This window comes from Deinococcus sp. LM3 (assembly GCF_002017875.1).
GTDB lineage: Bacteria > Deinococcota > Deinococci > Deinococcales > Deinococcaceae > Deinococcus.
This window is the reverse complement of the sequence record NZ_MUFV01000001.1, coordinates 1,987,105-2,042,213: the sequence shown is the minus strand read 5'-3', so window position 1 is coordinate 2,042,213 and position 55,109 is coordinate 1,987,105. Positions and strand designations below refer to the sequence as shown.

Annotated in this window: 56 protein-coding genes and 1 tRNA gene (2 of these 57 only partly in view); 19 read left to right on the top strand and 38 right to left on the bottom strand. The window is 69.7% G+C overall.

Annotation, left to right across the window (positions count from 1 at the left end):
* On the bottom strand, window positions 1-379 hold the 5' portion of the coding sequence (gene rpsG / locus BXU09_RS09575) for a 30S ribosomal protein S7 (protein ID WP_055363464.1). 92 nt of this gene lie to the left of the window's left edge; only the first 379 of its 471 coding nucleotides appear in the window; it begins with the start codon at window positions 377-379; its stop codon lies off the left edge, out of view.
* A 163-nt stretch (window positions 380-542) separates the two neighbouring features.
* On the bottom strand, window positions 543-947 hold the full coding sequence (gene rpsL / locus BXU09_RS09570; protein ID WP_055363465.1) for a 30S ribosomal protein S12: 405 nt from the start codon (window positions 945-947) through the stop codon (window positions 543-545).
* 374 nt (window positions 948-1,321) lie between these two features.
* On the opposite strand from rpsL, the gene BXU09_RS09565 reads away from it, so the two are divergent.
* Window positions 1,322-1,411, top strand: a tRNA-Ser gene (locus BXU09_RS09565).
* Between the two features lie 65 nt (window positions 1,412-1,476).
* Here the strand turns inward: BXU09_RS09565 and BXU09_RS09560 are convergent.
* The gene (locus BXU09_RS09560; protein WP_078302100.1) at window positions 1,477-1,947 is read right to left on the bottom strand and encodes a hypothetical protein; all 471 of its coding nucleotides are present in this window, start codon (window positions 1,945-1,947) and stop codon (window positions 1,477-1,479) included.
* Window positions 1,948-2,224: 277 nt separating this feature from the next.
* On the opposite strand from BXU09_RS09560, the gene hflX reads away from it, so the two are divergent.
* Together hflX and BXU09_RS09550 are read left to right on the top strand one after the other, a co-directional pair.
* Window positions 2,225-3,946 carry a GTPase HflX gene (hflX, locus tag BXU09_RS09555; RefSeq protein ID WP_078302098.1) on the top strand — a complete coding sequence of 574 codons (1,722 nt, stop codon included), beginning with the start codon at window positions 2,225-2,227 and terminating at the stop codon, window positions 3,944-3,946.
* 122 nt (window positions 3,947-4,068) lie between these two features.
* Window positions 4,069-4,998: an endonuclease/exonuclease/phosphatase family protein gene (locus BXU09_RS09550; protein WP_240501144.1), complete on the top strand. Its 930-nt coding sequence runs from the start codon at window positions 4,069-4,071 to the stop codon at window positions 4,996-4,998.
* Here BXU09_RS09550 and BXU09_RS09545 read toward each other — a convergent pair whose 3' ends face one another.
* Window positions 4,999-5,526 carry an adenylate kinase gene (locus BXU09_RS09545; protein WP_078302097.1) on the bottom strand — a complete coding sequence of 176 codons (528 nt, stop codon included), beginning with the start codon at window positions 5,524-5,526 and terminating at the stop codon, window positions 4,999-5,001.
* Between the two features lie 30 nt (window positions 5,527-5,556).
* Window positions 5,557-6,693 carry a PQQ-dependent sugar dehydrogenase gene (locus tag BXU09_RS09540; protein WP_078304914.1) on the bottom strand — a complete coding sequence of 379 codons (1,137 nt, stop codon included), beginning with the start codon at window positions 6,691-6,693 and terminating at the stop codon, window positions 5,557-5,559.
* Between the two features lie 124 nt (window positions 6,694-6,817).
* Between BXU09_RS09540 and BXU09_RS09535 the strand changes: the two genes are divergently transcribed.
* Window positions 6,818-7,030, top strand: a complete 213-nt coding sequence (locus BXU09_RS09535; protein ID WP_078302096.1) for a hypothetical protein — start codon at window positions 6,818-6,820, stop codon at window positions 7,028-7,030.
* A gap of 61 nt (window positions 7,031-7,091) precedes the next feature.
* Here the strand turns inward: BXU09_RS09535 and BXU09_RS09530 are convergent, their stop codons facing one another.
* The 6 genes from BXU09_RS09530 to BXU09_RS09505 form a co-directional block, all read right to left on the bottom strand.
* Window positions 7,092-7,784, bottom strand: a complete 693-nt coding sequence (locus tag BXU09_RS09530) for a SprT family zinc-dependent metalloprotease (protein ID WP_144012054.1) — start codon at window positions 7,782-7,784, stop codon at window positions 7,092-7,094.
* A gap of 86 nt (window positions 7,785-7,870) precedes the next feature.
* Window positions 7,871-8,728 (bottom strand): neutral zinc metallopeptidase, encoded by an 858-nt coding sequence (locus BXU09_RS09525; RefSeq protein ID WP_078302093.1) that lies wholly within the window; start codon window positions 8,726-8,728, stop codon window positions 7,871-7,873.
* A gap of 285 nt (window positions 8,729-9,013) precedes the next feature.
* On the bottom strand, window positions 9,014-10,099 hold the full coding sequence (locus BXU09_RS09520) for an ABC transporter ATP-binding protein (RefSeq protein ID WP_078302092.1): 1,086 nt from the start codon (window positions 10,097-10,099) through the stop codon (window positions 9,014-9,016).
* Complete coding sequence (locus tag BXU09_RS09515; protein WP_205684141.1) at window positions 10,096-11,751, bottom strand: iron ABC transporter permease; 1,656 nt, start codon at window positions 11,749-11,751, stop codon at window positions 10,096-10,098. The genes BXU09_RS09520 and BXU09_RS09515 overlap by 4 nt, the downstream gene beginning before the upstream one ends.
* 194 nt (window positions 11,752-11,945) lie before the next feature.
* A complete protein-coding gene (locus BXU09_RS09510) occupies window positions 11,946-12,941 on the bottom strand; it encodes an extracellular solute-binding protein (protein WP_078302090.1) in 996 nt (331 codons plus the stop codon).
* A gap of 90 nt (window positions 12,942-13,031) precedes the next feature.
* Entirely contained in the window at window positions 13,032-14,051 is a 1,020-nt protein-coding gene (locus BXU09_RS09505; RefSeq protein WP_078302088.1) for a D-alanine--D-alanine ligase family protein, read from the bottom strand.
* Window positions 14,052-14,368: 317 nt separating this feature from the next.
* Between BXU09_RS09505 and BXU09_RS09500 the strand changes: the two genes are divergently transcribed.
* The 3 genes from BXU09_RS09500 to BXU09_RS09490 all read left to right on the top strand — a co-directional run bounded on the left by BXU09_RS09500 (window position 14,369) and on the right by BXU09_RS09490 (window position 18,498).
* Window positions 14,369-16,090: an ABC transporter substrate-binding protein gene (locus BXU09_RS09500; RefSeq protein ID WP_078302087.1), complete on the top strand. Its 1,722-nt coding sequence runs from the start codon at window positions 14,369-14,371 to the stop codon at window positions 16,088-16,090.
* A 319-nt stretch (window positions 16,091-16,409) separates the two neighbouring features.
* Window positions 16,410-17,432 carry an ABC transporter permease gene (locus tag BXU09_RS09495; RefSeq protein ID WP_055362696.1) on the top strand — a complete coding sequence of 341 codons (1,023 nt, stop codon included), beginning with the start codon at window positions 16,410-16,412 and terminating at the stop codon, window positions 17,430-17,432.
* Between the two features lie 46 nt (window positions 17,433-17,478).
* Window positions 17,479-18,498, top strand: a complete 1,020-nt coding sequence (locus BXU09_RS09490; RefSeq protein ID WP_078302085.1) for an ABC transporter permease — start codon at window positions 17,479-17,481, stop codon at window positions 18,496-18,498.
* Window positions 18,499-18,586: 88 nt separating this feature from the next.
* Here BXU09_RS09490 and BXU09_RS09485 read toward each other — a convergent pair whose 3' ends face one another.
* The gene (locus tag BXU09_RS09485; protein ID WP_078302084.1) at window positions 18,587-19,039 is read right to left on the bottom strand and encodes a hypothetical protein; all 453 of its coding nucleotides are present in this window, start codon (window positions 19,037-19,039) and stop codon (window positions 18,587-18,589) included.
* Entirely contained in the window at window positions 19,040-19,915 is an 876-nt protein-coding gene (locus BXU09_RS09480) for a folate-binding protein YgfZ (RefSeq protein WP_078302082.1), read from the bottom strand. It abuts the gene before it with no gap.
* 345 nt (window positions 19,916-20,260) lie between these two features.
* On the opposite strand from BXU09_RS09480, the gene BXU09_RS09475 reads away from it, so the two are divergent.
* Window positions 20,261-20,623, top strand: a complete 363-nt coding sequence (locus BXU09_RS09475; RefSeq protein WP_168174581.1) for a type II toxin-antitoxin system PemK/MazF family toxin — start codon at window positions 20,261-20,263, stop codon at window positions 20,621-20,623.
* 89 nt (window positions 20,624-20,712) lie between these two features.
* Here the strand turns inward: BXU09_RS09475 and hemA are convergent, their stop codons facing one another.
* The 9 genes from hemA to BXU09_RS09430 all read right to left on the bottom strand — a co-directional run bounded on the left by hemA (window position 20,713) and on the right by BXU09_RS09430 (window position 29,078).
* A complete protein-coding gene (gene hemA / locus BXU09_RS09470; protein ID WP_078302079.1) occupies window positions 20,713-21,810 on the bottom strand; it encodes a glutamyl-tRNA reductase in 1,098 nt (365 codons plus the stop codon).
* Window positions 21,807-22,367, bottom strand: a complete 561-nt coding sequence (locus BXU09_RS09465; RefSeq protein ID WP_240501142.1) for a bifunctional precorrin-2 dehydrogenase/sirohydrochlorin ferrochelatase — start codon at window positions 22,365-22,367, stop codon at window positions 21,807-21,809. The genes hemA and BXU09_RS09465 overlap by 4 nt, the downstream gene beginning before the upstream one ends.
* 85 nt (window positions 22,368-22,452) lie before the next feature.
* Window positions 22,453-23,979, bottom strand: coding sequence for a uroporphyrinogen-III C-methyltransferase (gene cobA, locus BXU09_RS09460; protein ID WP_078302076.1), 1,527 nt, complete (start codon window positions 23,977-23,979; stop codon window positions 22,453-22,455).
* 9 nt (window positions 23,980-23,988) lie between these two features.
* Window positions 23,989-24,645, bottom strand: coding sequence for a hypothetical protein (locus BXU09_RS09455; RefSeq protein WP_144012052.1), 657 nt, complete (start codon window positions 24,643-24,645; stop codon window positions 23,989-23,991).
* A 324-nt stretch (window positions 24,646-24,969) separates the two neighbouring features.
* On the bottom strand, window positions 24,970-25,251 hold the full coding sequence (locus BXU09_RS09450; protein WP_055363170.1) for a hypothetical protein: 282 nt from the start codon (window positions 25,249-25,251) through the stop codon (window positions 24,970-24,972).
* Window positions 25,252-25,513: 262 nt separating this feature from the next.
* Window positions 25,514-26,407, bottom strand: coding sequence for a P1 family peptidase (locus BXU09_RS09445; protein ID WP_078302073.1), 894 nt, complete (start codon window positions 26,405-26,407; stop codon window positions 25,514-25,516).
* A gap of 108 nt (window positions 26,408-26,515) precedes the next feature.
* Entirely contained in the window at window positions 26,516-27,532 is a 1,017-nt protein-coding gene (locus BXU09_RS09440) for a TerC family protein (protein WP_078302072.1), read from the bottom strand.
* 307 nt (window positions 27,533-27,839) lie between these two features.
* A complete protein-coding gene (locus tag BXU09_RS09435) occupies window positions 27,840-28,508 on the bottom strand; it encodes a response regulator transcription factor (RefSeq protein WP_055363171.1) in 669 nt (222 codons plus the stop codon).
* 261 nt (window positions 28,509-28,769) lie between these two features.
* Window positions 28,770-29,078: a hypothetical protein gene (locus tag BXU09_RS09430; protein WP_078304913.1), complete on the bottom strand. Its 309-nt coding sequence runs from the start codon at window positions 29,076-29,078 to the stop codon at window positions 28,770-28,772.
* A 99-nt stretch (window positions 29,079-29,177) separates the two neighbouring features.
* On the opposite strand from BXU09_RS09430, the gene BXU09_RS09425 reads away from it, so the two are divergent.
* The 4 genes from BXU09_RS09425 to BXU09_RS09410 all read left to right on the top strand — a co-directional run bounded on the left by BXU09_RS09425 (window position 29,178) and on the right by BXU09_RS09410 (window position 32,474).
* On the top strand, window positions 29,178-30,161 hold the full coding sequence (locus BXU09_RS09425; RefSeq protein WP_078302070.1) for an alpha/beta hydrolase: 984 nt from the start codon (window positions 29,178-29,180) through the stop codon (window positions 30,159-30,161).
* A 70-nt stretch (window positions 30,162-30,231) separates the two neighbouring features.
* Complete coding sequence (locus BXU09_RS09420; RefSeq protein ID WP_055362271.1) at window positions 30,232-31,269, top strand: sugar phosphate nucleotidyltransferase; 1,038 nt, start codon at window positions 30,232-30,234, stop codon at window positions 31,267-31,269.
* Window positions 31,270-31,412: 143 nt separating this feature from the next.
* Window positions 31,413-31,619, top strand: coding sequence for a hypothetical protein (locus tag BXU09_RS09415; RefSeq protein ID WP_144012051.1), 207 nt, complete (start codon window positions 31,413-31,415; stop codon window positions 31,617-31,619).
* Window positions 31,620-31,742: 123 nt separating this feature from the next.
* The gene (locus BXU09_RS09410; protein WP_055362272.1) at window positions 31,743-32,474 is read left to right on the top strand and encodes a YebC/PmpR family DNA-binding transcriptional regulator; all 732 of its coding nucleotides are present in this window, start codon (window positions 31,743-31,745) and stop codon (window positions 32,472-32,474) included.
* Window positions 32,475-32,547: 73 nt separating this feature from the next.
* Here the strand turns inward: BXU09_RS09410 and BXU09_RS09405 are convergent, their stop codons facing one another.
* Window positions 32,548-34,047 carry an amidohydrolase gene (locus BXU09_RS09405; protein WP_078302067.1) on the bottom strand — a complete coding sequence of 500 codons (1,500 nt, stop codon included), beginning with the start codon at window positions 34,045-34,047 and terminating at the stop codon, window positions 32,548-32,550.
* A gap of 153 nt (window positions 34,048-34,200) precedes the next feature.
* Between BXU09_RS09405 and BXU09_RS09400 the strand changes: the two genes are divergently transcribed.
* From BXU09_RS09400 to BXU09_RS09380, 5 genes are all read left to right on the top strand, one after another.
* Window positions 34,201-35,235 carry a response regulator gene (locus BXU09_RS09400; RefSeq protein ID WP_078302066.1) on the top strand — a complete coding sequence of 345 codons (1,035 nt, stop codon included), beginning with the start codon at window positions 34,201-34,203 and terminating at the stop codon, window positions 35,233-35,235.
* 103 nt (window positions 35,236-35,338) lie between these two features.
* A complete protein-coding gene (locus BXU09_RS09395; RefSeq protein WP_078304912.1) occupies window positions 35,339-37,204 on the top strand; it encodes a glucosaminidase domain-containing protein in 1,866 nt (621 codons plus the stop codon).
* Window positions 37,205-37,834, top strand: a complete 630-nt coding sequence (locus BXU09_RS20245) for a hypothetical protein (protein ID WP_144012050.1) — start codon at window positions 37,205-37,207, stop codon at window positions 37,832-37,834.
* Window positions 37,835-37,933: 99 nt separating this feature from the next.
* Window positions 37,934-40,624, top strand: coding sequence for an alanine--tRNA ligase (gene alaS, locus BXU09_RS09385; RefSeq protein ID WP_078302063.1), 2,691 nt, complete (start codon window positions 37,934-37,936; stop codon window positions 40,622-40,624).
* A gap of 237 nt (window positions 40,625-40,861) precedes the next feature.
* Window positions 40,862-42,256: a serine hydrolase domain-containing protein gene (locus tag BXU09_RS09380; RefSeq protein ID WP_078302061.1), complete on the top strand. Its 1,395-nt coding sequence runs from the start codon at window positions 40,862-40,864 to the stop codon at window positions 42,254-42,256.
* Window positions 42,257-42,272: 16 nt separating this feature from the next.
* Here BXU09_RS09380 and BXU09_RS09375 read toward each other — a convergent pair whose 3' ends face one another.
* From BXU09_RS09375 to BXU09_RS09360, 4 genes are read right to left on the bottom strand one after another with little or no spacing between them, the layout of a single operon-like run.
* Complete coding sequence (locus BXU09_RS09375; RefSeq protein WP_078302060.1) at window positions 42,273-42,845, bottom strand: hypothetical protein; 573 nt, start codon at window positions 42,843-42,845, stop codon at window positions 42,273-42,275.
* Window positions 42,842-43,408: a methyltransferase domain-containing protein gene (locus BXU09_RS09370; RefSeq protein WP_240501141.1), complete on the bottom strand. Its 567-nt coding sequence runs from the start codon at window positions 43,406-43,408 to the stop codon at window positions 42,842-42,844. The genes BXU09_RS09375 and BXU09_RS09370 overlap by 4 nt, the downstream gene beginning before the upstream one ends.
* Window positions 43,405-43,770 (bottom strand): MmcQ/YjbR family DNA-binding protein, encoded by a 366-nt coding sequence (locus BXU09_RS09365; protein ID WP_078302058.1) that lies wholly within the window; start codon window positions 43,768-43,770, stop codon window positions 43,405-43,407. The genes BXU09_RS09370 and BXU09_RS09365 overlap by 4 nt, the downstream gene beginning before the upstream one ends.
* A gap of 16 nt (window positions 43,771-43,786) precedes the next feature.
* Window positions 43,787-44,041 carry a hypothetical protein gene (locus tag BXU09_RS09360; RefSeq protein ID WP_078302057.1) on the bottom strand — a complete coding sequence of 85 codons (255 nt, stop codon included), beginning with the start codon at window positions 44,039-44,041 and terminating at the stop codon, window positions 43,787-43,789.
* A gap of 35 nt (window positions 44,042-44,076) precedes the next feature.
* Between BXU09_RS09360 and BXU09_RS09355 the strand changes: the two genes are divergently transcribed.
* Window positions 44,077-45,147, top strand: a complete 1,071-nt coding sequence (locus BXU09_RS09355) for a metallophosphoesterase (protein WP_078302055.1) — start codon at window positions 44,077-44,079, stop codon at window positions 45,145-45,147.
* Between the two features lie 69 nt (window positions 45,148-45,216).
* On the opposite strand, the gene BXU09_RS09350 is transcribed toward BXU09_RS09355, so the two are convergent.
* The 3 genes from BXU09_RS09350 to BXU09_RS09340 all read right to left on the bottom strand — a co-directional run bounded on the left by BXU09_RS09350 (window position 45,217) and on the right by BXU09_RS09340 (window position 48,075).
* The gene (locus tag BXU09_RS09350; protein ID WP_078302054.1) at window positions 45,217-45,498 is read right to left on the bottom strand and encodes a hypothetical protein; all 282 of its coding nucleotides are present in this window, start codon (window positions 45,496-45,498) and stop codon (window positions 45,217-45,219) included.
* Complete coding sequence (locus BXU09_RS09345) at window positions 45,495-46,865, bottom strand: dienelactone hydrolase (RefSeq protein ID WP_078302052.1); 1,371 nt, start codon at window positions 46,863-46,865, stop codon at window positions 45,495-45,497. The genes BXU09_RS09350 and BXU09_RS09345 overlap by 4 nt, the downstream gene beginning before the upstream one ends.
* 349 nt (window positions 46,866-47,214) lie before the next feature.
* Complete coding sequence (locus BXU09_RS09340) at window positions 47,215-48,075, bottom strand: sulfurtransferase (protein WP_078302051.1); 861 nt, start codon at window positions 48,073-48,075, stop codon at window positions 47,215-47,217.
* Between the two features lie 143 nt (window positions 48,076-48,218).
* Here BXU09_RS09340 and BXU09_RS09335 point away from each other — a divergent pair, with 143 nt between their 5' ends.
* Window positions 48,219-48,668 carry a SufE family protein gene (locus BXU09_RS09335; protein WP_078302049.1) on the top strand — a complete coding sequence of 150 codons (450 nt, stop codon included), beginning with the start codon at window positions 48,219-48,221 and terminating at the stop codon, window positions 48,666-48,668.
* Between the two features lie 210 nt (window positions 48,669-48,878).
* Here BXU09_RS09335 and BXU09_RS09330 read toward each other — a convergent pair whose 3' ends face one another.
* The 8 genes from BXU09_RS09330 to BXU09_RS09295 all read right to left on the bottom strand — a co-directional run.
* Window positions 48,879-49,445, bottom strand: coding sequence for a hypothetical protein (locus BXU09_RS09330; RefSeq protein WP_078302048.1), 567 nt, complete (start codon window positions 49,443-49,445; stop codon window positions 48,879-48,881).
* 124 nt (window positions 49,446-49,569) lie between these two features.
* The gene (gene rdgB, locus BXU09_RS09325) at window positions 49,570-50,169 is read right to left on the bottom strand and encodes an RdgB/HAM1 family non-canonical purine NTP pyrophosphatase (RefSeq protein ID WP_078302046.1); all 600 of its coding nucleotides are present in this window, start codon (window positions 50,167-50,169) and stop codon (window positions 49,570-49,572) included.
* Between the two features lie 85 nt (window positions 50,170-50,254).
* Window positions 50,255-51,736 carry a D-alanyl-D-alanine carboxypeptidase gene (locus tag BXU09_RS09320; protein ID WP_078302045.1) on the bottom strand — a complete coding sequence of 494 codons (1,482 nt, stop codon included), beginning with the start codon at window positions 51,734-51,736 and terminating at the stop codon, window positions 50,255-50,257.
* 49 nt (window positions 51,737-51,785) lie between these two features.
* Complete coding sequence (locus BXU09_RS09315) at window positions 51,786-52,799, bottom strand: 4Fe-4S dicluster domain-containing protein (protein WP_078302043.1); 1,014 nt, start codon at window positions 52,797-52,799, stop codon at window positions 51,786-51,788.
* 158 nt (window positions 52,800-52,957) lie between these two features.
* Window positions 52,958-53,905, bottom strand: a complete 948-nt coding sequence (locus BXU09_RS09310; protein ID WP_078302042.1) for an alpha/beta hydrolase — start codon at window positions 53,903-53,905, stop codon at window positions 52,958-52,960.
* On the bottom strand, window positions 53,902-54,291 hold the full coding sequence (locus BXU09_RS09305) for a YbaN family protein (RefSeq protein WP_078302041.1): 390 nt from the start codon (window positions 54,289-54,291) through the stop codon (window positions 53,902-53,904). The genes BXU09_RS09310 and BXU09_RS09305 overlap by 4 nt, the downstream gene beginning before the upstream one ends.
* 41 nt (window positions 54,292-54,332) lie before the next feature.
* A complete protein-coding gene (gene rraA / locus BXU09_RS09300) occupies window positions 54,333-54,854 on the bottom strand; it encodes a ribonuclease E activity regulator RraA (protein WP_078302040.1) in 522 nt (173 codons plus the stop codon).
* A 230-nt stretch (window positions 54,855-55,084) separates the two neighbouring features.
* On the bottom strand, window positions 55,085-55,109 hold the end of the coding sequence (locus tag BXU09_RS09295; protein WP_078302039.1) for an XdhC/CoxI family protein. It continues 1,100 nt past the right edge of the window; 25 of the gene's 1,125 nt are visible here — the last part of the coding sequence; the start codon falls outside the window, past its right edge — the gene reads right to left on this strand; its stop codon occupies window positions 55,085-55,087.

The following is a 55,109-nucleotide window of genomic DNA, read 5'->3' as shown; positions in this document are numbered from 1 at the left end:
CGTCCATGATTTCACCGGCGAGGCGCTCGATGGCGGTGCGCTCGGGGCGGCTCTCGACGGCGGCCATCATCCAGCGCAGCGTGAGGCTCTGCTGACGGCGGGCGCTGACCTCGACGGGCACCTGGTAGGTGCTGCCGCCGACGCGGCGGCTGCGGACTTCGACGCGGGGTTTGACGTTGTCGAAGGCCTGCTTGAAGATCTTCAGGGACTCCTGGCCGGTGCGTTCCTGCACGAGCTTCATGGCTCCGTAGAAGATGCGGCTGGCGAGGTTCTTCTTGCCATCCTGCATGATGCGGTTGATGGTCGCGCTCACCAGCACGTCCTGGTAGACCAGGTCGGGCTGAATGACGCGCACTTCTGCTTGGCGGCGACGTGCCATGTTGACTCCCTTTGGCCCCTTCCGGTCCACTGTTGACCGGGCGGGGATTGCGCGCTCAGGCGCGAATAACTTGCTTCACTGGCGTTCCCGTGTGGGAAGGCCGGTTCACGGCGAAGGTCACGCGGACGCGGGCAGCCGCTGGGGGCGGCCCGGTCGGGCGTGGTTACTTCTTCTTCGCGCCCGCGGCGGCGGCGCCGGCCTTGGGCTTCTTGGTGCCGTACTTGGAGCGGCTCTTGTTACGGTCCTTGACGCCCTGGGTGTCGAGGCTGCCGCGCACGATGTGGTAGCGCACACCGGGAAGGTCCTTGACACGGCCGCCGCGGATCAGCACGACGCTGTGCTCCTGCAGGTTGTGGCCTTCACCGGGGATGTACGCGGTGACTTCGAAGGCGCTGGACAGGCGGACGCGGGCGATCTTACGCAGCGCCGAGTTCGGCTTCTTGGGGGTGGTGGTCTTGACGACCGTGCACACGCCGCGGCGGAAGGGGCTGCCTTTGAGGGCAGGGACCTTGCTCTTCTTCTGGATCGTCTTGCGACCCTTACGGAGCAGTTGCTGGGTGGTAGGCAGGGTGAATCACTCCTAGGTTCTTAAGCAGTTGCTTGCGGGAGGGCGGGTCCGCCCACGCGTACGGGGCGGCGCTGGGTTGCGGGTCCTGTCTGGAGGTGATCACTCACCGCCGGTTCCTGGGTCGCGCGGCCGTTCCTGGTATCCACGGGGGACGGGGTCAGGTGCAGCTGGGACGAAGGTGGGGTGGTATGCCGAAAAACCCCCCTGGTGCAACCCGGAAGCCGGGGCAGTTTTCAACCTTGGCAGCATACTCCTCGCGCCCCTGTGTGCGCAAGGGTGAGGGCTGCCCCTCTGACCGGCCGGGCGGGGCTGTTGCGCGGGCAGGCAGCTGTGCTACACTCCCGGACGCCCGTTCAGGCGATCATCACAGGTGCGGAGAGGTGCCAGAGTGGTTGAATGGGTCAGTCTCGAAAACTGAAGTACGGGCAACTGTACCGTGGGTTCGAATCCCACCCTCTTCGCCAGACACGAGCGCCGGACATCCCCTTTCAGGACGTCCGGCGCTCGCTTTTTCTTGTCGGCCCGCCGACTATCCGGCCGGCAGGGTGTCCCGGATGAAGCGCAGCACGGCCGCCTCGCGCGCCGCCTGCACGACTGCGCCGTGGGCCTCGCGCAGCCCCTCGGCGCTGAGCGGGCGGTACAGGGCGTCGTACAGCGCCTGCCCGGCACCGGCCAGCGCCACGAGTTCCGCGCGCCACGCGGCGTCGTCGGCGGGTGCCCAGGTGCGCGGGTCGGTGGGGTCGCCCAGCAGGGCGTGCGGGTCGGCCAGGGTCGCGGCCGTGAGTTGCAGGGTCTGACGCAGGGTCATCACGCGCGCTGCCACGCTGGGCCGGGCGGGCTGAGGGGACTGACCGGGCTGCGGCGCGCGGGCCTGCGCGGCCGTGAAGGCGTGCGCGGCGTGCAGCAGCCCCTGGCCGGGCTCGCTGAACAGGCCGCGCAGACCGACCGGTCCGTACAGCACTTCGCGCAGGGTGTCACGCAGGAGTTCGGGGTGGGGCATACCCGGATGGTACGTCAGCTGGCGGATGCGTTCCGGGTGCGCCCTGCCCTACCGTGAAGGCACGATGATCCAGACCTTCCGGTGAATGCACACGTTCCGCACTGGCCCCCTGCCGTAAACTGGGGTCAATGCCGGAACCCACGTGTCCCTCGCTGCGCGGACGATGTCCGGGTGGCCCGAACGTGCGTCTGCCCTCCCCCCGAAACGCACCCCTCCCCTCCCCCGTGGACGCCGACGCGGCGCCACGGCAGGGGACCCCACAAGGAAGTGACCGAAGATAGATAAAGTACACGGCAACACCTCGGGCCTGCGGCCCGCACAGCTGAAATCCCTGGGCAACCTGTACCGCCGCCGCATCGAGCCGGGCCGCGTGGGCTCGCCGGAACTGGCGCGCAACCTCGCGGAACTGTCCAGCGACATCCGCCGCGAGGTGGGCGTCCTGATCGACCGGCGTGGCCGCGTGATCAGCGTCAGCGTGGCCGACGCCAAGGGCACCGAATTCCCGGACCTGCGCATGGGCGAGAACCGCCTGAGCGGCTTTCACCTGCTGCACACCCACCCGCGCGGCGGCGTGCTGAGCAAGGGCGACCTGTCCACGCTGTTCCTGCGCCGCCTGGACGCCGTGACGGCCATCGAGGTACGCGACGGCGGGCAGCCGGGCCTGGTGCACACCGCGCACCTGACGCCCCCTGGCACGGTCGGCGAGGAAGAGGACTGGCGCATCCTGCCGCCCGTCCCGGCCTTCCAGATCGACGAGTTCGACCTGGGCGCGCAGGTGCAGGCGCTGGAGGAAGAAATCGCCCGCGCCGCCCGCACCCGCGTCTCGAAGAAGGACCACGAGCGCGCCATTCTGGTGCAGATCGACCAGGGCGAATTCGACGCCGAGGAACGCCTGGACGAACTGGCCGAACTGGCCCGCACGGCCGGCGCGGAGGTCGTGTACCGCGAACTGGTGTACCGCAAGAACCTGAAGGCCGGCACCCTGGTCGGGGCGGGCAAGCTGGAAGAACTGACCAGCCGCGCCTACCACCTGGACGCGGACCTGCTGATCTTCGGGCAGGAACTCGGCCCGGCCCAGGCGCGTGAAATCGAGGCCGCGACGGGCCTGAAGATCATCGACCGCACGCAGCTGATCCTGGATATCTTCGCGCTGCATGCGCAGGGCGTGGAATCGCGCCTGCAGGTGGAACTCGCGCAGCTGCGCTACATGAAACCCCGCCTGCTGGGCGCGGGCGCGGCCCTGTCCCGCATCGGCGGGGGCGGCGGCAGCGCGGCCGGCGGCGCGATCGGCACGCGCGGCCCCGGTGAGACGAAACTGGAGCTGGACCGCCGCCGCATCAACGACCGCCTGTCCTTCCTGGAAAAACAACTGGAAGGAGTGGCGCAGCGCCGCGAGGAACGCCGCAAGACCCGCGAACGCAACGCCGTGCCGGTCATCTCCATCGTGGGGTACACGAACGCGGGCAAGAGCACCCTGCTGAACGCCTTCACGCACGCCGCCGAGGAACCCCGGCGCGTGCTGGCCGAGAACAAACTGTTCGCCACGCTGCGACCCACCAGCCGCCAGGGCTACCTGGAAGGCATCGGGCCGGTCGTGTTGACCGACACCGTGGGCTTCATCCGCGACCTGCCCAAGGACCTGACGCGCGCGTTCCGGTCCACCCTGGAGGAAATCGGGGACGCGGACGTACTGCTGCACGTGGTCGACGCCGCCAGCCCCGGCGCGGACACCCGCCTGGACGCCGTGAACCGCATCTTGGAAGACCTAGGCTTCCGGGACCTGCCGACCGTGATCGCGCTGAACAAGGCCGACGCGGCCGACCCCGAGGCGCTGGAACGCCAGATTGACCGCACGGACGGCGGTATCCCCGTCAGCGCGCTGAAGAACATCGGAACCGCCGACCTGAAGGAAGCCCTGACGGACGCCGTGGCCCTGGTGCAGCGTCAGGAACTCGCCGCTCGGGAAGAGGCGCGGGATCTGGCCGCCCAGTACCGCTGAGATCAGTACCGCCAGATAGTCGGTGACGACGGGGGGAGGGGCGAGGCGGCCTCTCCCCCTTTCTTTGGCTGACTTTCTTTGGGTGGACGGCGCACCCTGCCCGGTGCGGCAGACTGCGCCCTGTGAAACTGGCCTGGATGACGCTGCTGCTGGTGTGCCTGACCTGGGCGCTGGGCGAGTGGCCCGCCGAGCGGACGTTGCCCACGCTGCTGCTGGCGTACGCGCCGCCGCTGCTGTGGGTGCTGGCGACCCTGCCGGCCCTGGCCTGGGCGCTGTGGCGGCGCCGGGGGCGGCGAGTGGCCCTGGCGGCACTGCTGCTGGCCGTCTGGGGCGCGGGGCTGCTGCACTGGACGCCGCAGCAGAAGGGCACGCTGCGGGTCGTGACCTTCAACGTGCTGGGCGGGGCGCGCACCACGCCGGACGAACTGGCGGGCCGCCTGCAGTCCCTGAAGGCGGACGTGCTGCTGCTTCAGGAGTCGCGCTTCGTGCAGCCGGACTTCCGGGCGGCGTTTCTGCGCGCCCTGCCGGGGTACGCGGTGGCGGAGGCCGGAGAGGTGATGACCCTGACGCGCCTGCCGCTGCTGGGCAGCCGGTCAGAGGCGCTGCCGGGCAACCGCCGCGAACTGCTGGTCACGCGCCTGGAGTGGCGGGGCGAGCCGCTGACGGTCGTGAACGCGCACCTGGGCACCGTGCAGGTCAGTTCGGTCCTGACGGGTGATCTGGCGCGGGTGCGGCGCACGCGGGACGCCCGTGCCGGACAGGTGCAGTTGCTGCGGGCGGTCGCGGCCGGGGCGCCGGGGCGGTCGCTGCTGGGCGGCGACCTGAACACCCCGCCGCGCGGGCAGGTGTACCGCGACCTGCGGGCCGCGTTCGGGCCGGACGCGCATGACCTCGCCGGGCGCGGGCCGGGCTGGACCTTTCCCTCGCTGCGCCTGCGGATCGATCACCTGATGGGCCGGGGCCTGATGCCCACACGGACTCAGGTGCTGCCCTGGGCGCTCAGTGACCACCGGCCCCTGCTGGCCGAGTACCGCTGGACGCCAGCGGACTGATCAGCGCGCCGTGTTTCCCTGCGCCCGCAGCCACGCGGCCGCCTGGGCGGGGGTCCGCAGGCGGATCAGGGTCAGGTGCGGGTAGGCGGCGGCCTGCGCGGGGGTATCGCGGCGGCGCTGCCAGTGGGTGCGGAAGAACCAGCGGACCGGGCCGTCGGGTTGCAGGGCGCCGCGCAGCGTCTCGCGGTTGCCGTTCCAGAGTTCCTGACGGGTCGCCACGCGGCGCACCGTGCGGGTCAGGACGCGCCAGAACACGACGGGCGCCGGGTAATCCAGCCACACGAGCGTGTCGGCGCGCGCCCAGCCCAGGTCTCGGGCCTTGCTGTAATTGCCGTCCATGACCCAGGTGTCGGCGGCGGTGAAAGCGGCGACCTGCGCCCGGAACAGCGGGAGTGGCGTTTCCTGCCAGCCGGGGCCGTGGTTCCAGGCGTCCTGCTCGCCGTGCGGGACGCCCAGCCGGGCGGCGAGGGCGCGGGCGAAGGTGGTCTTGCCGCTGCCGGTCGTGCCGATCACGATGATTCTGCGCATCCCTTCAGTACAGCAGACCGGGGCGGGCCATCAGCGGCCGGGCGCGAGTTTCAACAGGCGGCCGCTGGAGTACTCGGCGACGTACAGTTCGCCGCGTTCGTCCTCGCCGAAGGTGCTGGGGTTGTCCACACGGCCCAGGGTGCGTTTCGTCCAGGCCTGCCCCCGGGCGGGCGCGGCCCACACGGTGCCGCTGGCGAAGTCCGCGAACACATACTGGCCTTTCAGGGCGGGAATGGCCGCGCCCCGGTACACGAACCCGCCCGTGACGCTCTGCCCTTCCTGGCGGCCGTACACCAGCACCGGGTCCACGAAGCCCTGCGCAGAGCAGTTCGGCTCGAAGCACTGCCGGCCCTCGCGGGGGCGCCAGCCGTAGTTCTCGCCGCCCCGGCTGGCGCGCGGCTGGAAATCGATCTCCTCGAAGGCGTTCTGGCCGACGTCCGCGATGATCAGGTCGCCGGTCTGCCGGTCGAAGGAGAACCGCCAGGGGTTGCGCAGGCCGTACGCCCAGATGTTCGGGTTCGCGCCCGAGCGGGTCAGGAAGGGGTTGCCGGGCGCGGGTCGGGCGGCGTCGCCGCGCACGTCGAAACGCAGCAGTTTCCCCAGCGGTGAGGAGAGGTTCTGTGCGAGATTCTGCGGGTCGCCGCCGGACCCACCGTCGCCCAGGCCCAGGTACAGGAACCCGTCCGGGCCGAAGGCGAGCTGCCCGCCGTTGTGGTTCGAGTACGGCTGACGGGCCGTGAACAGGGTCTTCGCGCTGGCCGGGTCGGCGGTCGTGCCGCTGGAGGCTGCCACGTAGCGCGCCAGGACGGTGTTCCCGGAGCGGTCGGTGTAATGCACGTACAGGCGGCGGTTGGTCTTGAAGGCCGGGTCGAAGGCCAGTCCCAGCAGGCCGCGTTCGCCGCCCGCGCGGGTCAGGGACCGCAGGTCCAGGAACACCTGCGGCTGCACGCGCCCGCCCGTGACGACCCGTACCCGGCCGTCCTGCTGCGTGACGAACAGCCGCCCGGAATCGTCCCCGGCGTGCGTGATGGCCGTGACCTGCGTCAGGCCGCTCACGAACGGCTGGAAGGTTACAGCGGGCGCTGCCGTCTGGGCCGCCGCACCGGGGCCGGTCAGCAGGGCACCGGACAGGAGAACGGCAGCGCGGATCGGGAATCGCGGGGTCATGCTCCAGTGTGCCGTGTGGGCCGCGCGGCTGGCGTGAAGGGGAATGAAGGGCGCTTCATGCCGCTGTGCGCTGGCGCCCACCGTGACGCGCCAGACTGACCCATCCACACCCAGGAGGTGCACCATGACTGGACCGTACGACCGTCCGACCGCTCCCGCGACCGAACCGACTGACACGCCCGCCCCGCTGCCCGAGCAGATGCCGGGACGCGGCGACATCGGCGAGATCAGCGACCCGCCGGTGAACCCGGATACGCCCGGCATGCCGGAGCCCACCCCCACCGACAACCCGGACACGCCGGGCCTGCCGACACCAGCGCCCATGCCCGCGATGTAAGTGCGCTTGACCATAGAGGGTCAGGAGTCCGACCTGGATTCCTGACCCTCTGTGCTGCCGTTCAGAGGGTGTGCCCGTGCGTCCGCAGCCACGCGCGGTGGGCCTGCCAGTCGGGCATGACGCGCGCCACGTGCGCCCAGTAGCGCGGCGAGTGGTTCAGTTCGAGCAGGTGCGCCGCCTCGTGCAGCGCCACGTAGTGCAGGACCGGCAGGGGGGCGCGGGTCAGGCGCCAGTGCAGCCGGATGTCGCCGCCGGCGGTGCAGCTGCCCCAGCGGCCCTTCGCCCCGGCCACCAGCACGCGCCGCAGCCGGTTCTGTGCGCCCAGCTGGGTGGCGTACCCGGCGACCAGCGCGCGGTACGGTTCGTGCGTGGCGTGGCGCGTCCAGGCTTCCAGGGCGGCGTCCGCGTGTGCGGCGGGCAGGTGCAGCGTGTCGCCGCGCCGCTCGGGGCGGGCCGCGTACTCCGAGAGGCGCAGGGTCAGGGTGTCGCCCAGGAACGCGAGCGACTGGCCGTCCGTCAGTGACAGAGGCGCGGCCGGAACCATGCGGGCGTACTGCGCGAGGTGCCCGGCCACCCAGTCGCGCCGGGCGTTCAGGATCTCCAGCAGTTTCGTGTCGGGCACGCGGACGGGCGCGTACAGGGTGACCTCGCCGGGTTTTACCTGGAGCGCCACGGTGCGGCGCCGGTCGCTGCGTTTCACGAGGACGGGAATCCCGGCCACCTGCCATCCGTTCGGGTTCGTTGCGCCGCTCACGCCTCCCAGCAGAGCGCAGTTCGGGCCGGGGCGCCGTGATTCACGTCACGCACCCCGGCCCGCTGCCGGTGTTCTGGTCCCCGGCGTTACAGCTGGCGGTAGGGAACGCTGAAGGTGTCGCAGGTGTTCGCGTCGCCGCTGCGCAGGCCCTTCATGAACCAGTTGACGCGCTGCTGGGCGCTGCCGTGAGTGAACGAGTCCGGCACGACGCGGCTGCCCGACTGGCGTTGCAGGTTGTCGTCCCCGATGGCCTCGGCCGTGCTGACGGCCTCGCGCAGGTCCTCCTGGGTGAGGCTGGCGACGGACTGCACCTTGCTGCCCCACACGCCCGCGAAGCAGTCGGCCTGGAGTTCCAGGCGCACGGAGTAGCTGTTCGCCTCGGCCTCGCTGCGGGCGGTGCGTTGCTTGCGGCTCACCTGATCGGCGATGCCGAGTTCGTTCTGCACGTGGTGCCCGACCTCGTGGGCGATCACGTACGAGTAGGCGAAGTCGCCGCCGCCGCCGAGCTGCCGGTCCATCTGCGCGAAGAAGCTGGTATCGAGGTAGATGGACGAGTCGGCCGGGCAGTAGAAGGGGCCGACGGCCGAACTGGCCGCGCCGCAACCGCTGCTGGTGCCCTGGGTGTACAGGATCAGCCGGGGCTCGTTGTACGTGCGGCCCGCCTGCGTGAAGATGCCGTCCCAGACGAGGTTGGTGCTGCGGTGAATCTGGTTGACGAACTGGTACTCGGCGTCGTCTGCCTGGGGCTGCCCCGACTGGGACTGGGTCTGCTGGGGTTCGCTGCTGCCGCCCCCCAGGATCGCGCCGGGGTCGATGCCAAAGAACATGGCGATCAGGGCGATGATCAGGCCGCCCACGCCGCCCACGGCGATCCCGCCGCCACCGCCCCTGCCGCGCCGGTCCTCGACGCCGCCTCCGCTACCGGGAAGATTTTTCCAGTCCATACAGGCTCGTGTCTCCTTTTCATGACCGCCCCCGGCCGTCTCATGAGGCAGGCGGGATTGTGAGTGGTCCGGAACACAGTGTATGGGCCGCGCGGCCAGCCCTGTCTGACGGTACCTTTATGGATTCTGGGGGGTCAGACGGACTGCCGTTTGTTTCGCTGACAATCCGGAACTTCACCGGATTGCCAGCTCCACGTCCGGAACCCGTTTCTCTCTCACTCGCATCCGCTCGGACCCAGCGGCTTTGCAAGCCATTCAATCGGAGTCCATCAGACGGACTCCGGATCAGGCGGGGGACGGTACGGCGCGGGCGGGGTGCGTGACGCTCACGCGGGCCTCGCTGCCTTCCGGGCGGACGGTGTCGCTGGGGACATGCACCAGCAGTTCCTGGCTGTTGCCCAGGCGGACGGTGTACGTCACGTCGTGCCCCTTGAATTCACGGGCGACGATGGTGACGGGCGTGCCCTGCGGGTCGTCCGTGAAGGTCAGGTGCTCCGGGCGGACACTGACCAGGACCGGGCCGCTGGCGGCCTCCATGAGCGGCAGGACGCCCAGGGCGGTGCGGGCCATGAAGCGGTCGGCGGTGCCGCCCAGCAGGTTGCTGCGGCCCAGGAAGTTCGCCACGAACGCCGTGCTGGGGCGGGCGTACACCTCGTGCGGGGGGCCGCTCTGCTCGACGCGGCCGCCGCGCATGACGACCAGCCGGTCGCTGAACGCCAGCGCTTCCTCCTGATCGTGCGTGACCAGGATGGCGGTCGTGCCGGCGCGGCGCAGGATGGCGCGCACCTCCTGGCGGGTGGAGTGGCGCAGCTGCGCGTCGAGGTTGCTGAACGGTTCGTCCAGCAGCAGGACGCTGGGGCGCGGGGCGAGCGCGCGGGCCAGCGCGACCCGCTGCTGCTGCCCGCCGCTCAGCTGGTCCGGGCGGCGCGTCTCGAAGACGGTCAGGCCCACCAGGGACAGCGTCTCGCGGGCGCGGGGCAGCCGCTCGTGGCGCGGCAGGTGCCGCAGGCCGAACAGCACGTTCCCCAGCACGTTCAGGTGCGGGAACAGCGCGTAATCCTGGAAGACCAGGCCCACGCCGCGCCGCTCGGGGGGCGCGAAGGGCGCGGTGACGCTGCGGCCCTCGATGCGGATCTCGCCGCTGTCCGGGCGTTCCAGTCCGGCGATCAGGCGCAGGGTGGTGGTCTTGCCGCACCCGCTGGGGCCCAGCAGGGTCAGCAGCTCGCCGCGCGACACGCTCAGGTTCAGGTCGTCCACGACCGGCGGCAGGCCCGGCGCGTAGCGTTTGCCCAGCCCCAGCAGTTCCAGGGTGGCCGGGTCGGTGGCCGGGGCGGTCACGGGGCCGGGGGTGCGGGCCGGGGTCTGGGTCATGCGGGGCCTTCCTTGGTGGGGGCCGGCGGGGTGGCCGGCTGGGTGGTGGGGCGGGTCGGGTCGGGTCGGGTTGAGGCAGGGCGGGCGGGGGGCGGCGCGCGGCGGTCCTCGCGGCGCAGGATCAGCAGGGTCAGCAGCGCGCCGCTGAGGGCCAGCGCCAGTGCGTAGGGTGCGGCCGAGGCGTACTGCGCCTCCTCGGTGTACGCCCAGACGTTGCGGGAGAGCGTCTCGAAGCCGATGGGCGACAGCAGCAGCGTGAGCGGCAGTTCCTTCAGGACGCTCAGGAACACGAAGGCCGCGCTGACCAGCAGGCCCGGCCGGACGAGCGGGATGGTCACGCGCCGCAGCGTCTGCGGGGCACTCAGGCCCAGCAGACGCCCGGCTTCCTCGAGGCGCGGCGTGGCTTTCAGGAGGCTGGTGCGGACCGGGCCGATCGCCTCGGCCAGGAAGTGCAGGGTGTACGCGATGATCAGCAGCGGGAAGGTCTGGTACAGCGGCGGCACGACGTTCAGCGTGAAGAACACCAGCGCCAGCGCGAACGCCAGGGGCGGCGTGGCGTACCCCAGGTACGCGGCCCGTTCGGTCAGCCGGGCCAGCGGGCCGCTGTGGCGACTGCCGATGTACGCCAGCGGGAACGCCAGGGCGGTGGTGGTGACGGCCGCGACCGCCGCGGCGCCCAGCGCACTCTGGAACGCCTCCCACAGGCTGCTCCAGGCGAACGGGTTGGTTTCCAGACGCAGCCAGTACACGATGGTTCCCAGCGGCACGATCAGCGCCGCGCCCGCCAGCACGGCCAGCGCGGCCCAGGCGAGCGGCGCCCCGCGCCCCAGCGAGAGGACCGTGGGGCGGCGCGTGCCGCCGGGGGACACGCGGGACAGGCGCACGCCGCGCATCAGGCGGGCCTCGAGCAGCAGCGCGGCCCCCGTGACCAGCAGCAGCGCCAGCGCCAGCCACGCCGAGTACACCCGGTCGTACGCGGCGGTGTACTGCTGGTAGATGGCGGCGCTGAAGGTGGGAAAACGCATCAGGCTGACCACGCTGAAGTCCCCCAGCACGTGCAGGGCGATCAGAAGCGCGCCGGACAGCCACGCGGGGCGCAGGTACGGCAGCGTGACCTCCCGGAAGGTCTGCCACGGCGTGCGGCCCAGTAGGCGCGCGGCGTCCTCCAGGGCGGGGTCCTGGGTGCGCAGCGCGGCGTGCAGGTTCAGGAACAGGTACGGGAACGTGAACAGCGTCAGGACACCCAGCGCGCCCCAGTACCCGCCCGGGCCGGGCCAGCGGATGCCGGTCAGGGCGTCGATGGTGCCGCCGGCGCCGCTCGCGGCGATCAGGGCGTACGCGCCCACGTAGCCGGGAATGGCCAGTGGCAGCACGCCCAGCAGCATCAGCAGGCGGCGGGGGCGCAGGTCCGTGCGGGCCGCGAGGTACGCCAGCGGCAGTGCGATCAGGGTCGTGCCGGCCAGAACGCCCAGCGTGAGCAGCAGGGTGTTGGCCAGCAGTTCCAGGTTGCGGGCGCGGAACACGATCTCGCGCAGTTCGCTGCTCTCGGCGTCCAGGGCGCGCAGCACGAGGTACACCAGCGGCAGCAGGACGCCCAGCACGGCCAGCAGGGCCGGGAGCAGCAGCAGGGGGTGGGGGCGGCGCGCGTTCATGGGGGCAGGGGGCGGGCGCGGCCGGAGCCGTCGCAGCCGGGCCACCATAGCAGAGTGGATCGGTCAGGATTCAGGGCGGGCGTCCCGGCGACCCCCACCCGGCCCCACCAGCGCAGGCCGCCGCCCCCCCACGGGTCGTGGGTCGGGGCGGCGGTCCGGTCTAGCGTCGCGGCCAGGGGATCAGGACTGGGGGATCAGAGCAGGCCGGCGTCGCGCAGCAGTTTCTGGGCCTTGTCGATGTTCTTGGGCAGCACGGTGGGGTCGATGCGGGGGCTGCGCTTGACCACGTCGCTGTAGGGCAGCATGGTGGTGGGCTGCAGGATGTTCCCGATGACCGGGTACTCGAAGTTCACGCTCAGGAAGAAGGTCTGGGCGTCCTTGGCGACCAGGGCGCTCAGGAAGCGGGCGGCGCTGGCGCTGTTCTTGGTGGTCTTCAGGATGGCGGCGCCCGTGGCGTTGCCCAGGTTGCCGATGTCGCCGTTCTTGAAGAAGTACGTGTCGATGGGGTAGCTCAGGCGGTTCACGCGCTGGATGTAGTAGTGGTTGGTGAGCGCCACGTCGATCTCGCCGGCGCGCATGGCTTCGAGCATGCCCACGTTGCTGGTCTTGTAGTCCTTGGGCTGCAGGGCCTTCATGCCCTCGAGCCACTGGCGGGTGGTGGCCTCGCCGTACTTGCTGATCATGGCGCCCAGGAAGTCCTGGAAGCTGGGGTAGCTGACGGTCCAGCCGATGCGGCCCTTGAGGCTGGTCATCTTGGGCAGGTCCAGGATGGAGTCGGGCAGGGATTCGGGCTTGATCTTGCCGGTGTTGTACGCCAGGGTGCGGAAGCGCACGGTGGTGGGCAGCCAGGAGCGGTTCTCGGGCAGGTAGTCGCTGCTGACGTTGCGGGTCAGGGCAGTGCCGAGTTTCGTGAAGCGGCCTTCCTCGGCCAGTTCGCCCAGGGCGCCCATGGAGTTGCCCCAGAAGACGTCGGCGGGGCTCTTGCTGCCTTCCTCGCGGATCGCGGCGACCAGCTGGGCGTCGGTGCCGTAGCGGACGTTGACCTTGATGCCGGTCTGACGTTCGAACTGCTGCACGACCGGGTCGACGAAGGTCTTGGCGCGGCCGGAGTAGACGGTCAGGGTCTTGGTCTGCGCGAGGCTGGTGCCGGCGAGCAGCAGGGCGGTGACGGCGAGCAGGGTACGCTTCATGTCCGTAATCCTAAGTAAGCAGGTCGGATTAATAAGGTACAAACGTCCCACGCCCGGCTCCCGAGCGGGCGCAGCCCACCCGGACGGCGTTCAGCGCTCCTCGAGGGCCAGCCCCACCAGTCGCGTGACCAGCTCGCTGTAACTCAGGCCCGCCGCCTCGAACAGCTTCGGGTACATGCTGGTCGTCGTGAAGCCCGGCATGGTGTTCACCTCGTTCAGCAGCAACTCGCCCGTCTCCTCGACGTAGAAGAAATCCACGCGGGCCAGCCCGGCGCAGTCCAGCGCCCGGAAGGCCGTCAGCGCCGCCGCCTGCACCCGCGCGGCCACCTCCACCGGCAGCGGCGCCGGGATGTGCATGGTCGCGCGGCCCTCGGTGTACTTCGTCTCGTAATCGTAGAACTCGGCGTCGAAACGCAGCTCCCCGACCGGACTGGCAATGGGCGCGTCGTTTCCCAGGATGCCCACCTCGACCTCACGGGGTTTGTGGCTGGTCATGGCCTCCAGGATCACGCGGCGGTCCAGCCCGAACGCCAAGTTCAGCGCGCCGTCCAGTTCGTCCGGCGTGCCCACCTTGCTGATGCCCACGCTGGACCCCAGGTTCGCGGGTTTCACGAACAGCGGGAAGCCCAGTTCGGCCGCGCGGTCCCGCACCGCCTGCGGGTCCTGCTGCCACTCGCGGCGCACCGCCAGCCGCCACGCCACCTGCGCGATCCCGGCCGAGGCCAGCACCTGCTTGGTCATGACCTTGTCCATGCTGACCGACGAACCCAGCACGCCGCTGCCCACGAACGGAATGCCCGCCAGGGTCAGCAGGCCCTGCACGGTGCCGTCCTCGCCCATCGGGCCGTGCAGCAGCGGGAACACCGCGTCGTAGCCCTCGGCACTCGCCACGCGGTGCAGCACCAGATCCCCGCCGGTCGCGGCCTCGCCGCTCTCCAGGGCGCGCTGCGTCTCGGTGGGCGGCAGCCAGCGCCCCTGCTTGCTGATCACCACGGGTGTCACATCGAACTGATCCCTGGGCAGGGCGCTGAGGACACTACGGGCACTCATGAGGCTGACCTCGTGTTCACCGGACTGGCCGCCGGCCAGCAGCAGAATGCGCTTCTTCACGCGGCGCAGTATGCCACGCCCCAATGCGCGCGCCCCCGGGCCGCCCGGCGACCGCCCCGGCAGTCGGCGGGGCAGTGCCGTCGGCAGGGCAGTGCCGTCGGCGGGGCAGTCGGCGGGGCAGTGCCGTCGGCGGGGCAGTCGGCGGGGCAGTGCCGTCGGCGGGGCAGTCGGCAGGGCGGGACGGGAAGTGCGACATCCTCACACCACGCCCCGCCCCCCTGCGTTATGATGCGCGGCGATAACCCCCAGACAGCACCGGCACGAGTTGAGCAGACGCTTTACCCGTGTCCTCTGTCGAACCATATCCAGGAGTCCACATGAAGAAAATCGCTGCCCTCAGCACCCTGCTCATCCTGACCTCCGCCCTGGCGGTCGCCCCCAAAGACACCCTGGTCATCCAGGAGTCCGCTGACATCCCCACCATGGACCCCGGCGTCACCTACGACACCGCCTCCGGCTCCATCACCGAGAACCTCTACGAGACCCTGCTGACCTACAGCGGCGCCAGCCTCACCAAACTCGAGCCCCTGCTGTCCACCAAGTGGACCATCAGCAACGGCGGCAAGACCTACACCTTCGACCTGCGCAAGAACGTCAAGTTCCACAGCGGCGGCGCCATGACCTGCGCCGACGCCGAGTACTCCTTCGAGCGTAACCTCGTGACCAACAGCGCCGAGTCCGGCAACTGGTTCATCGCCGAGAGCCTCCTGGGCACCGGTGCCAACGCCAACGACGACAAGACCATCACCTGGGCCCGCATCGACAAGGCCGTCGAGTGCAACAACAGCGGCCAGCTGGTCTTCACGCTGCCCGCCGTCGACCCCGCCTTCCTGGCGAAACTGGCCTACACCGGCCAGAGCGTCATCGACAGCAAGCACGCCATCAAGCTCGGCGAGTGGAGCGGCAAGGAAAGCGACTGGAAGACCTGGGTCGGCAAGGATCTGACCAACAGCGCCCTGAGCAAGCAGCCCAGCGGCACCGGCGCGTACAAGTTCGTCCGCAAGGACGCCAACGCCTTCCTGGCCAGCGCCTTCGACGGCTACTGGGGCAAGAAACCCGCCATCAAGAACATCATCATCCAGAAAGTGCCTGAACTGGCCGCCCGCCAGCAGGCCTTCCTGCGCGGCGACGCCGACCTGATCGAGGGTGGCGGCCGCGCCGTGGACGAAGAGCAGATCAAGGGCAAGAGCGGCGTCGCCTGGATCGACAACCTGCCCAACACCGTGTCCAGCGCGTTCTTCATGAACCAGAACATCAAGAGCAGCGGCCTGCTGGGCAGCGGCAAACTGGACGGCAAGGGCATCCCCGCGACCTTCTTCAAGGACGCCAACGTGCGCCGCGCCTTCAGCTACGCCTTCAACTACAAGCAGTACATCGACGACGTCCTGAAGGGCAAGGGCAAACAGCGCACCATGCTGCTGCCCGACACCTTCCCCGGCTATGACGCCAAGGTCGGCACGTACTCCTACGACAAGGCCAAGGCCGAACAGTTCTTCAAGCGCGCCTGGGGCGGCCAGCTCTGGAAGAACGGCTTCGTCATGACCGCCAACTACCGCGCCGGCAGCGTGCCCGCGCAGACGGCCATGGAAATCCTGAAGAAGAACATCGAAGCCATGAACCCCAAGTTCAAGATCAACATCCAGGCCAAGCCCTGGAGCGAGATGCTGGCCGACTCCAAGACCGGCAAGGAAGCTATGATCGTGATCGGCTGGGCGCCTGACTACGCCGACCCCGACAACTTCATGTACACCTTCTACTCCAGCAACGGGTACTACTCCCCCCGCAGCAACTTCAAAGACGCGCAGGTCGACAAGTGGCTCGAGCAGGCCCGCAACACGGTCAACACCGCCGAGCGTAACCGCCTGTACAGCCTCGTCGGCAAGAAAGCCTACGAGCAGGCCCCCTACATCCTGATGCCCGCCGGCATCGGCTACACCTTCGTGCGCGACAACCTGGTGGGCGTCAGCACCGGCAACTTCAACCCCATGACGTCCTTCAGCTACACCGGCACCCTCTGGAAGGACCTGAGCAAGAAGTAATCCGGAACCCAGCGCCGTCAGCGGCGTAGCGAGGGCGGGGCGGCCCCTGACAGGGAAGCCCCGCCCTCCCCGTTGTGGTCCTGACCTGTGCCCAGGCCGGGTGACCGGGCGGCGGGTCCTGCGCGCCCTCCCAGACGCACAGTTCCACTGAGCGGGACATCAGCCCGCTTGACTTTGCGCGCCGGGTCTGTTTTGGTCTAGGCTGAACGATGGCCTGCATTCCAGTCCATACAACCTGTCAGATCCAGCCCTTCCAGCCCCTCTCCCTCCGCTGACCGAATGCGGTCAGACGCGGAGGCTTTTCCCCTCCGAGGCCCACATGCTCAATTTCATCGTGCGGCGACTCATCCAGATTCCCGTGGTGATGCTCGTCCTATCCCTGATGATCGTCGGCATCACGCAGCTGCTCACGCCCGAGCAACGCGCCGCGCCGTACATCCGCAGCGAGCAGCAGGCTGCCCGACTCGAACAGATCATCGAACAGCGCGGCCTGCGCGACCCCTTCCCCATCCAGTACGGCCGCTGGCTGTCCTCGACCCTGCAGGGCGACCTGGGGTACTCGAAGGCCAGCAGTCAGGATGTGGTGGCGACCATCAAGGAGCGCCTGCCGCGCACGCTGGAACTGACCATCGTGACCGCCATCCCGATCCTGCTGCTCAGCATCTGGCTCGGCACCCTGAGCGCCCTGCACAAGGACAAGCTGATCGATCAGGTGCTGCGCGTCCTGGTGGTCCTGGGGTACTCGCTGCCCAGCTTCGTGGTGGGCATCCTGCTGCTGGCGGTGTTCTACGCGTACCTCGGCTGGCTGCCCGGCGCGGGTCAGGTGAGCGTTCTGAACACCTTCGCGCTGGGTGACCTGCAACGCTACACCGGCCTGCTGACCCTCGACGCCGCCCTGAACGGCCGCTGGGACATCGCCTGGGACGCCCTGCGTCACCTGATCCTGCCCGCCACCACCCTGCTGATCGTCCTGAGCGCCAGCATCATCAAGGTCATGCGCAACAACATGCTCGAGGCGCTGACCAGCGACTACGTGCGCACCGCCCGCGCCAAGGGCCTGTCCAGCCGCGTCGTGAACAACAAGCACGCTCGGCGCAACGCCCTGCTGAGCATCGTGACGCTCGGCGGCTTCCTGATCATCGGTCTGCTCAGCGGCTCGCTGATCACCGAGACGATCTTCGCGTACCCCGGCGTGGGCCAGTGGGTCGTGCAGGCCGCCGTCGGCGTGGACCTCGCGGCCGTGCTGGGCTTCGCCATGCTGACCGCCGTGATCGTGGTCGTCGTGAGTACGGTCGTGGACATCCTGTACGGCGTGATCGACCCCCGCGTGAGGTTCGACTGATGCCCGCCCAGCCCCACGCCCGCCACGCCACCCGGAGGGACCCCCGATGACCACCGCGCCCGTCAAGGTCGAGCAGCGCAGCAACTGGCAGCTGTTCTGGACCAGCCCCGCCATGCGCAAGATGCGCCGCAACCCCCTGGCCATCACCGGCCTGATCATCACGCTGCTGTTCGGCCTGATCGCGCTGTTCGCGCCGCTGATCGCCAAGCCCAGCGGCAACTGCCTGCGCGACCTGAACATCACGAGTGCCAGTCAGGTGTACAACCCGCTGCAGGCCCCGTTCTGGCAGGCGACCCTGGCGCCGCCCAAGAGCTGCTACCTGACCGAACGCCTGAGCTTCCAGCAGCAGCCCAGCCCGCCCAGCGCCGAGGCCCCGATGGGCACCGTGAACGGCTACAACATCTTCTACGGACTGGTGTGGGGCACGCGCACCGCGCTGAAACTGTCGTTCATCATCGTGGCGATCACCCTGACGACCGGCATCATCATCGGCGCGGCCAGCGGCTACTACGGCGGCTGGATCGACAACCTGATCCAGCGTTTCATCGACGTACTGTTCTCGCTGCCGCCCCTGATCCTGACGGTCGTGATCCTGACCATCCTGCGCGCCCGGTTGCAGGGCGGCGGCGGTGACTACGACCCGACCGTGCCCATGATCGTGGCGTTCTGCGTGACCGGCTGGACCGGCTACGCCCGCCTGATCCGCGGCGAGGTGCTGCGCACCCGGCAGCTGGAGTACGTGGATGCCGCCCGCAGCCTCGGCGCGCGCGACGCCCGCCTGATCTTCAAGCACGTCATTCCGAACAGCGTGGCCGCCGTGTTCACGACCGCCGTGCTGGACCTCGCGACCATCCCGCTAGCCATCGCCGGCCTGTCGTTCCTGGGCCTGGGCTTCGAACCCGGTTACTCCGAGTGGGGTCAGCTGGTCGACTTCGCCCGCGCGTGGCTGAAACCCGAGTACTGGTACACCCTGGTCTACCCCGCCGTGTTCATCGTGCTGTTCAGCCTCGCCTTCAACCTGTTCGGTGACGGCCTGCGCGACGCGCTGGACCCCAAGTCCCGCTGAAGCAGAACACACCGGAGCCCGACAGAAGAATCCCCCACCGCACTGCGCAGGTGGGGGATTCTTCTGTCGGTTGCGGCAGCCGGATTGTTCAGGCGGCCGGAGCCGGCTCGGCGCGCAGCCAGCCGGGCAGCTGCCACCACACCAGGGCGTGCGCCAGCAGCGCCACGCCCCACAACGCCAGCAGGGCCGCGCCGGAACCCAGGAACGCGCAGCCGATCAGGAACGGCACGCCGGGCGCAGTGGCCGCCTGGATCGCGCCGGTCAGGGCCGCCTGCCGCGCACTCAGGTCTGGCGCCTGCGCCGAGCGGCGCGCCAGGTACCACGCCACGCCCGCCAGCGCAGCGGCCAGCAGCACCGCTCCCAGCACCCCGCCCAGGCTGCTCAGCGTCAAAGGGCGCACCGCGGCCAGGAGCAGACCCAGCGGCAAGCCCGGCAGGACCAGCGCGGCCAGCGCCAGCAGGTACGCGCGGCGGCAGGCGCGCAGCAGGCCTGCCCGGTCCCCGGCGTGCAGGTCGCGGGTCACGGCGTCCAGGACGCCCACTCAGGCCACCGGGGTGTTCAGGAACACGCGGGCCGGCACGCCGCCCACCTGCACGGCCGCGCCACCGGCGAGTTCCTTGCGCAGCCGCGCCACGCTGCCGCCCGCCGCGTACAGGCCCGCCTGCCCCACGACCTTCCCGTCGGCCGTCACCTCGGCCCCGGCGGGCCAGGGCTGGTCGCCTTCCAGACGGGCGAGGTGATGCCGGGCATTCCCGCGCGCTTCCAGGCGGGCCATGATCTCCTGCCCCACATAGCAGCCCTTGCGGTAGCTGATGGCGGGCAGCGGGCCGCCCACGTCCAGGCCGATCTCGGGCGGGAGGGTGCCGGTCAGGGCGTCCCGGATGACATCCGGAATGCCGGCGCGCACACGGGCGGCGTCCAGGTCGGCCAGCGGCGCTTCCGGGCCGGTCAGGGCCGACAGCACGGCCTCCTCGTGCCGCGCGAGGTAGTGCAGGTCCACGCCGGGCGTGCCCGCACGGTTCACTCGGCCACCCAGGACCGTCCCGCCGCCCAGCCCGAAGGTCTGCGCCGCGCCGCCCGCCGCGTCCCAGCCGGGCAGGGCGTCCTCCTGCCAGACGTGCACGGTCCGCAGCTCCTCACTGACGTCCTGAATCTCGACCTGATCGAAGATCACGTAGCGTTTCAGGCGCGCCGCGAGCGCCGGGGCCTGCCCGGCGTCCAGGTGCAGGTACACGTCGTCTGCGCGGCGGTACGCGCGGGCGAACTGCTCGATCTGCCCGCGCACGTTCAGGAACGCGCACGCCACCACGCCGGGCGTCGGCGCGCCCCGCAGGTCGTTGGTCATCTGCCCATGCACGAAATCAACGCGGTCCGCGCCGGTCACGCGCAGACTGCTGGAAGGAATCCGGGTCCACATGCCGCCCAGCGTACGGGAAAGCGGGGACGGCATGTGGAACGCGGATCGCCAAGCAGAAGAGGTTCGGCATTTACGGGCTACTGACCAATCTTCGTGGTGCCCTGCGCTAAAATATGGAACCACTAAGCGGAGGTGGCGTGCCATGGCGAAAACTATCTCGTACAAACACCCTGAAAAAACAGCGCGCAGTACACTTGCTAAATCCATCGGCAAGATCCCACTGAGGGCTACACTCTCCAGAAGTGCAACGCCCGAAGCACTTGAACCATACGACTGGGGAACCGCAGGAATACCAAAGGGGCAGCCCATCAAATTTATTCCTGGCGAAGGCTGGAAGATAGGGTAGTGACTTCACTGATCGGTGCAGTATTGAAAGTTGATTTACCAGAAGCGAGGCCGCGCGGCATTGAACAGGCGCGGCCTCGCCCTGCAATCGTCGTAGGTGTGCCAGACCTGATCGCACCACAGAAATACCCCGGTCTCATTGTTGTGCCCCTGACATCGAAGGTCGAAAAGTATGGTGACTTTGACCGCCGACTGTATCCCATCCTTCCGCAAGACGTGGGTGGCCTGACAACAGTCAGCATTGCTCTGTGTCCACAGGTGCGCTTCATCGGTGCTAGCAGAGTGCAGGCTTATCTAGGACATCTTCCGGCTGATGACATCGAAATCATTCGGGCGGCTCTGCGTCAGATGCTGGCGCTCTGAAGAGAGGTCCCATCCTCAGTCACAGAGAGAAAAAGGCGGATGGGGATCAGTCTCAAAATGGCAGCACACGCCGCAGAGATCATCACTGCTCAGTCGCTGGCGAGGGCCAGGTCGCGTTGACGCTGCCGGGCCTGACGGGTCAGGTGCCAGCGGCTCAGGTCGGCGGCGGCGTCGCGGACGATGGCGTTCGCCTGCGGCAGCGCGGCGCGGCGGCTGTCCATGTTGCGGGCGACGATGCCGGTCAGGTCGTCGAGGTTGTGCAGGTGCGCGCCGGGCACACCCGCGATGTCCGGGTCGAGGATGCGCGGCACGCTGATGTCGATCAGGAACATCGGGCGGCCCGGACGCTGCCGCAGCGCCTCGGCGACGCCCTCGCCGTGCAGGACGTAGTGGGGCGCGCCGCTGCTGGCGATCAGCACGTCCGCCTCGGGCAGCACCTCGTGCAGGTACTCGGCGGCGCAGGGGCGGCCCCCGAGTTTCTCGGCCAGCTGCCGGGCGCGTTCCACGGTGCGGTTGACCACGATGATGTCCTCGACCCCGGCGGCCCGCAGGTGCGTGAGGGTCAGTTCGGCCGTCTCCCCCGCCCCGATGATCAGGGCGGTGCGTCCGGCCAGCCCTCCCAGGGCCGCCTGCGCGAGTTCGACGGCGGCGCTGGAGACGGACACGACCTTATCGCTCATGCCGGTCTCGAAGCGCACGCGTTTGCCGGCGGCCAGGGCGCCCTGCGCGACCTTGTTCAGCAGGGTGCCGGTCAGGCCGCGTTCGCGGGCGTCCATCCAGGCGCGCTTGACCTGCCCCTGGATCTGCGTCTCGCCGATCACGAGGCTGTCCAGGCCCGCCGCGACGCGGTACAGGTGCGTGACGGCCGCCTCGCCCCGGTGGACGTACAGGTGGTCGCCCAGCGCGTGCCCCCAGGCGCCCTCGAAGGCCGCGAGCGGGTCGCCGTCCAGGCCCGCCATGTAGACCTCGGTGCGGTTGCAGGTGGACAGCAGCATGACTTCCTGCGCGTGGCGGCCCAGGTGGGCGAGCAGCGAGGCTTCCTCGCCGGCGCGCACGGCGGCGCGTTCACGGACCTCGACGGGCGCCGTCTGGTGGTTCAGGCCGACGACCGCCACGTCGAGCGTGCCGGGGGCGGGGGCGCCGGTCACGGCCAGGAAGGCGCGGGCGGTGGGGCAGGCCAGGGTCATGCGGGCACCCCAACGGCGCGGCGGATGTCCTCGCGCAGCGCGGCGAGCGCCGACGCCCGCTGCGGTTCCGGCTGGGTCAGGGCGGCCTCGCGGCGGCCGGTCCAGTCGTTCAATTGCGTCTGGGTGGGCAGCAGGGCCACCACGCGCTCCGCGAGGGCCTGCGAGAGCATCGGCAGTTCCCGGCCGGTGTTCACGGCGACCTGCATCCCGGCGTGCTCGGCGGTGGCGGCGAAGCGCAGGGTGCCGCGCGGGGCGTCGCTGGCGTCGTTGACGGGAATGCCCAGGGTGCGGGCGTCGCTCACGACCTGCGCGTTCACGTCCGGGACGCTGGTGGCGGCGACGGCCAGCGCCGCGCCGCTCAGGTCGCCCGGACGGTAGGTGCGGCGCAGCGCCTGCACCGGAAGGGCCGCGAGGTCCGGGTGCAGGTCCGGGGCGATGACCTGGACCTGCGCGCCGCTGCCCAGCAGGGTACGAGCGCGGCGCAGCGCCACGGGGCCGCCGCCCACCACGACGGCGCGCGCACCGTGCAGGTCCAGGAAGGCGGGTAGGAGGCTCACAGGGCGCAGCATAGCGCGGGCCGGGCGGGGCAGCCGTCCCCGACCGATCGGTCGGGAAGGCGACTGGGACGCCATGGAACGTGCCTCAGTCGGTAACAGCGGCGACGGCCTGCTCGGCCGCGTCGGCCAGGGCCTCCAGGCTGGCGGTACGGGCGACGGTGATGTCCGTGAAGCCCGCCTCGCGCGCCGCGTCGGCCGTCTGGGGGCCCATGGCCGCCACGCGCAGGTCCGTGCCGACCAGCGCCGCGAGGTGCCGGGCCGCGCTGCCGGAGGCCAGGGTCACGACCGCCGCGCCGCGCAGGCGGTCCATGGACAGGCTGTCGGGCCGGGCGGGTTCCGTCCGGTACAGCTCGGCGCGGGCGTAGGTCAGGCCGCGCGTTTCCAGGGCACGTTGCAGGTCGGCTTCCGCGAGTTGCGAGGTCAGGTGCAGCAGCGTCTCGCCGGGCGCGGCGGGCAGTTCGGCGCCCAGGTGGCGGGCGCCGGGCGTGCCGGGCACGAAGTCGGCGCGCAGGCCCACCGCTTCCAGGCTGCGGGCGGTGCTGGGGCCGACTGCCGCGAGTTTCACGCCGGCCAGGTGGCGGGTGTCCAGGCCCAGGGCGTGCAGGTGCTCGATCAGGGTGGTGACCGCGTGGTTGCTGGTCAACAGCAGCCAGCTCACGCCGCTCAGGTCGCGCAGGTGCTCATGCAGGACACCGGGCTGCGCGGTGGGCGCGAATTCGATCAGCGGGACTTCCAGCACGCCCGCGCCGCGCGCGCGCAGCAGGTCGCCCAGACCGCTGGCACCGCCGCGCGTGCGGGTCACGGCGACCGTCTGCCCGGTCAGCGGGCCGCCGAAGCCGGAGCGGGTGTCGAACCAGCGCAGGCTGTCACGCAGGCGCACGACCTCGCCCACGACCGTCACGGCCGGGGCTTCCAGGCCGGCCTCGCGGACCACGTCGGCAATGGTGGCCAGGGTGCCGGTCACGGTCCGCTGGCGGGGCGTGCTACCCCACTGGACGGTCGCGGCCGGCGTCTGCGGGTCGCGCCCGGCCGCGATCAGGTCGGCGGCGATCTGGTGCAGGTTGCGCACGCCCATCAGCAGGACCAGGGTGTCCACGCCGGACAGCCGCTCGTAGTGCGCGCCGCCCTCCTGGGTGTTGCCGGTCAGGACCGCGAAGGACCGCGCGACCTCGCGGTGCGTGACGGGAATCCCGGCGTAGGCGGGCGCGGCGATGGCGCTGCTCACGCCGGGCACGATCTCGAACGGCACGCCGGCCAGGGCGCAGGCCTCGGCTTCCTCGCCGCCGCGCCCGAACACGAACACGTCGCCGCCCTTCAGCCGGGCCACGCGCTGCCCGCCGTTCGCCTTCGCCTGCTCCACGATCAGCGCGTTGATCTGCTCCTGGCTGATGTACTCGGAAAAGCCCTTCTTGCCCACGTAGATGGTGTGCGCGTCCGGCGCGTAGCGCAGCAGGTCCGGGTTGGCGAGGTAATCGAACAGCACCACGTCCGCCTCCATGAGCGCCTGCATACCCCGCACGGTCAGCAGTCCCGGATCGCCGGGACCCGCCCCGATCAGGGACACGAAGGCGCGGGACGGTGCGGCGGGGGAAGCGGCGGGAACGTCGGTCATGCCTACAGGCTAGCGGGCGGCAGGCGGGACATATGCGTACTCGCGGGTGCGGTGCTCCCGCGCGGCGACCTGCCCGCCACCCAGGCGGGCCGCGCCGGTCAGGACCGCCTCCCAGTTCAGGCGCTGGAACAGGTGCGCGGCCAGCAGGTACGCGGCCCGGTCCGGCCAGCTCGCGGCCCGCACGACCGTCTCGATCTCCAGCCTCAGCCTGCCGGGACCGGTGTCCAGCGCGCGGAACGTGACCGTCCCGGCGTCCGCGTGCAGCCGCAGCGTACGCAGGCACAGGCGGGTGGGTTCCATGACCTGCACCTGCACGCGCGCCCGGCGGGTCAGGGTCATCAGGATCCGCAGGCGCGTGCCGGGCCGGATGGGCGGCCCGCCCTGCGACGGCAGCGGCGCGTCCAGTCCACGGAACCACGCCGCCACCTTCGGCGCGAGGTCCGGCAGGCGCTGCCCGACCAGCGCCGTCACGGCCGCCGCGTCCAGGGTGGCGCCCTGCACGTCGGCGCGGTAGAAGCGGTGCGTGACCGGCCCCACCCCGTCCGGCAGGTCGGTGGGCCGCAGCGGCTCGCGCGGATTCTGGAGGTACGCGGTGTACCCCAGCACTCCCGCGAGCAGCCAAAGCGGGCGCGGCAGCGACCGGGCAGCGGAAAGGAAACGTCGCATACCGCTCAGTATTCGCAGCGGGGGCCACCCTGCACCCCCGAGGAGGCTGAAGGTCTCTTCAGAAAGGCCGGGCGCCGGGTGGCGGCGTGATCCCGGTGGACGGGATGGCGGCAGCGGTGGCCGGGCTGCGGGTCATACGGACTCCGATTGGAGGGGCTGCAAAGACCCTTCAATCCGAGCGAAGCGAGTGATACGGACTCCGATTGAATGGGCTGCAAAGCCCGTTCAATCCGAGCGAAGCGAGTGGGAGCAAAACGGGTTCCGGACGTGGAGTTGGCGACCCGGCGATGCTCCGGGTTGTCAGCGAAACAGACGAAATCCGTTTCAGTCGGCGGCGCTGGCGTGTTCGTGCGTCAGGTCCAGGTGGTGCGCGGAGGTGTCGTGCAGGCCCGCGAACCGCAGGTGCCGCTGGCAGATGAACCACATCTCGTCGCGGTCGTTCGGCAGAATGAAGTACGCGTCCGACGACTCGGACGGGTTGTACACGCCCAGCACCCGGTAGGCGCGGTCCGGGTTGAAGCCGCTCGACAGCGGGCGGGGCATGGGCGCACGCGGGCCGTCGAGCTCGGCGATCCGCACGAACAGCTGAGGGTGAAAGGCAAGCATGCCCCAGAGTGACCCGCCACGCACGGGCAGAACCGGGTGAGGGAACACAAGGTCAAGGTTGGGCCAAGCCTGGATGGTCAGGCCCTCAAAGGCGCGCCCCGGTTCATACGGATTCCGTCTGCTTCGCTGACAACCCGCCCACGCGCCGGGTTGCCGGCTTCACGTCCGGAGGGGCGTTTCTCTCTTACTCTGCGGGGCAGCTCTACGAGTCGCATCCGCTCGGATTGAAGGGCCTTTGCAGCGCCTCCAATCGGAGTCCGGTTCAGTCCGTTCGGGCGGCGCGCACGGCGTCCCGGACGGCGGCGCACACGGCCTCCTGCACGAGTGCCACCAGCAGCAGCGGGTCCGCCGGGGGCCGGGTGGCGGCGCTCAGGACGAAGGCGCTGTCGCCGTCCCAGGGCGTGTGGCTGGGGTGGATGACGCGGGCCAGCGCGGCCTGCGCGGCGTCCGCGAGGCGGCGGCATTCGCTCTTGCTCAGGGTGTGTTCGGTGACCACGGCGATCAGGGTGGTGTTCTGCACGTCGCCCGGCGTGAAGGCGGCGGCGCCCGGCCCGACGCCGGGTCCGGCCAGCACGCCGCCCCGTTCGTCCAGCACGTCCCCGATGGGGTTCACGACGGCCAGCGCGCCCACCCGCACCCCGTGCCGTTCGAGCAGGACGCTGCCCAGTCCGCCCGGCACGCCGCCCCCCAGGTACTTCCCGGCGGTCGCGCCGGTCCCGGCCCCGACCAGACCGCGCGGGACCGGGTCGGCGCTGGCGGTGCGGGCGGCGTGTTCGCCCTGCGCCTCGCCGGGGCGGATGTCGGCGCGGCCCACGCCCAGGTCGTAGATCACGGCGGCCGGCACGAGCGGCACGCGCGCCCAGGGCGTCTGGTGCCCCACGCCGCGTTCCTCCAGCACCCGGACCACGCCGCCCGCCGCGCCCAGCCCGAAGGCGCTGCCGCCGGTCAGCAGCAGCGCGTGAATGCGTTCGATCTTCTTGTCGGGCGAGAGCAGCACGCCCTCGCGCGTGCCGGGACTGGGGCCCAGGAACGAAGCGGACGCCACGGCGCCCTCCGGGGGGCACAGAATCACGGTGCAGCCGGTGCGGGCCTCGGCGTGCGTCCAGTGGCCCACCAGGAAGCCCGGAATGCCGGTCAGGGTACGGTTCTCGCTCATGCGCTCCAGCAGAGCACAGGACTTCCGGAAACGACACACCAGAACAGACAGAGAGGCGCGCCGTGAACCAGAGTCACGGCGCGCCTGCGGGCGGGTGGGGGTGTGCGGTCAGCTCACGTCGGGGGTGGGGTCGTTGCGGGTGCGCCACAGGCTCAGCAGGACGCCGCCGCCGAGGATGCCGAGCGTGACGGTCAGGCTGATGGCCGGGTCGACCTTGCCGAAGAACTGCGCGTAGAAGATCTTCGCGCCGATGAACACCAGCACCAGCGCCAGCGCGGGCTTGAGGGCCTCGAAGCGGTGGACCATGGCGGCCAGCGCGAAGTACAGGGCGCGCAGACCCAGGATGGCGAAGATGTTGCTGGTGTACACGATGAACGGGTCCTGCGTGATGGCGAAGATGGCGGGAATGCTGTCCACGGCGAAGATCACGTCGGCGAACTCCACGACCAGCAGGGCCAGCAGCAGCGGGGTGGCGTGCAGGCGCAGGCGGCCGGTCGCGTCGGGCAGGCGGGTCAGGAACTTCTGGCCGTCCAGTTTGGGGCTGATGGGCAGGAAGCGGCGCAGGAAGCGCACGGCGGGGTGGTTGGCCATGTCGGGGGCCTCGTCGTCGCCGCCGCGCAGCAGTTTCACGCCGGTCAGCAGCAGGAACGCACCGAAGATCCACATGATCCAGTCGAACTGAGTGACGAGCGCGGTGCCCAGGCCGATCATCAGGCCGCGCAGAATGATCACGCCCAGGATGCCCCAGAACAGCACGCGGTGCTGGAGGTGGCGGGGAATGGCGAACGACGCGAAGATCACGCTGATCACGAACACGTTATCGAGGGCCAGCGCCTTTTCCAGCGCGAAACCGGTCAGGTACGCCATGCCGCTGGCCGGTCCCAGCGTGGCCCACACCCACCCGCCGAAGGCCAGCGCCACGGCGATGTAGAAGGCACTCAGTTTGAGGCTGCTGCCGATCCCGATGACCTGATCCTCGACCGCAACGCCGGCGGCGTCGGCGCGGCGGCGGCGCAGGCGGTCCAGGATCCCGAGGTCGAAGGCGAGCAGGGCGACGACGAGGGTGATGAAGACCAGCCACATCCAGGTGGGTTGGCCGAGCCAGGGGGTCATGAGTGCGTCCACGGTGTTCCTCCGGTGGGCGCGGCGCGTGACGGTGGGTGACTGGCGGGAGCGGCGTGCCTGGAAGACACGAAAACGCCCGGCAGAAACCACGGTTCGCACCGCGTTCCTGCCGGGTCTCTGCCTTTGCTGCTCCTGACCGGAAAACCCTTGGTTTCCGTATTGACGATCAGGTGCTCCCTGCCGAGTGGCAGGGCGGCTTACTCCCCCGGATTGACCTTCAGTATCCCGGACGGTTCCGCCGCCCGGATGAGAACAGAGTGAACTCCCTGCCGGGGGAGGCCGACGACCGGGTCAGGGCGTCACCGGGTCAGGGCGTCTTGAGGGCGTACCCGATGCCGCGCACGGTGCGGATGATGCCGTACCCGTCGAGGTCGCGCAGCTTGGCACGCATGTTCGCCATGTGCACGTCCACCACGTTGCTGTTGCTGGGCAGCTCGCCGTTCCAGACCTCACGCTCGATCTCCTGGCGGGAGTACACGCGGCCCGGCTGGCGGGCCAGGAAGGTCAGCAGGTCGAACTCCTTGGGCGACAGGCGCACCTCATGGCCGTTGTAGTGGCACAGGCGCTTCTGCGGGTGGATCTCCAGCGGCCCGATGGAGATGACCTCGCCGTGCTGCTGGTGCCGGAGCTGCACCTTCACGCGCGCCACGAGTTCCTCGGGGTGGAAGGGTTTGGTCATGTAGTCGTCCGCGCCGGCCTCCAGCAGGTTCACCTTGCGGTCCACGGCGTCCATGGCGGTCAGGATGATGATCGGCACGCTGCTGGTCTTGCGAAGGCGGCGGGCGATCTCGGCGCCGTCGAAGTCCGGCAGGCCCAGGTCCAGGATGACCAGATCCGGGTTGCTCTCGCGGGCGCTGGTCAGGCCGGTCACGCCGTCCGGGGCGGCCAGGACCTTGTATCCGGCCTGTTCGAGTTCGTACTGCACGACGCGGGTGATGTCCGGGTTGTCTTCGATAAGTAGGATGCGTTGCTCCATAGCTGCCTTTTCGTCTCCTCATCCCTGGGATGTTCGGTGGCCCGGCTGGGCGCTGCCCTGGCAGGCCAGGGAGGCACGCAACCGTGGGTGTATCCGCTGCGGATGCCGGTGCACCTGTTTCCGGCCCATCGTAGGGGCCGGGAAGGTCCCGGGGGGCTCAGGTGCGGTTTAGGGTCCCTTAACAGCCGTCAAGTCCCCCCCGCTCAGGGGCGCGGAATCCGCGCGGCGTTCAGGTGGAATCAGGCGCGCCGACCACGGGCGTCAGGCCGGGCCGGGCACGATCACGTCGTCCACCTGCACCTCGTGGCGCAGCAGCAGCGTCTTGAGGCGTTGCGTGGCAGCGGCGGCCAGCGCCCGGTCCTCCGGGTGGAAGACCAGCGTCAGTCGGGCCGCCGCGCCGGGCCGGGGTTCCTGCGCCTGCACCTGCAGCGGGCGGCGGAAGGCCGGGTCGTGCATCAGGTCCCGCAGGATGCGCGTGAAGGTCAGGTCGTCCACGCCGGCCAGCGTGAAGACGATGCCCAGCGGCGCGTGACGGCCGGTCGTTCCGGCCCCGGACGGCGGATCGGTCATGCGCGGCAGCGTAGCGCACCCGCCGCCGCCCCCGCAGCGCGCCTGAACCGTGCCGCCCACCGCTGCGGGGTCCGGGCAGCGCCGACTAGAATGCCCGGCATGAGTGACCTGCCGCCATCCGACGCCGCGCCCGACGACCTGACCTTCCCGGACGATTTCCCGGACGGCGCCTTTCCGGACGGTGGGGATCAGGTGTACCTGGAGCACCTGAACGGCGCGGACCTGTACTTCGAGGTGACGGGCGACCCGGCCGCCGGTGAACCGCCGGTCGTGTTCCTGCACGGCGGCCCCGGCTACAACAGTTACTCGTTCCAGGCGGCGTTCGGGGACCGCCTGCCGCGCGCGGCCGTGTTCCTGGACCAGCGCGGCTGCGGGCGCAGCGGGCCGCTGGAAGACACCGAGCAGGGCGCCGACACCCTGGACCTCGACACGCTGGTCGGCGACCTGGACGCCGTGCGCGACTTCCTGGGCGCCGAACGGATCGTGCCGCTCGGACACGGGTTCGGGGCGCTGATCGCGCTGGAGTACGCCCGCCGCCACCCCACCCGCACCGCCCGCGTGATCGCCGTGAACCCCTGGGTGCACTACCCGGACCTGGCGCGCACCCTGCTGGAAGAGGCCAGTGCCCGGCGCGGCGTGCCCATGGACGACCCGGCCGGGCGCGTGCAGGCCGCGACGCCCGAGGGGCAGCACGCCCCGGTCGGCGCGGCCCGCATCGAGGCGGCCTTCGAGCTGCTGAACGCCCGCGACCTGCTGAACGCCCTGCAGTTCCGGGACGCGCCCACCCGCATGCGCCTGGAATTCCTGGATGCCGAGGGGCAACTCGTGGGTGGCGGCGAGGTGCAGGAGGCGCTGGTCAACCAGGGCCTGTGGGAGTTCGAGTACCCGCCGTTCCTGGCCGAGATCCGCCGGCCGGTGTTCGTGATCTCGGGCGCGCACGACCGCACCAGTTACCCCGAGCAGGTGCAGTGGGTCGCGGACCTCGCCGACGCGGACGTGACGGTACTGGACGCCGCGCACTACCCCTGGCTGGACGACGAGGACGCCTTCGCGCAGGCGCTGGAAGACGCCCTGACCCGCTGAGGGCCACCCCCGCCCCGCCCGGCCTCTCAGAATCGCGCGCGGGCCGACGCTTATACTCGCGTGTGATCTCATGAAAGGTCTGATTCTCGCCGCCGGGCGCGGCAGCCGCCTGCTTCCCATCAGCGCGACACGCGCCAAGCACGCCGTTCCCGTGGCGGGCGTCCCCATCATTGCGCGGGCCGTGCAGTCCCTGCGGGACGCCGGCATTCACGACATCGGCATCGTGTGCAGTCCGTCCAGCGAGACGGACCTGCGCGACGCCACGCAGCACAGCGGCCACCTGACCTTCATCCGGCAGCGCGAGGCGCTCGGCACCGGGCACGCCGTCCTGAGCGCCCGCGCCTTCCTGGAACACCAGCCGACGCTGCTGTACCTCGGGGACAACCTCTTCGAAGACCGCCTGACCCCCCTGATCGGCACGCTGCGCGACGCGGACGCCGTGATCGGGGTCAAGCAGGTCCCGAACCCGCAGGCGTACGGCGTGGCCATCGTGAAGAACGGCCGCCTGATCCGGCTGGTGGAAAAACCCCGCAAACCCGAGAGTAACCTCGCGGCGTGCGGCGTGTTCAGTTTCCGCCCGTCGCTGCTCGACCACGTGCAGGACCTGCTGCCCAGCGACCGGGGCGAGATCGAGTTCCCGCAGGCCCTGAGCGCCCTGATGGCGCAGGGCGGGCAGGTCCGCGCCGTGGAATTCACGGGCTTCTGGAGTGACGCCGGCGCGCCCGACGACCTGCTGACCGCGAACCTGCACTTCCTGTCGCACCTGCAACCCCGCATCGAGGGCCGCGTGGACCGCAGCGTCGTGAGCGGCCCGGTCGTGATCGAGGCGGGCGCGGCCGTCGAAGACAGCGTCATCACGGGACCCGTCTGGATCGGCCCGCACGCGCTGGTACGCGGCGCGACCATCGGGCCGGGCGTGAGCATCGGCGCGCACGCCCGCGTGGACAGCGCCCGCGTACACGCCAGCCTGATCGACGATTTCGCGCGCATCCTGCACCCCACCCAGCCGATCGTGCGCAGCCTGATCGGCCGTCACGCCCTGGTCACCGCGCCCAGCGACACCGGCCTGCAGATGGTCATCGGGGACCGCAGCGTCATGCGGATGTGACGGTGGCCGATGGCTGATGGCGCATGGCTGATGGCGTGCGGCAGAGCACGCAAACGGCCCCTGTCGAGCCTCAGTAGCCGACCCTCAACGCGCCTCCATGCGGCACACACCCACCCAGGCCCGCCCCACGCCTACGCTGGGGCATGAAGCGACGTGAGGTGCAGGAAGGGCAGATCGGCGCACCGATTCCCCCCGCAGCGCTGGCCAGCGGCGCAGGCAGCGAAGTCCTGATCAGCGGCCTGGACACCGGCCCCCTCAGCCGGGACCGGGAGAACCTCTCCCCCACCAGCGCCCAGGCACGCTTGCACCCGTGGCGGACCACCGAGGAACCCACCGACGAGGACGGCTGAACCCACGACCAGCCCCGGTCCGCCCACCGGACCCCGCGCCCCGCTGCGCTAGAATGCTCCCCGCACGCGCCCCCGACCCCCAGGGACCCGGTGGGCGCAGTTTCACGTCAAGGAGTGTTCAACATGGCCGGTCACAGCAAATGGTCGCAGATCAAGCGCAAGAAAGGCGCGAACGACAAGAAACGCAGCGCGATGTACTCCAAGCACATCCGCGCCATTCAGGCCGCCGTCCGCTCCGGCGGCAGCGGCGACCCCAGCGGCAACCTCAGCCTGAAAAACGCCATCGCCGCCGCCAAGAGCGACACGGTCCCGGTCGACAACATCGAGAACGCCATCAAACGCGCCGTCGGGGCCGGTGAAGGCGCCGCCGAATTCAAGGAAGTCACGTACGAAGGCTACGGCCCCGGCGGGACAGCCATCCTGATCGAGGCGCTCACCGACAACGTGAACCGCACCGTCGCCGACATCCGCGCCGTGTTCAACAAGCGCGGCGGCAGCCTCGGCACCAGCGGCTCTGTGGCGTGGCAGTTCGAGAAGAAAGGCATCCTGCTCCTGACCGACACCAGCGAGCAGGCGCAGGAAACCGCCATCGAACACGGCGCCGAGGACATCCAGGAATCCGAGGAAGGCCTGGCCATCAGCACCGGCCCGAACGACCTGTACGCCGTGCAGGACGCCCTGATCGCCGCCGGGTTCAGCATCGAGAACGCCCAGGTGGACATGGTCCCCAGCAACACGGTCGCCGTCGCCGGTGACGACGCCCGCAAACTGCTCGTCCTGATCGACGCCCTCGAAGAACTCGACGACGTGCAGAACGTCTACAGCAACGCCGACCTCCCCGACGACGAGGAGTGAATGGTTGAAAGTTGATGGTTGATGGAGGTCGGACCCTCTATCAACCATCAACTGTTGACCATCAACCCTCCCCCTACAGCACCAGGGCCTTAGCGTTCCCCCCGAGGCGGTCCCAGAGGGTGAAGGCGGCGCGGGCGCCGGGGCGGATGATGCCCTCGTCGTCCCAGCCGGCGGCGAGGGCGGGGCCGCGCGTGTGGGCGTGCAGGACGTCGAGTTCGGTCAGGGCCTCTGCCGGAGCAAGGCGCTGTCCGCTGTCGTCCACGCGGGTGATGGCGGCGGCGAAGTTCGCGCGGTACTCGGGCGGGGCGACCGGGGCGTCGCTGCCGAACGCGAGGATCGCCCCGGCGTCCTTCAGGGACCGGAAGGCGTAACTGAGGCTTTCCAGGTGCGGCATCAGGTCACGGATCATGGGGCCGTCTGCCTGCAGGTGGATGGGCTGCACGCTGGCGGTCAGGCCCCGGAAGCGCGGGATGTCCTCGGCGCGCAGGTGCTGGGCGTGCTCGACGCGCAGGCGGATGCCGCGCGCCTCGGCGTGGGGGCGCAGGCGATCGTAGGCGTTCAGGACCTCGGTGTTCGCGCGGTCCCCGATGGCGTGCGTGACGGGGGTCAGGCCCAGTTCGATCGCCTCGCGGCCCAGGTCCGCGATGAGTTCCGGCGGGTCGAGCGGCATGCCGGTGCCGGAGCCGTCCGCGAAGCCGGGGGCGTGCAGCCACGCGGTGCGGCTGCCGAGCGCGCCGTCCGCGAAGAACTTCACCCCTCCCCACTGGAACAGCCCGCCGGGCGTGCGGGCCAGTCCCAGCGCGCGGGCGTGCCCGAGGCGGTCGTGTGGCAGGCACGCCCACACCCGCAGCGGCAGTTCGCCGCGCTGCGCCAGCGTCTGCAGGGCGCGGGGCGCCTCGACCGGCTCGAAGGCCATGGTGTGCGCGCTCACGTACCCACGCGCGGCCAGATCATCCGCCCCGGCGCGGGCCGCCGCGAGGTACTGCGCCTCGCTGGGAACGGGAATGGCCCGCGCGACCAGATCCGAGGCGTGCTCCAGCAGGCACCCGAGCGGCCGCACGATCCGCCCGCCCTCCGGGTCCGGCGTGCCGTCGTGAATGCCGGCCAGCCGCAGGGCGGCGCTGTTCGCCCAGCTCAGGTGCAGGTCCCGCGAGTACAGCAGCACCGGGTGGTGCGGGCTGACCTCGTCCAGCAATGCCGCCGACGGGTACCCGTTCAGACCCAGCTCCGAGAGCAGGAAGCCCCCGCCGCGAATCCAGGTGCCGGGCGGCGTGTTCATCACGCGCTGCGCCACGCGCGCCTGCACCTCCGCGACACTGCGCGCCCCGTGCAGCGGCACCTCGGACAGCGAGAACCCGTACGTGACCAGATGCAGGTGCGCCTCCGCCAGCCCCGGCGTGAGCAGCAGGTCCCGGTGATCCAGCACCCGCGCGCGCGGCGCCAGCGCCCCCAGTTCCTCGCGCGACCCGGCCGCCAGGACCCGCCCGCCCCCCACCAGCACGGCCTGCACCTCCGGCCGGGTGTCATCGAGCGTCAGGGTCCGGGCGTGAATCACGGTCAGCGGCTGCGTCATGCCCGACAGCCTACGGCACCCGCCCCCGCACCCGCCCCCCACGCACGGAACGCCGCGCCAGAACGTCCAACCAGTCAAAACACCCACCCTGCCGGGTGTAACGCGCCCCGCCTGCGCCCCCAGGTGGCCCGCCGTCCTGTTAAACTGAGCGGCATGCCCCGCATCCTCGTGGTGGACGACGACTCTGCCATCCTCAAACTCGTCAGCGTGATCCTCTCCCGCGCCGGGCACGAGGTGCGCACCAGCACCCATCCCGTCGAAGCCCTCGACCTGCTGAAAGTGTTCACGCCGGACCTCGTGATCAGCGACGTGGTCATGCCGTACATGACCGGCCTGGAATTCCTGGAGAAACTCCGCGCGCACGAGCAACTGTCCGCCATTCCGTTCATGCTGCTCTCCAGCCACGCCGAACGCGGCGACGTGCGGCGCGGCATGAACCTCGGCGCGGACGACTACCTGCCCAAACCCTTCACCCCGCAGGACCTGACCACCGCCATCGACGCCCGGCTACGCCGCGCCGGCCTGACCCTGCAGGGCGAGAGCGGCATGCAGGCCAAGGGCCTGGGCACCGCGCAGGTCGTCTGGAAGGGCGGCGCCGTGTCCTGGGTCAGCCGCAAGGCCCTCGAACTGTTCTTCTACCTGCTGGAACACAAGGAAGTCACCAGCTGGGAAGCCGCCGAGGCCCTCTGGCCCGAGAAGGACGAGGCGCGCGCCAGCAGCCTGTTCCACACCACCCTGCACCGCCTGCGCCGCAGCCTGAGCAACGAGGCGGTCGTCAGCGCCAACCGCCGCTACGCCCTGGCCAGCGACCTGAACCCCGAATACGACGTGCAACGCTTCGAACTGCTCGCCGCGCAGGCCGAACAGGGCAGCCTGGGCCTCGAGGAACTCCGGGAACTCGTCACGCAGTACGGCCACTACCTGCCCGGCACCGACAGCCCCTGGGCCGACGACGTCCGCTCCCGCCTCGAACAGAAACAACTCAGCCTGCTCGGCGTGGCCGCCCGCGCCGCCACCGAAGCCGGACGCGACCGCGACGCCGCGCAGTTCCACCAGCGCGCCCTGGCCATCGACCCCATGAGCGAACCCGACTGGCAGGGCCTCGCCCGCGCGCTCGACACCATCGGCGACCCCCGCGCCCGCCTCGCCGCGCAACGCGAAGCGTGGTGGGCCGTCGACCTCGACTGAAACAGCCCCAGAGAACAGGCCCGGCCGCCCACGCGCCGGGCCTGCCTCATTTGCGCCGCGCGACACCCAGACCACCCGGTACGCTAGGTGAACCGGAGGTCACATGTTCGATACCCGAGAGCCAAAGACCGGACCCAGCAAAGCACCCAAACCCAAAACCCCCACCCCCACCACAGCGCCCCGCCCGCTGAAAGCCAACCAGCAACGCTGGGAACGCACCTTCCGGGGCGCGGCCAAAGGCGTCACCTTCCAGCTACGCATCATCCGCCGACCAGACGGCCACCTCAGCGCCCGCTACCAGGCCACGCCTGGCAAAGGCAGCGGCTGGCACCTTGAAGGGCAACTCCGCGACGACAACACCTTCACCCTGAAAGGCACTGAGAACAAAGCAGAATTTCAGGGAAAGATCAGCCCTGATGGAAAAACTGTCATCAGCAGTTTCACGAACCAAACTTCAGCTGGAGCATTCCAAGTTCCAAGTCTGACGCTTTCAGCTATTCCAGTTTCACTTCCTCCGACGCGCATTCCTGCAACGGGTGTAACTCAGACACCTTCCGTTGAACACGCCGAAACCGCCGCTCACACGGCGCATATAGAGAGATCCGAAGTCTCCCAAAATGTAATCAACGCTCTTAATTCTTCAAATTACACACCAAAAACAATGGGTAAGAAGGACAGGCATGATGTATTTTTTAATATCGTTAAATCATTCCGAAGTTTAGGGGTTCCGCATCCTGAGCTCATCGCTGCGCAGTGGGCCACTGAGTCCAGCTGGGGAAAATCACATTCGGGAAAAAATAATGTATTTGGGATTAAGGAATTTGACCCAAATAAACCTAGAACATTCGTACCGACAAAAGAGTGGGATCCAAAGCTTCAGAAATTAGTTAACAAAACGGAGCCTTTCGCTGATTATAAGGACTACGCAGATGCATTTATAGCCCGCGCAAATTTCACGATCGATAATCCGCGATATGCCAAAGCTGGATATTTCGAGGCTAAAAACTTGAAAGAGGCTGCATATGCGATAGATAGAGCTGGATATGCCAATACGGGTAATCCCGGATCATATGCAGAAAGTCTAATCTCGATTATGGTAGGGTGCGGAGTTGACGTTGAGAAAGCTGGACCTGCCGCCGCAGGCGCTCCCCGACCACAGATACCAGCCGAAGGCAATCTAGCTGCACAGCCCTCAGCATCTCCAGATCAGTTGGACAGTCTCATTAATCTCAAGTCATATAAAAAAATTTATACCATAAAGGAAATAAACTTAGCCCGCTCACTGATATCCAAGTTACAAGACGATAAGCTTAAGGGTGATTTGTTTGAAATACTCCAAACCAAAACACCCTATCGTAATCAAAGAAATAACCAGTCCATCGGACTACAATCAGACAATTGGACGTATAAAGGCCGGGATGGGAAGACTCATTGGGTAGTATATGCTGGCAAGCCCATCGGCGACATAATGTGTAACTTGACTTCCCTCACAATGGTTCTGGAAACGCTGGGGATTGAGAATCCTTCCAGCGGCCAATATGAAGACTTTTTAGAGAATGTGAGACGCAAAAATAGCTTGCCACCCAGGACAACTGAAGGCGGATGGGCAGGCGTCGCTCGCCAGCTTAGAGCAAGAAAGACAATGCACAAAGAAAAATTCAGAGGCGATTACGCCGAATGGAAAGAGGAAATCCTTCCATATCTAAGAAATGGCAATGGAGTTATGATGAGCCTGAACGGGCATATAGTTAGATTACAATCCATCGCAAACAATGGAGTCACAGTAGATGATCCTTATGGAAGATTACCCAGTCTTTTAAATTACAGCCCTAACAATGTAACAGGAAGCTATAGCGGAAATCTAAATAGCAAAACTAAGGAATCAGGAGTCGGCGAAGACACAGTTTTCCCATGGAATCAGGTCAGCAAGTTTACGTTTCATTGGATTGCCGCATTTGAGAGGAGCTGAATGAAAATACTTACCGTCAGCCTTGCCGCGCTGTCTTCTTGTTCATTCGGCAGCTCGGTCAGCATAGACTCCGCGTGGCAAAATCTACCAGTAAGTGCGTTACCATCTCTTAAATATGACCCCGAAGTAAAAAATCTTCAGTCCTTAACGCCATCAGCAAGACAAAAAATGTTGATCAGTCAAAGCAACATAGTAGATCGCAAAAACCAGTACGCAATTCTTGGCTTAGATGAGGGTGGCTACCTGGAATTCACTGTCTGGAACGGGAAGGGCGGTTCTGGAGCCGTGGGGTTGAACCGCTACCGTGGGGATGAAGACGTGCAGGCGTTGTATCTGTTCGACTCTGCGTTCAAGTTGCGGAACGTCACGGGTGTGCTGCGGGTCTCTCCGGCGGAGGCGGCAGCGTTCTACCGGAAGATCACGGGGGTCAGCCCGGCGGGGCCGGTGCGGACGGCGGTGAACCTGCCGAGGTTCGGGACGAGCATCGTCATCTCGCTGAAGCCGGATGATGAGCGGCTGCTGGCGAAGTGCACGGTGGTGGCGAACAACGATCACACCTGTGGGGACCGGCTGGACGTGCTGAAGCTGGTGTGGACAGGGTCCGGGTTCCGGCGGGTGCCGCTGCGGTAGGGCGTCTGTACCGTTGGGGGGTGTGCTGGCCGGCAGGAGCCTCTCTGTGCTGAGGCGTGTGGCGTGGCTCTCCGGGGTGGGCGCGCTAGACTTTGCGGTATGACTGGTCCGCTTTCTACCGCACAGATTCGCGAGAAGTACCTGCAGTTCTTCGAGAGTAAGGGGCATCTGCACCTGCCGAGTTACAGCACGGTCGCGCCGGATCCGACGACGCTGTTCACGGTGGCGGGCATGCAGCCGTTCAAGGAGCAGTTCATGGGTGCGCCGGCCGTGTTTGATGGCGTGGCCAGCAGGCGCGTGACGACGGCGCAGAAGTGCGTGCGGGTTGGGGATATCGAGAACGTGGGGCGCACGCGGCGGCACCTGAGTCTGTTCGAGATGATGGGGAACTTCAGTTTCGGGGATTACTTCAAGCGGGACGCGATTCACTGGGCGTGGGAGTTCCTGACGGGCGCCGAGTGGATGGGCATGGACGGCAGCAAGCTGTACGTGACGATCTACGAGGATGACGATGAGGCGTTCATGTACTGGACGCAGGAGATCGGGATTGACCCGAGCCACGTGCACCGCTTCGGGGCGGATGAGAACTTCTGGCCGGCGGACGCGCCGAAGGAGGGTCCGAACGGGCCGTGCGGGCCGTGCAGCGAGATCTTCTATGACCGTGGTCCGAAGTACGGGGATGACAGCTGGGCGGATTACGCGGTGACGCGTGAGAGTGCGCGGTTCCTGGAGATCTGGAATCTGGTGTTCCCGCAGTTCGACCGGCAGGAGCCGCTGGCGGACGGGACGCCCGTGCTGCGGGACCTGCCGTTCAAGAACATCGATACCGGGATGGGGCTGGAGCGCGTGGCGAGCGTGGTGCAGGACGTGCCGGACTTCTACAGTAACGACGTGTTCCTCCCGATCGTGACGCGCGTGGCGGAGCTGAGCGGGCAGCCGTACGAGGGTGAGGTGAGTGTGTCTCACCGCGTGGTGGCCGAGCACATCCGCAGCGTGAGCATGGTGATCGCGGACGGCAGCGTGCCCAGCAACACGGGGCGCGGGTACGTGGTCCGGAAGATTCTGCGCCGCGCATGCCGTCACGCGTACCTGCTGGGCCTGCGTGAGCCGAGCCTGTTCCGGCTCGTGCCGATCGTGGTGGACCGCATGGGCGGCGCGTACCCGGAACTGCGCGAGAACCTCGCGAAGGTCGAGGCGACCGTGAAGGCCGAGGAGGAGAGCTTCCTGCGGACGCTGGAGGGCGGCATTCAGCGCCTGGGCAAGCTGATGAGCGGCATGGAGAGGGGCGCGACCCTGTCCGGCAACGACGCGTTCGTGCTGTACGACACGTACGGGTTCCCGGTGGACCTGACGAAGGAGATCGCCGAGGAGTACGGGATCAGCGTGGATGAGGCCGGGTACGCGGAGAGCCTGGAGAACGCGCAGAACCTCGCACGGGCGGGCAGCAAGTACGGCAAGAGCGAGCTGTTCGGCGGGAATATGGAGGCGCTGGACGGCCTGTCGCCCACCGTGTTCGTCGGGTATGACGACCTGCAGGCGGACGGTGAGGTCGTGGCGCTGGTCGGTGCGGGCGAGCGCCTGACTCATCTGAGCGCCGGGAGCGAGGCGACAGTGGTGCTGTCGCGCACGCCGTTCTACGCCGAGGGTGGCGGCGAGGTGGGCGACACCGGGCGCATCGAGTGGGACGGGGGCAGCGCCGGCAAGGGCTGGGGCATCGTGCGCGACACCCGCAAGACGCCGCAGGGCGTGTTCCTGCACGACGTGCTGGTCGAGTCCGGCGAGCTGAAGGAGGGCCTGAGCGTGCGCGCCGTCGTATCCGGCGAGCGGCAGGCCATCCAGCGGCACCACACGGCCACGCACCTGCTGCAATCCGCGCTGCGGGCCGTGCTGGGAAGCGGCGTGCAGCAGAAAGGCTCGCTGGTCGCCGCTGACCGTCTGCGCTTCGACTTCTCGCACGGCGCGGCCCTGAGTGCCGACGAGATCGCGGCCGTGGAAACCCTGGTGAGCCGCTGGGTGAGCGCGAACTTCACGGTCACTTGGCAGGAGATGCCGATTGCGGACGCGAAGGCGGCGGGCGCGACCGCGCTGTTCGGCGAGAAGTACGGCGAGACCGTGCGGGTCGTGCGCGTGGGCGGCAGCGTGGAGTACGCCGGGCAGACCGTCAGTTCCATGGAACTGTGCGGCGGCGCGCACGTGACCCGCACCGGCGATATCGGCGCTTTCGTGATCCTGAGTGACGAGAACGTGGCCGCCGGGGTGCGCCGCGTGGAAGCCCTGGCGGGCGAGCAGGCCACCGCGTGGGTCCGCGATCGCCTGAACGCTGCCGCGCGGGCTGCCGCGCTGCTGAACACCAGCCCGGACGGCCTGGAAGCCCGCGTGACCGGCCTGCAGACGCAGCTGAAGGCCGCCGAGAAGGAAACCGTGACCGTCCGCCGTCAGCTGGCCGAGGCGCAGATGGGCGGCGGCGCCGGCGGAGCCGCGCAGACCCGCGAGCTGGGCAGCTTCAAGGTCGCCGCGCTGAAACTCGCGGGGATCGAAGGCAACGAACTGCGCGGCGCGGCCGACAAACTGCTCGACCAGAGCGGCGCGGACATGGTCGTCCTGGCGGGCGACAAGGGCCTGGTCGTGAAGGCCACCAAGGAAGCCGTGACGCGCGGCGCGCACGCCGGGCAACTGATCGGCAAGCTCGCCGCGGCGGGCGGCGGCAAGGGCGGCGGCCGCCCCGACATGGCGCAGGCGGGCATCACGGACGCCGAGGCGGCGCTGGCGGCACTCGACACGGCATTCTGACAGCAGAATTCAGAGGTATTGAGCAATCCCCTCAATACCTCTGAATCGAGCGGAGCGAGCACCTGAGAAAGACAGCGGTTGGAAGTGGAGTTGAAGGGCGTGCCGTTGGCCCTTCAACGGAACTGGAAACCGCTGTGAACCCGTCCTTCTGACCCTGTGGTGGTGGGGGCGTCCTGGGCTGACCGGGACGCCCCCGCCCCTGTGCGGTCCGGGGCCGGGGCGCGCTACCCTTCCCTCATGCCTCTTCTTGATGCGGTGCGCGCCCTGGCCCCCTACCTGCCCTCCTGGCTGGAGTTCCAGCGGGATCTGGCGCGGGTGCCGGGCGTGCAGGTGGCGGTGCGGGTGGGTGGGGAGCTGGCGGCGTCGTTCGCGCTGGGCGTGGCGAATGAGGCGACGGGCGAGGCGCTGACGCCGGGGCACCTGTTCCGGATCGCGTCGCACTCGAAGACGTTCACGGCGACGGCTGTCTTTCAGCTGATCGAGGCCGGGATCGTACGCCTGGACGACCCGGCGGGTCACTGGCTGCCGGAGCTGGAGGGGTCGCCGGCGGCGCCCATGACGGTGCGGGAGTTGCTGGGGCACCAGTCGGGCATCAACCGGGACGGGGCGGACAGCGATTACTGGCAGCAGCTTCAGCCTTTCCCGGACCGGGCGGCGCTGCTGGACCTGTGCCGCGCGCCGGAGGTGTTCGCGCCGAACACGCATTTCAAGTACTCGAACATGGGGTACTCGCTGCTGGGCCTGATCGTCGAGGCGGCCAGCCGGGAATCGTACGGGGACTTCGTGGCGGCGCACATCACGGGGCCGCTGGGGCTGCGGAACCTGGGCCCGGAACTCCCGGCGGCGCGCGAGCCGGAACTGGCGGCGGGGCACAGCGGGCGACTGGCGGGGAACGACGCGCGGCGGGTACTGCCGTCCAGTGACACGCGGGCGATGGCAGCCGCCACGGGCTTCTACGGCACGGCGGAGGACGTGACGGCGTACCTGTCGGCGCACGCGCCGGGCCGCCCGGAACTGCTGTCAGACCGGTCGAAACGGCTGATGCAGAGGAAGGAATCGGAGGTCACGCGTCCGTCGCGGCGCTGGTACGGTCTGGGCTTCATCCTGGACGAGGTGAACGGGCGGACGCTGGTGGGGCATTCGGGCGGCTTTCCGGGGCACATCACGCAGTCGTGGCTGGACCCGCAGTCGGGGCTGTCGGTGTCGGTCCTGACGAACTGCCTGGGCGGCCCGGCGACCGAGTGGGCCACGAACCTCGTGCGGCTGATCGACCTGGCCTCGAAGGTACCCGCGAAGGCGGAGGCGGACGCACCGGACACCGACCTGGACAGCTTCACGGGCCGATTTGCCACCGACTGGGGCGTGTTCGACGTGGTGAACCTGGGGGGCCGCCTCGTGTCGCTGGTGCCGCAGGGCGACCCGGGCCTGAGTGTCACGGAACTGACCGTGGTGGACGCCGATACCCTGCAACCCGCGCCGGAAGCGGGATTCGGCGCGGTGGGCGAGGCGTACCACTACCAGCGGGACGGGGCCGGTCAGGTCGAGTGGGTGCGGCAGGGCGGCGGGCGGGCGTGGCCGGTCGCAGCGTACCGGGCGCGGGTGGGCCTGCCGCCCCTCCCCTCCCTGGGCTGACCGCCGGGGGGCCGCGTCAGTGTGACTGACCCGGCCCGGCCTCTGCGGCGAGGCGGATCAGGGCGGCCTGCCCAGCCGCGAACCACGCGCACAGCAGCGTCACGAGCAGGCCCAGGCCCACACCCAGCCCCGTCAGGCGGCGTTGCAGGGTCTGCACGTGCGCCTGCCATTCGGTCACGCTGCGGCGGGCATCGGTCAGGGTGGGCAGTGGCGGGCGGCCGCGCAGGTCCGTTTCCCACTGGCGGGCCAGGGTCACGCCGGCATCCAGCGTGGCGGGCGAAATGAACACGTCCAGCAGCGGCGTGCGCTGCGCCGCCTCGGCCAGGGTGCGCAGGGTGCGGGCGGCGTCCTGCGTTTCCGGGCGGCCCAGCAGGTCCAGCGGGGCCAGGGTCGCCTGCGCGTCCGCCAGTTGCCGGTCCAGCGTTCCCAGCGACTGCGCCGCACCGTTCAGGGCCGCGCGGGCCGGGGCCAGCGCCAGGAACACGCCCAGCCACGCCCCGACGGTCAGGAGGGCCGCCAGCCACAGACCAGTGACCCCCAGGCGCCGCAGCGCGCGGCGTCGGCGGACCCGGCTGCCCGGCGCGGTCACGTGGTCGCCGGGAGCCTGCGGCCGTCGAGGATCAGGCTGGTGAACCCCGGTGCGCCCAGACCCGCCCGGAACGCGGCGTTGCGGTGGTCGAGGTGGCGGCTGCGGTAGATCGGGCCATCCCGCACGTCCCAGTCGACGTGGTGGAAGGTGCCGTCCGCGTCCCACCATTCCAGGGGCTGCACCGTGAAACCTGCCTGCGTGAACACGGGTGTCAGGGTGTCCAGCGTGTACAGCACCCGGTGGTCGTGCGCCGGGCCGGGGCCGTTCACGGCGACCAGCGATTGGTACGCCGGGTCCGGGTGATTCCCGTCCGGCACGGCGACCCGCAGCCGCCCGCCGGGCTTCAGGTACCGGAACACCAGCCGGGCGGCGCGCTCGCCTTCCTCCACGGTCAGGTGCTCCCAGACGTGCTCGCACAAGAAGGCGTCGGCCTGCCGGTCTCCGAAGAAGGCGGCAAAACTGGCGGGCTCCAGCAGGTCAAGGTCGGCCTGCTGGGTGGGTGTCCAGCCGTCCCATTGCTGCTCTCCGGCGCCGATCATGACCCGCAGCGGTGCGGGCGTCACAGGCCCAGCTCGGCGCGCTGCGCCCGCGTCATACCCCGCACGACCAGCGTGTGGCTCCCCACGATCAGTTCGCGCAGCAACTCCTCCGGCACGCGGCCGTCCAGGGTGACGGTGATCCAGTGGCGTTTGTTCAGGTGGTAACCGGGCGTGATCGCCGGGAACGCGGCGCGCAGTTCCTCGCCGCGTTCCGGCGTGACCTTCAGCGATACCGTGACCGGGTCGCCCTGCACGTCGGTCAGGGCGTACATCTTCGCGCCCACCCCGCCCACCTTGAACACCAGGGTGGTCATGTCGAACGGGAAGGTCTCGTGCGAGTGCGGCAGCGCGGCGCACGCCGCCCGGAGTTCCGTGATGGACTGCATGATCGCAGGATACCCGTCAGCTTTCCGTGTCCGGGTCGATCCCCTCGGCGGTGTCCAGCGCCATGTTCGCCTCGGTCATGCTGGCGTCCGCGCCGCCCATCAGCGCCTCGACCTCAGTGCTGCTCAGGGCGTCCCTGGACGGTGCAGGAACGGCCGGGGCAGGCGGCAGGTCCGCCGGAGCGGGCCCCTGTTCGGCCGGGCGGTGTTCCGGGGCGGGGGTCGTGTGGGGGGCCAGGGTGGGGTTCAGGCTGGGCGCATCGTCGGGGGTCATGCCCCAGGGTGCGCCCTGAGCGTCAGGGGCGGCTGATGATTTCCTCAAGAAGCCGTGATGAACTGCCGGGCGTGCGCTCCCCTGCCCTGCCCCTGCTGCTGCTCCCGCTTCTGCTCTCGGCCGCGCCAGCACCAGTTTCGCCGGGCCCAGTTTCGCCAGCCCTGCCCGGCCCCGTGCGCGTGGCGATCCTCAGCGACTTCAACGGGCCGTACGGCAGCACCAGCTACCCGCCCGCGCTGGGCCGCAGCGTGGCGCGCATCGTGAACGACTGGCGGCCCGACGCGGTCCTGTCGGCCGGTGACCTGATCGCCGGGCAGAAGGCGTCCCTGACGGACGCGCAGGTGCGGGCCATGTGGGCGGCGTTCGACCGGGACGTGCGCGTCCCGCTGAACCGCGCCGGGATTCCGTTCGCGTTCACGCCCGGCAACCACGACGCCGCCCTGCCCCGTGACCGCCGCGAGGCGCGCACGTACTGGCAGGCGCACCCGCCCGCGCTGACGTTCGTGGACCGCGCGGACTTCCCGTTTCGCAGCAGTTTCACGCTGGGCGGCGGGACGGTGTTCGTGGTGACCCTGGACGCGGCGGGGCCGGTCGTGGACGCCGGGCAGCGCGCGTGGCTGGCCGCGCAGCTCGCCTCGGCGCCCGCCCGCGCCGCCGGAATCCGGCTGGTCCTGGGGCACCTGCCGCTCGCGGGCGTCAGTGAGGGCAAGAACCGTGCCGGCGAGGTCGTCCGGGACGCCGGGCCGCTGCGTCAGGTCATGCAGGCCGGGCGGGTGCTGGTGTACATCAGCGGGCATCACGCGGCGTACTACCCTGGACGGCTGGGCACCCCCGGACAGCTGGGCACCCCAGGACAGCTGAGTGCGGCCGGACAGTCGGGCGGCCTGAACGTCCTCGCCAGCGGCGGCATCGGCGGGCGCGACTACGTGGGGCATCCCGGCACGGCCCGCAGCACCGTCACCCTGCTGACCCTGCACCCCGCCACGGGCCGCGCCACCTTCCAGACGGTGGACGCAGACACCGGCCAGGCCGTTCAGACAGACAGCCTGCCCGCCCGCCTGGACGGACTGGGCGGCACGCTGAACCGCGTGAACGACTTCCGGTAAGGCAGGCGGCACGAGAACACCGCCCGCCTCCACCCGGTCAGGGCAGGGGCAGGCGGTCAGTCGGGCGGTTCAGGTGCTGGGGCCGTCTCCGCGCAGGGCGAGCAGGTCCAGTTCCCACACGAGCGCTTCGGCCAGGGCGGGTGGCACGTCCGGGTGCACGGTCACCGCCTCCATCAGCTGTTCGAGGGTACCGAAGGTGTCCACCAGAGTCGGGCCGTCCGGGCCGGTCACGCTGAGTCGCAGATCACCACTGGTGAGCAGCTCCACCCGCAGGTGCCTGTCGCCGCTGCCGACCCGGTTCAGGGTGCGGCGGACGCCAGCCGGTTCGTCGTGCGCCGCCCCGGACCTCACTGTTTGGGCATCAGGCGGTACAGTTCCATGCCCCGCGCGGTGCGGTCCTTGAAGCCTTTCCAGTAGGTGTCGTCGGCCTTGGGGGTGCCGTCGGCGTTGCGGCTGTACTTGGCGTTGTTGGAGATGGGGACCGGCACGTTCAGGTACTCGGCGGCGCTCTGGTCACCCTTGAGTTTCAGGTTCAGGAACGCCGTCACGAAGTGCTGGTTGAGGTTGTTCAGGCGGGCGCTGTCCCAGGCGGGTTCGGCGTAGTGCATGTAATCACCGAAGTTTCCGAAGGATTCGGCGGGCGCGGGGTTCGGCGCGACGTTATGCAGGGCGTTCTGGTACACCAGCATGTAGCGTTCGGCGTTCACGGCGTTCTCGAACAGGGGTTTCACGCCGCCCTCGTAGTGGGACACGTCGTCGCGGTCGCCCACGACGAACAGGGTGGGCACCTTGAGGTTCTGCAGGCCGGCGTCTTCCCAGAAGCCGTACTTGCCGCCGAAGTTCACGCCGATGCCGCGCACGGCGGCGTCCCCGCCCCAGGGAGCGAAGGCGACGACGGCCTTGATGCGCGGGTCAGGCGTGTAGTTCCCGGCCTGACGCGCGGCGAAGCCGGTGCCGGGGACCAGGGGGGCCATCTGCGGGCCGTACCCGGCGCCGGCGGCGTTCAGGGCGCCGTAGCCGCCCATGGAGTACCCGACGATGGCGGTCTGGTCGGCGTTCACGACGCCACTGAGGGGCGAGCCGCTGCCCGGCGCGCCCAGGCGGGCCATCTCGCTGATGACGAAGTTGTCGTCCAGCGCGCGGTTCAGCAGGGTGCTGGCGAAGGCGGCGCGGTTGCCGTGGGTGCTGTCGGTGTGGTCGATGGCCGCCACGACGTAACCCTTGCTGGCGAGGTTCTCGGCGAGGTAGGTCATCAGGACGCGGCTGCCGGCGTACCCGTGCGAGAGGATCACGAGCGGGAAGGCTTCTCCCTTGAGGGCAGGGGCGGCGCGGTTGGCGCGGCCGCGCGTCAGGAAGGGTTTGTCGGGGGCGCTGCCCAGCACGTCGCTGTAGGTGGTCAGGCCGCTGCCGCTGCGGCCGGCGGTGGGGTACCAGACTTCGACGGTCAGGGGTCGGTCGTAGGTGGGCACGACGCCGTCCTTGGCTTTCACGATGTCCTGCTGGCCGGGGTTGACGAGTTCCAGGGTGCGGACGCCCACGGCGTACTGGCCGCGCGCGGCGAGTTCGGGTGCGTCGGGGCGCAGGTCGCCGGGAACGGTCAGGGAGGTGCTGAGCGGGGCCGGCAGGGGCGAGGTGGTCTGGGGCGTGGCGGTCTGGGCGTACGCGGCGGGCGCGGTCAGCAGCAGGGCAAGGGTGAGGGTCAGGCGGGTTGGGTTCATGGATGCAGCCTCCACAGGCAGTCCAGGCAGCTCAGGCAGGTGCCCCGAGACAGCGCGGACCGTCAACTGGTTTGTGATTCAAAGCGCAGCATACTCTGTTCCTGATTCGTCAGGGGTCAGTCAGGGTGCCTGCCGGTTCATACGGATTCCGTCTGTTTCGTTGACAACCCGGAAACGCACCGGGTTGCCAACTCCACGCCCGGAACCCGTTTCTCTCCTACTCGCATCCGCTCGGATTGAATGGCTTTGCAAGCCATGCAATCGGAGTCAGTATCAGACACGTCCAGACAACAGAAAAACCCCCGCGCAGGGCGGGGGCTGTAGGCAGAAGTCAGGGCAGACGCGGAGTTCAGCTTTCGCTGTAGCTCTTCTCGATGGGCATGCCCACGGCGTTGCCCCACTCGGTCCAGCTGCCGTCGTAGTTACGCACGTTCGGGTAGCCCAGCAGTTCGCGCAGCACGAACCAGCTGTGGCTGCTGCGCTCGGCGATGCGGCAGTACGCGATGACGTCCTTGTCGGCCGTGACGCCCTCACCCTCGTACAGGGCCTTGAGTTCGTCGGCGGACTTGAAGGTGCCGTCCTCGTTGGTGGCTTTCGCCCAGGGAATGGAACGCGCGCCGGGAATGTGGCCGCCGCGCAGCACGCCTTCCTGCGGGTAGTTGGCCATGTGCGTGACCTTGCCGCTGAACTCGTCGGGGCTGCGCACGTCGACCAGGGCGCCCTTGCCTTCCTGCACGGCGCTCAGGTGGGCCTTGACCTCGTCGCGGTAGGCGCGGAGGCTGTCGTCGCGGGTCAGGGCGGGGTACTCGCTGGCCTGCACGGGGGTGGCGTCGGTGGTGGTCTCGCGGCCCTCGGCCATCCACTTCTGGCGGCCGCCGTTCATGAGTTTCAGGTTCTTCACGCCGCTGTAGCTCAGGAACCAGTAGGCGTAGCTGGCCCACCAGTTGCTCTTGTCGCCGTACAGGATGATCTGGTCGTCGGCCCCGATGCCCAGGCGGCCCAGCAGTTCGCTGACCTTGTCGGGCGTGATGAAGTCACGTTCGACGGGGTGCCACAGGTCGGTCTGCCAGTCGAGTTTCACGGCGCCGGGGATGTGGCCGGTGTCGTACAGCAGGATGTCCTCGTCGACCTCGATCAGGCGGATTCCGGGGGTGTTCAGGTTCTGCGCGACCCAGTCGGTGCTGACCAGTACGTCTTTTGCGTATTCCATGTGGGGTGCCTCCTGTGGCGGGTGTGTCGGGTGACGCTCGGGTTTGCCCACCGATTGTACCCTCACCGGCCACCAATTGACAAAAGAGGTCAACTGGACAGGGCCACCCCATCCCGCCCCCACCCCGGCGCTACAGTACCCGCATGAGCGACAGCGCCCCCGCCCCCCTGCCCGAGAAACTCCAGAGCATCGTCAGCATGTTCCGGAGCGCGCCCAAGGCCCTGCGCCTCCAGGCCCTGCTGGAATACAGCAAGAAACTGCCCGGCCTGCCCGAGAAGTACATCGAGCACCCGGAATTCCTGCAACCCGTCCCGGAATGCACCAGCCCCTTCTTCCTGGTCACCGAGCGCGACGAGAAGGGCGGCGTGAACCTGTACTTCAAGGTGCCCGAGGAAGCCCCCACCGTGCGCGGCTACGCCGGCATCCTGCACGAGGCCCTCAGCGGCGCCACGCCCGACGAGATCCTGAGCATCCCCGACCAGTTCTACATGGACATGGGCCTGACCGAACTGATCACCCCCATGCGCCTGCGCGGCATGGGCGCCATCCTGATGCGCCTGAAGAACGACGTGCGCGAACACGCCCAGGCGTAAATCATACGGATTCCGTTTGTTTCGCTGACAATCCGGAACTTCACCGGATTGCCAGCTCCACGTCCGGAACCCGTTTCTCTCCTACTCGCATCCGCTCGGATTGAACGGTCTTTGCAGCCCATTCAATCGGCGTTCGTATCAGAACCCACCCCGCAGGCCGCCCGGTGAACGCCCGGCGGCCTGACGGCTGCCAGCCGGTGCGCCCGTCGTTCAGTCCTCGGGCAGCACGGCGTCCAGCAGCAGCACGGTCAGGCCCAGCCCCAGGCCGTAGGCGACGTGCGCGCCCAGGCGGTTGGCGTGCCCGCGCGCCGGACTGCCGGCCGGGCCGTCCTGAAGGCCCAGCAGCGGCACGAGCCCCTCGTCGACCAGCGCCCACAGCCCCACGCCGAACGCCGCGCCCTTGACCGGATTGCCGCGCCCGGCGAGCGCGCCGTACAGGCCGCCGCTGACGGCGCCCATGCCCCAGTGGACGGCCTCGCTGAGCGCCGCGCGGGTCTGTTTGCCGGGGGCGTGCCCGGCCACACCCTCGTAGGCGAGGCGGCCCAGGGCGGCGGTGCTGCTCTCGCCGGGTTCATGCACCTGCCCGAGCGGGGCGATGGAATGCTGGTCGGGTTTCGGTTTCTGCTGCTGGCCGCCGCCATCGCTGCCCTCCCCTTCGCTGCTGCCCTCGACGAGCGGCGCGGCGCGGGTCCAGTACTGCCCCATGGCGAGGGTGCCGGCCGCGCCGCCGACGAGGCCGATCAGGATGCTGCGGTAGGTGCTGTGACGGTGACTCATGCGGCCCACCGTACGGGGCCGGGGGCCGCACGACTGCCGCGCGGCCCCCAGAATGAAGATTTCCCTGCTGTTGTCCCAGCGCTCCCTGAACGCGAGTCAGCCGAAGCGGGTCAGCCGAAGCGGGTCAGCCGAGCTGACTGACTTCCCGTTCCGGCAGTCCGGCGCGGTGCGCGGCCCGCAGCGCCGCGAGCGCCTGCCCGCGGTGGCTGATGGCGCGTTTCTCGGCGACGGTCATCTCGGCCAGGGTGCGGGTGTCGCCGTCCGGGACGAACAGCGGGTCGTACCCGAAGCCGTTCTCGCCGCGCGGCCCTTCCAGCAGTGTGCCGGGCAGTTCGCCCCGGTACGTCTCGAGGTGCCCGTCCGGGTACGCCAGTATGATCACGGACACGAATTTCGCGCGGCGGTTCTTCTGCCCGCGCAGGCGCTCGAGCAGGAACACGTTGCGTTCCGTGTCGTTCTCGGCGTTGCCGTAGCGGGCGCTGTACACGCCGGGCTCCCCGCCGAGCGCCTCGACCTCGATGCCGCTGTCGTCGGCCAGGGCCGGCAGGTTCAGCATGTGCGCGGCGGCGCAGGCTTTCAGGGCGGCGTTCTCCTCGTAGGTCGAGCCGGTCTCCTCGGGCAGCGGCAGGCCGTCCAGGCCGCGCAGTGTCCAGCCGAGATCACCCAGCGCTTCCTCGATCTCGCGGACCTTGCCGCTGTTCCCGGTCGCCACGACCACCGTCATTCCCGCCCCTGCTGCCCCGTCAATCATCACACCCGCAAGTCTAGACGATGGGGCCGCGCCGCGAGTGAAAATCCCGACAGGAACGTCAGTGAGCCTGCGCCATGGCCTGCACCACGTGGTCCTGCACGGCCCGCAGGGTCAGGATCGGCGTGTCCTCGGAGCCGTTCATCAGCACCGCGAACACCAGGGTGCGGCCGCTGCGGCCCGTCACGTACCCCGCCAGGGCGCTCACGCCGGGCAGCGTGCCGGTCTTGGCGCGCACGTCGAGGTCCAGGCCGCGCATCCGCAGGGCCAGCGTGCCGCCGCGCCCGTCGTGGGCGGGCACGTCCTCGCCCGTCCCGGCCTGCGGGAGCGCCTCGATGAACGCGTTGCCCCGGCTGCGGTACAGCGCGGCGGGCAGCAGCCGCGCCGGCTGACCGGCCTTCACGGCGGCGGCCTGCGCGGCAGGCGTGGGGTACGGCAGGTCATGCATGACGGTCAGCAGCGTTCCCAGCGCGCGGGGGCTCAGGCGGGCCTCGCGGCCCAGGCCGCTGCCGTCGGCCAGGCGCACGCCCGCGAGGTTCACGCCGATCTGCCGCAGGAACGCCCGCTCACGGGCCAGTGCGCCCGTCAGGGTGCCGTTCCCGCCCGGCGGGTGCGCCAGGGTGGACAGCAGCGCCTCGGCCAGACGGTTGTCGCTGGGACGCAGCGTGCGGGCCAGCACCCGGAACGGACTGCCGCTGCGGACGCTCGCGACGCCCTGCTCGGGGCGGCGGGCGACCGGCACGAACGGGTCCGGCTCGGCCGGACGCCCCCCCTCGGCGGCCGGCGGGGTGGGCGGCAGGTACGGCGTGAACGGCGCGGCCCGGCCCGGCGTGTCCCGCGTGACGGTCACGCCCGCGCGCCGCAGCTCGCCGATCAGGGCGGCCCCCAGGCGGGCGCGGGCCTCGTCCACGCTGGCGGGCGGATCGTCCTGCCAGTCGCTCAGGCGCAGCGCCGGCATGGGCTCACCGAGCGTCAGCGGCGCGAAGCTGGCGGCGTTCAGGCCCGCGTCGTCCAGGCGGACCTCGCCTGCTGAGCGCAGGCCGCGCGCGTACGCCTGCCGCGCCAGCGCCCGCAGGCTGTACCCGCCGTCACGGGCGCTCAGGAGCGGGTCGCCGCTGCCGCGCAGCGTGACGGCCTTCACGTCCGCGCGGCCCGCCTGCCCCGCCGGGACGGTCAGTTCCGCCGTCCACTCGCCGTCCGCGCCGCCCCGTTCGGCCAGCACGGCGGCCGCCGTGACGAGCTTGACGGTGCTGGCCGGAATGAACGTCTCGTCCGCCGCCTGCGTTTCCAGGACCGGGCCGCCCCCCACCCCGCGCAGCAGGACGCCCACGCGCACGCCGGGCGGCAGGTCGCGCAGCGCGGCGCGCACGCCGGCACTCAGGCCGGGCTCGCGCGTCAGCTGGAGGGCCGTGTCTGGACCTGCCGCTCCGGAAATCGCTGTTTCGGGGCTCGCTGTTTCGGGACTCGCCGTGGCTGGCCGGGCGGGAGCCTGCGCTCCGCTGACCGGCAGCAGCAGCAGGGAGATCAGCAGGAGGCGGCGCATGACCGGCAGGATAGCGGGCCGTGATGGGGAGGGGCGTGACGGGGAAGGGTCACATCACGCTGTCGCTCTCGCGCAGCAGGATCGGCGCGCGGAACGCGGCGGGCAGCCAGTGGTCCTGCGCGTGGATCGCCTGCGGCGGGCAGGAATGCAGGCACGCCATGCAGCCCGTGCAGGCCGCGAGGTTCAGCAGCAGCCGCACGCCCCCGTCGGGTTGCAGGTCCCGTGTGATCGCCTCGGTGGGGCACACGTTCGCGCACACGGGGCAGTCGATGCAGGTGTCGTCGACCAGCGGGGCGGGCCAGTGGATGGCGGCGTCCTCGGGCGGCGCGGGTTTCAGGGTTCGGGCACGCCAGCTCCACTCCTGCGGGGTGCGGTCCTCGGGCACGCTCCAGTCCACGAAGGGCAGCGGACTTTCCGGGATGCTCTGCGCGACCTGCTGCCCGGCCGCGCGGAACATCGCGCCGAACGCGCCGCGCCGCGAGACTTTCAGGGCGCGGCCAGCGTCGTCCGGCGTGACCGCACGGACCGTGACCGGCGCGGGGCGGCCCGTGGCGGCGCGCAGCCGCTGGGTTTCCTCCAGCACGCGCTCCAGGCGGGCGGGCACGTCAGGCGCGCCGACCGCGCAGGTGTCGCAGGCCCCATGAATCAGGGTCAGGGGCGTGTTCCACGCGCCGGCCGCCGACAGCAGCGCGGGTGTCACGCGGCCCAGGCAGGGCAGGCTGGGGCCGCCCGCGCCGCTCTGCGAGCAGGTCAGGCTGGCGTCCTGCGCCGGGGTGCCCGGCTGGGACTGCTGATCCTTCACGCTCTGGAGGGACGGCAGCAGGTTGTACTCCAGCGCGCCGGTCGGGCATATCTGCACGCACAGGCCGCAGCCGGTGCACAGGTCCGCGTCGATCTGGATGCTGGAGCCGACCATGCCCACGCTGATGGCCTCGTGCGGGCAGGTGGCGTGGCAGGCGTCGCAGCCGCCGACCGCCTGCCGGTCCAGCAGGCAGCGGAGCGGCGTGAACCGCGGAACGTGATTCCCGGAGTCATCCAGGCGGGCCAGAACACCTTGCAGCATGAGCGGAGTCTACGCGTCCGGCGGCCCGGAAGACAGATTCCGTCTGTTTCGTTGACAACCCGGAACAGCACCGGATTGCCAACTCCACGTCCGGAACCCGTTTCTCTCCTGCTCGCTCCGCTCGGATTGAATGGCTTTACAAACCATTCAATCGGAGTCTAAGACCGTGAGGCCACGCCCAGCGCGGCGCGCACGGCGCCCGCCACCTCGTGCGGATGGGTCCAGTGCAGCTGGTGGCCGCCGCCGGGCAGGTCGAGTTGCGTGGCGTCCGGCAGCAGGCTCGTCAGGAGGTCGGCGTGCTGCGTGGGCGGCGACAGCCGGTCCTGCCGCCCCGCCAGCACCGTGACCGGCACCGTCAGCGCCGGGTAGTGGGGTTGCAGGGCCGCGAGTTCCCGGCTCAGGGTGCGGTTCTCGCCGGCCAGGGCGTGCACCTGCGCGCGGCGGCGCGAGAAGGCCAGCATCAGCGTGTGCCACATCGGCGGGACCGGGTACGGGTGGAAGGCGCGGCGGCCCTCGATGCGCGCCACGACCCGACCGACCGGCAGCAGCAGCGCGCGGGTCAGCAGCGCCTCCAGGCCCGGCACGAGCGGCACGAACGCCAGCGGGCGCGTCAGGCCGCGCGCCGGGTGCGACAGCGGCGCGATCAGCACGAGCGCCGAGACCCGCTCGGGGTGCCGGGCGGCCAGGGCCAGCGCGACCGCCGCGCCGTACGAGTGGCCCAGCACCGTGACCTGCGGGACGTTCAGGTGGTCGAGCAGTTGCGTCAGGCGGCGCACGTTCAGATCCAGCGTGACGGGCGTGCCGGGCCGCGCGGGCGTGTACCCGTGACCGGGGCGGTCCGGGGCGATCAGGTACGCGCCGTCCAGCAGCGGCCACAGCGGGCACAGCGGCCAGTCCAGCGTGACGCCGTCACTGCCGTGGATCAGCAGCAGGGGCGGCGCAGTCGGGGGGCCGCTCAGCAGGGTGTGGGTGGGGCCGTCCGGGAGCGGCAGGACCGGGCCGGGCGGCGGAATGCGGCGCGGCAGTCGGCGGGCATGCCGGGCCGTGACCGCCACACCCAGCGCCAGCAGCGGCAGCGCCGCCCACGGCCAGCGGGCGCGCGTCACGGCGTATCCCGCCGGGTGGGAACGCGCAGCGTGATGAACAGCACCCCCGCCAGTCCCACCAGTACCCACGCGACCTGCCCGGCCAGCACCGGGATGCGCGGCACGCTCAGGCCCACCGCCAGCGCGATGGAGGCGCAGGCGATCCACTTGGCACGCAGCGGCATGCCCCGCCCGGCCCGGTAATCCGCGACCAGCGTGCCGACCACCGGGCGCGACAGCAGCCACGCCTCCCAGCGCGGGTCGCCGCGCGAGAAGGCGGCGGCCGCCAGAATGAACCACACCGTGCCGGGAAACGCCGGCAGGATCAGGCCCAGCAGCCCGAAGACGCACAGCACGAACCCCAGCGCCACCCACAGGGGCCGGAAGCGGGAAGGGGGGCGGGTCATGCCGGTCAGAGTAGCGCCTGTGCCGGCGTGCGTGCCGGGGCTCAGGTCGGATCGTGCGCGTGGGGCGGCAGGATCAGGATGCCGTCCTCGTCGGCGCTGATCAGGTCACCGGGCCGCACGGTCACGCCCGCGAAGGTCACGGGCACGTCCTGCTCGCCGGTCGCCGCCTTGCCGCTGCGGCGCGGGTGCGCGGCCAGCGCGCGGATCCCGACGTTCAGGCCGCGCAGTTCGGCCGTGTCACGCACGCAGCCGTTCACGATCACGCCCGCCCAGCCCCCCTGCTCGGCCAGTTCGCCCAGTTGCCCGCCCAGCAGCGCGCAGTTCAGGCTGCCGCCGCCGTCCACGACCAGCACGCGGCCCTCGCCCGGCGTGCCCAGCAGCTCTCGCACCAGCGGGTTGTTCTCGTGAACGCGCAGCGTGACGGCCCGCCCCGTGAAACGCGGGCGACCCCCGAACTCCTGAAAGACCGGCGCGAACACCGGGGCGTCCGGGTACAGGTCGCTCAGGTCGGTGGTGGGCAGGTCGGTCAGCGGCAGGATCTGTTCCGGCAGGTCGTGGGTCATGCTCCAGTCAAGCAGTCGCCCGGCGCGCGGGGCCGGTACCGGGCCGGGAACGACCCTGCAACCCGCGCGGGAACGCCCCGCCCGCCGGTGGGTTCATACGGATTCCGTCTGTTTCGTTGACAACCCGGAAGGGCACCGGGTTGCCAACTCCACGCCCGGAACCCGTTTTGCTCCTACTCGCATCCGCTCGGATTGAAGGGCCTTTGCAGCCCCTTCAATCGGAGTCCGTATCAGGTGGAGGGCGCGGCCGGGTGG

Excerpts from the sequence above, each read along its gene's own strand:
- BXU09_RS09560 (WP_078302100.1), bottom strand. The coding sequence starts at position 1,947 with ATGCCCCACCCCGAACTCCTGCGTGACACCCTGCGCGAAGTGCTGTAC.
- BXU09_RS09545 (WP_078302097.1), bottom strand. The coding sequence starts at position 5,526 with ATGCGCAGAATCATCGTGATCGGCACGACCGGCAGCGGCAAGACCACC.
- BXU09_RS09540 (WP_078304914.1), bottom strand. The coding sequence starts at position 6,693 with ATGACCCCGCGATTCCCGATCCGCGCTGCCGTTCTCCTGTCCGGTGCC.
- BXU09_RS09535 (WP_078302096.1), top strand. The coding sequence starts at position 6,818 with ATGACTGGACCGTACGACCGTCCGACCGCTCCCGCGACCGAACCGACT.
- BXU09_RS09525 (WP_078302093.1), bottom strand. The coding sequence starts at position 8,728 with ATGGACTGGAAAAATCTTCCCGGTAGCGGAGGCGGCGTCGAGGACCGG.
- BXU09_RS09520 (WP_078302092.1), bottom strand. The coding sequence starts at position 10,099 with ATGACCCAGACCCCGGCCCGCACCCCCGGCCCCGTGACCGCCCCGGCC.
- BXU09_RS09515 (WP_205684141.1), bottom strand. The coding sequence starts at position 11,751 with ATGAACGCGCGCCGCCCCCACCCCCTGCTGCTGCTCCCGGCCCTGCTG.
- BXU09_RS09510 (WP_078302090.1), bottom strand. The coding sequence starts at position 12,941 with ATGAAGCGTACCCTGCTCGCCGTCACCGCCCTGCTGCTCGCCGGCACC.
- BXU09_RS09500 (WP_078302087.1), top strand. The coding sequence starts at position 14,369 with ATGAAGAAAATCGCTGCCCTCAGCACCCTGCTCATCCTGACCTCCGCC.
- BXU09_RS09495 (WP_055362696.1), top strand. The coding sequence starts at position 16,410 with ATGCTCAATTTCATCGTGCGGCGACTCATCCAGATTCCCGTGGTGATG.
- BXU09_RS09490 (WP_078302085.1), top strand. The coding sequence starts at position 17,479 with ATGACCACCGCGCCCGTCAAGGTCGAGCAGCGCAGCAACTGGCAGCTG.
- BXU09_RS09480 (WP_078302082.1), bottom strand. The coding sequence starts at position 19,915 with ATGTGGACCCGGATTCCTTCCAGCAGTCTGCGCGTGACCGGCGCGGAC.
- hemA (WP_078302079.1), bottom strand. The coding sequence starts at position 21,810 with ATGACCCTGGCCTGCCCCACCGCCCGCGCCTTCCTGGCCGTGACCGGC.
- cobA (WP_078302076.1), bottom strand. The coding sequence starts at position 23,979 with ATGACCGACGTTCCCGCCGCTTCCCCCGCCGCACCGTCCCGCGCCTTC.
- BXU09_RS09455 (WP_144012052.1), bottom strand. The coding sequence starts at position 24,645 with ATGCGACGTTTCCTTTCCGCTGCCCGGTCGCTGCCGCGCCCGCTTTGG.
- BXU09_RS09450 (WP_055363170.1), bottom strand. The coding sequence starts at position 25,251 with ATGCTTGCCTTTCACCCTCAGCTGTTCGTGCGGATCGCCGAGCTCGAC.
- BXU09_RS09445 (WP_078302073.1), bottom strand. The coding sequence starts at position 26,407 with ATGAGCGAGAACCGTACCCTGACCGGCATTCCGGGCTTCCTGGTGGGC.
- BXU09_RS09435 (WP_055363171.1), bottom strand. The coding sequence starts at position 28,508 with ATGGAGCAACGCATCCTACTTATCGAAGACAACCCGGACATCACCCGC.
- BXU09_RS09430 (WP_078304913.1), bottom strand. The coding sequence starts at position 29,078 with ATGACCGATCCGCCGTCCGGGGCCGGAACGACCGGCCGTCACGCGCCG.
- BXU09_RS09425 (WP_078302070.1), top strand. The coding sequence starts at position 29,178 with ATGAGTGACCTGCCGCCATCCGACGCCGCGCCCGACGACCTGACCTTC.
- BXU09_RS09420 (WP_055362271.1), top strand. The coding sequence starts at position 30,232 with ATGAAAGGTCTGATTCTCGCCGCCGGGCGCGGCAGCCGCCTGCTTCCC.
- BXU09_RS09415 (WP_144012051.1), top strand. The coding sequence starts at position 31,413 with ATGAAGCGACGTGAGGTGCAGGAAGGGCAGATCGGCGCACCGATTCCC.
- BXU09_RS09410 (WP_055362272.1), top strand. The coding sequence starts at position 31,743 with ATGGCCGGTCACAGCAAATGGTCGCAGATCAAGCGCAAGAAAGGCGCG.
- BXU09_RS09405 (WP_078302067.1), bottom strand. The coding sequence starts at position 34,047 with ATGACGCAGCCGCTGACCGTGATTCACGCCCGGACCCTGACGCTCGAT.
- BXU09_RS09400 (WP_078302066.1), top strand. The coding sequence starts at position 34,201 with ATGCCCCGCATCCTCGTGGTGGACGACGACTCTGCCATCCTCAAACTC.
- BXU09_RS09395 (WP_078304912.1), top strand. The coding sequence starts at position 35,339 with ATGTTCGATACCCGAGAGCCAAAGACCGGACCCAGCAAAGCACCCAAA.
- BXU09_RS20245 (WP_144012050.1), top strand. The coding sequence starts at position 37,205 with ATGAAAATACTTACCGTCAGCCTTGCCGCGCTGTCTTCTTGTTCATTC.
- alaS (WP_078302063.1), top strand. The coding sequence starts at position 37,934 with ATGACTGGTCCGCTTTCTACCGCACAGATTCGCGAGAAGTACCTGCAG.
- BXU09_RS09380 (WP_078302061.1), top strand. The coding sequence starts at position 40,862 with ATGCCTCTTCTTGATGCGGTGCGCGCCCTGGCCCCCTACCTGCCCTCC.
- BXU09_RS09365 (WP_078302058.1), bottom strand. The coding sequence starts at position 43,770 with ATGCAGTCCATCACGGAACTCCGGGCGGCGTGCGCCGCGCTGCCGCAC.
- BXU09_RS09360 (WP_078302057.1), bottom strand. The coding sequence starts at position 44,041 with ATGACCCCCGACGATGCGCCCAGCCTGAACCCCACCCTGGCCCCCCAC.
- BXU09_RS09355 (WP_078302055.1), top strand. The coding sequence starts at position 44,077 with ATGATTTCCTCAAGAAGCCGTGATGAACTGCCGGGCGTGCGCTCCCCT.
- BXU09_RS09345 (WP_078302052.1), bottom strand. The coding sequence starts at position 46,865 with ATGAACCCAACCCGCCTGACCCTCACCCTTGCCCTGCTGCTGACCGCG.
- BXU09_RS09340 (WP_078302051.1), bottom strand. The coding sequence starts at position 48,075 with ATGGAATACGCAAAAGACGTACTGGTCAGCACCGACTGGGTCGCGCAG.
- BXU09_RS09335 (WP_078302049.1), top strand. The coding sequence starts at position 48,219 with ATGAGCGACAGCGCCCCCGCCCCCCTGCCCGAGAAACTCCAGAGCATC.
- BXU09_RS09330 (WP_078302048.1), bottom strand. The coding sequence starts at position 49,445 with ATGAGTCACCGTCACAGCACCTACCGCAGCATCCTGATCGGCCTCGTC.
- rdgB (WP_078302046.1), bottom strand. The coding sequence starts at position 50,169 with ATGACGGTGGTCGTGGCGACCGGGAACAGCGGCAAGGTCCGCGAGATC.
- BXU09_RS09320 (WP_078302045.1), bottom strand. The coding sequence starts at position 51,736 with ATGCGCCGCCTCCTGCTGATCTCCCTGCTGCTGCTGCCGGTCAGCGGA.
- BXU09_RS09315 (WP_078302043.1), bottom strand. The coding sequence starts at position 52,799 with ATGCTGCAAGGTGTTCTGGCCCGCCTGGATGACTCCGGGAATCACGTT.
- BXU09_RS09305 (WP_078302041.1), bottom strand. The coding sequence starts at position 54,291 with ATGACCCGCCCCCCTTCCCGCTTCCGGCCCCTGTGGGTGGCGCTGGGG.
- rraA (WP_078302040.1), bottom strand. The coding sequence starts at position 54,854 with ATGACCCACGACCTGCCGGAACAGATCCTGCCGCTGACCGACCTGCCC.